General features: G+C 69.3%; 53 protein-coding genes (2 of these 53 running past the window's edge). 32 read left to right on the top strand and 21 right to left on the bottom strand.

Going from position 1 to position 56,104, the window contains the following annotated elements; genetic code table 11:
* Positions 1-733 carry the 3' portion of an MFS transporter gene (locus ITJ57_RS11840; protein ID WP_194670158.1) on the top strand. Its footprint begins 491 nt before the window's first position, so 733 of the gene's 1,224 nt are visible here — the last part of the coding sequence; its start codon lies beyond the left edge, outside the window; the stop codon is at positions 731-733.
* Here ITJ57_RS11840 and ITJ57_RS11835 read toward each other — a convergent pair.
* Both ITJ57_RS11835 and ITJ57_RS11830 read right to left on the bottom strand, forming a co-directional pair.
* Positions 730-1,497, bottom strand: coding sequence for a PIG-L family deacetylase (locus tag ITJ57_RS11835; RefSeq protein ID WP_194670157.1), 768 nt, complete (start codon positions 1,495-1,497; stop codon positions 730-732). The two genes, ITJ57_RS11840 and ITJ57_RS11835, sit on opposite strands and share 4 nt — an antisense overlap.
* Complete coding sequence (locus ITJ57_RS11830; RefSeq protein WP_370582348.1) at positions 1,494-2,729, bottom strand: glycosyltransferase; 1,236 nt, start codon at positions 2,727-2,729, stop codon at positions 1,494-1,496. The genes ITJ57_RS11835 and ITJ57_RS11830 overlap by 4 nt, the downstream gene beginning before the upstream one ends.
* Positions 2,730-2,868: 139 nt before the next feature.
* Between ITJ57_RS11830 and ITJ57_RS11825 the strand changes: the two genes are divergently transcribed.
* From ITJ57_RS11825 to ITJ57_RS11810, 4 genes are all read left to right on the top strand, one after another.
* Positions 2,869-3,291, top strand: coding sequence for a VOC family protein (locus ITJ57_RS11825; protein ID WP_228506601.1), 423 nt, complete (start codon positions 2,869-2,871; stop codon positions 3,289-3,291).
* 299 nt (positions 3,292-3,590) lie between these two features.
* Positions 3,591-4,013 carry an HNH endonuclease signature motif containing protein gene (locus ITJ57_RS11820; RefSeq protein WP_194670156.1) on the top strand — a complete coding sequence of 141 codons (423 nt, stop codon included), beginning with the start codon at positions 3,591-3,593 and terminating at the stop codon, positions 4,011-4,013.
* 279 nt (positions 4,014-4,292) lie between these two features.
* Positions 4,293-5,024, top strand: a complete 732-nt coding sequence (locus tag ITJ57_RS11815) for a TetR/AcrR family transcriptional regulator (protein ID WP_194670155.1) — start codon at positions 4,293-4,295, stop codon at positions 5,022-5,024.
* 66 nt (positions 5,025-5,090) lie between these two features.
* On the top strand, positions 5,091-5,606 hold the full coding sequence (locus tag ITJ57_RS11810) for a CarD family transcriptional regulator (protein WP_056005325.1): 516 nt from the start codon (positions 5,091-5,093) through the stop codon (positions 5,604-5,606).
* 115 nt (positions 5,607-5,721) lie between these two features.
* On the opposite strand, the gene ITJ57_RS11805 is transcribed toward ITJ57_RS11810, so the two are convergent.
* Positions 5,722-6,117: a hypothetical protein gene (locus tag ITJ57_RS11805; RefSeq protein WP_194670154.1), complete on the bottom strand. Its 396-nt coding sequence runs from the start codon at positions 6,115-6,117 to the stop codon at positions 5,722-5,724.
* Positions 6,118-6,184: 67 nt separating this feature from the next.
* Here ITJ57_RS11805 and ITJ57_RS11800 point away from each other — a divergent pair, with 67 nt between their 5' ends.
* Entirely contained in the window at positions 6,185-7,024 is an 840-nt protein-coding gene (locus ITJ57_RS11800; protein WP_194670153.1) for a siderophore-interacting protein, read from the top strand.
* 19 nt (positions 7,025-7,043) lie between these two features.
* Here the strand turns inward: ITJ57_RS11800 and ITJ57_RS11795 are convergent, their stop codons facing one another.
* Complete coding sequence (locus ITJ57_RS11795; protein WP_370582345.1) at positions 7,044-8,042, bottom strand: NAD(+)/NADH kinase; 999 nt, start codon at positions 8,040-8,042, stop codon at positions 7,044-7,046.
* Positions 8,043-8,201: 159 nt separating this feature from the next.
* Here ITJ57_RS11795 and ITJ57_RS11790 point away from each other — a divergent pair, with 159 nt between their 5' ends.
* Positions 8,202-8,975 (top strand): alpha/beta hydrolase, encoded by a 774-nt coding sequence (locus tag ITJ57_RS11790; RefSeq protein WP_194670152.1) that lies wholly within the window; start codon positions 8,202-8,204, stop codon positions 8,973-8,975.
* A 45-nt stretch (positions 8,976-9,020) separates the two neighbouring features.
* On the opposite strand, the gene ITJ57_RS11785 is transcribed toward ITJ57_RS11790, so the two are convergent.
* Complete coding sequence (locus ITJ57_RS11785) at positions 9,021-9,482, bottom strand: DUF3817 domain-containing protein (RefSeq protein ID WP_370582344.1); 462 nt, start codon at positions 9,480-9,482, stop codon at positions 9,021-9,023.
* Between the two features lie 197 nt (positions 9,483-9,679).
* Between ITJ57_RS11785 and ITJ57_RS11780 the strand changes: the two genes are divergently transcribed.
* Entirely contained in the window at positions 9,680-10,729 is a 1,050-nt protein-coding gene (locus ITJ57_RS11780) for an LLM class flavin-dependent oxidoreductase (protein ID WP_194670150.1), read from the top strand.
* A gap of 28 nt (positions 10,730-10,757) precedes the next feature.
* Here the strand turns inward: ITJ57_RS11780 and ITJ57_RS11775 are convergent, their stop codons facing one another.
* A complete protein-coding gene (locus ITJ57_RS11775; protein ID WP_194670149.1) occupies positions 10,758-11,981 on the bottom strand; it encodes a sensor histidine kinase in 1,224 nt (407 codons plus the stop codon).
* Positions 11,982-12,084: 103 nt separating this feature from the next.
* Here ITJ57_RS11775 and ITJ57_RS11770 point away from each other — a divergent pair, with 103 nt between their 5' ends.
* Positions 12,085-12,819: a response regulator transcription factor gene (locus ITJ57_RS11770; RefSeq protein ID WP_194670148.1), complete on the top strand. Its 735-nt coding sequence runs from the start codon at positions 12,085-12,087 to the stop codon at positions 12,817-12,819.
* Between the two features lie 18 nt (positions 12,820-12,837).
* On the opposite strand, the gene ITJ57_RS11765 is transcribed toward ITJ57_RS11770, so the two are convergent.
* Positions 12,838-15,282 carry an ATP-dependent DNA ligase gene (locus ITJ57_RS11765; protein ID WP_194670147.1) on the bottom strand — a complete coding sequence of 815 codons (2,445 nt, stop codon included), beginning with the start codon at positions 15,280-15,282 and terminating at the stop codon, positions 12,838-12,840.
* A gap of 112 nt (positions 15,283-15,394) precedes the next feature.
* Here ITJ57_RS11765 and ITJ57_RS11760 point away from each other — a divergent pair, with 112 nt between their 5' ends.
* On the top strand, positions 15,395-16,366 hold the full coding sequence (locus ITJ57_RS11760) for a Ku protein (RefSeq protein WP_194670146.1): 972 nt from the start codon (positions 15,395-15,397) through the stop codon (positions 16,364-16,366).
* 130 nt (positions 16,367-16,496) lie between these two features.
* The gene (locus tag ITJ57_RS11755) at positions 16,497-18,680 is read left to right on the top strand and encodes an ATP-dependent DNA helicase RecQ (protein ID WP_194670145.1); all 2,184 of its coding nucleotides are present in this window, start codon (positions 16,497-16,499) and stop codon (positions 18,678-18,680) included.
* 6 nt (positions 18,681-18,686) lie between these two features.
* On the opposite strand, the gene ITJ57_RS11750 is transcribed toward ITJ57_RS11755, so the two are convergent.
* From ITJ57_RS11750 to ITJ57_RS11720, 7 genes are all read right to left on the bottom strand, one after another.
* Complete coding sequence (locus ITJ57_RS11750) at positions 18,687-20,189, bottom strand: MFS transporter (RefSeq protein WP_370582343.1); 1,503 nt, start codon at positions 20,187-20,189, stop codon at positions 18,687-18,689.
* Between the two features lie 115 nt (positions 20,190-20,304).
* Positions 20,305-21,093, bottom strand: a complete 789-nt coding sequence (locus ITJ57_RS11745) for an ABC transporter ATP-binding protein (protein ID WP_194670143.1) — start codon at positions 21,091-21,093, stop codon at positions 20,305-20,307.
* The gene (locus ITJ57_RS11740) at positions 21,090-21,911 is read right to left on the bottom strand and encodes an ABC transporter ATP-binding protein (protein ID WP_194670142.1); all 822 of its coding nucleotides are present in this window, start codon (positions 21,909-21,911) and stop codon (positions 21,090-21,092) included. The genes ITJ57_RS11745 and ITJ57_RS11740 overlap by 4 nt, the downstream gene beginning before the upstream one ends.
* The gene (locus tag ITJ57_RS11735; protein WP_194670141.1) at positions 21,908-22,777 is read right to left on the bottom strand and encodes an ABC transporter permease; all 870 of its coding nucleotides are present in this window, start codon (positions 22,775-22,777) and stop codon (positions 21,908-21,910) included. The genes ITJ57_RS11740 and ITJ57_RS11735 overlap by 4 nt, the downstream gene beginning before the upstream one ends.
* Positions 22,774-23,742, bottom strand: a complete 969-nt coding sequence (locus tag ITJ57_RS11730) for an ABC transporter permease (RefSeq protein WP_194670140.1) — start codon at positions 23,740-23,742, stop codon at positions 22,774-22,776. Before ITJ57_RS11730 ends, ITJ57_RS11735 begins: the two co-directional genes overlap by 4 nt.
* A 61-nt stretch (positions 23,743-23,803) precedes the next feature.
* Entirely contained in the window at positions 23,804-25,297 is a 1,494-nt protein-coding gene (locus ITJ57_RS11725; RefSeq protein WP_194670139.1) for an ABC transporter substrate-binding protein, read from the bottom strand.
* Between the two features lie 90 nt (positions 25,298-25,387).
* Positions 25,388-26,152, bottom strand: coding sequence for a DUF1684 domain-containing protein (locus ITJ57_RS11720; RefSeq protein WP_194670138.1), 765 nt, complete (start codon positions 26,150-26,152; stop codon positions 25,388-25,390).
* 126 nt (positions 26,153-26,278) lie between these two features.
* On the opposite strand from ITJ57_RS11720, the gene ITJ57_RS11715 reads away from it, so the two are divergent.
* On the top strand, positions 26,279-26,743 hold the full coding sequence (locus tag ITJ57_RS11715; RefSeq protein ID WP_194670137.1) for an N-acetyltransferase: 465 nt from the start codon (positions 26,279-26,281) through the stop codon (positions 26,741-26,743).
* Here the strand turns inward: ITJ57_RS11715 and ITJ57_RS11710 are convergent.
* From ITJ57_RS11710 to ITJ57_RS11700, 3 genes are all read right to left on the bottom strand, one after another.
* Complete coding sequence (locus ITJ57_RS11710; RefSeq protein ID WP_194670136.1) at positions 26,740-27,486, bottom strand: GTP pyrophosphokinase family protein; 747 nt, start codon at positions 27,484-27,486, stop codon at positions 26,740-26,742. The genes ITJ57_RS11715 and ITJ57_RS11710 overlap by 4 nt on opposite strands.
* A gap of 111 nt (positions 27,487-27,597) precedes the next feature.
* On the bottom strand, positions 27,598-28,053 hold the full coding sequence (locus tag ITJ57_RS11705) for a VanZ family protein (protein ID WP_194670135.1): 456 nt from the start codon (positions 28,051-28,053) through the stop codon (positions 27,598-27,600).
* A gap of 97 nt (positions 28,054-28,150) precedes the next feature.
* Positions 28,151-28,522 carry an RNA-binding S4 domain-containing protein gene (locus ITJ57_RS11700; protein WP_194670134.1) on the bottom strand — a complete coding sequence of 124 codons (372 nt, stop codon included), beginning with the start codon at positions 28,520-28,522 and terminating at the stop codon, positions 28,151-28,153.
* Between the two features lie 38 nt (positions 28,523-28,560).
* Between ITJ57_RS11700 and ITJ57_RS11695 the strand changes: the two genes are divergently transcribed.
* The 4 genes from ITJ57_RS11695 to ITJ57_RS11680 all read left to right on the top strand — a co-directional run bounded on the left by ITJ57_RS11695 (position 28,561) and on the right by ITJ57_RS11680 (position 31,228).
* Positions 28,561-29,259 carry a CDP-alcohol phosphatidyltransferase family protein gene (locus ITJ57_RS11695; RefSeq protein WP_370582342.1) on the top strand — a complete coding sequence of 233 codons (699 nt, stop codon included), beginning with the start codon at positions 28,561-28,563 and terminating at the stop codon, positions 29,257-29,259.
* Positions 29,252-29,773 (top strand): FHA domain-containing protein, encoded by a 522-nt coding sequence (locus ITJ57_RS11690; protein ID WP_285043147.1) that lies wholly within the window; start codon positions 29,252-29,254, stop codon positions 29,771-29,773. Before ITJ57_RS11695 ends, ITJ57_RS11690 begins: the two co-directional genes overlap by 8 nt.
* Positions 29,773-30,477, top strand: a complete 705-nt coding sequence (locus ITJ57_RS11685) for a MerR family transcriptional regulator (RefSeq protein ID WP_194670133.1) — start codon at positions 29,773-29,775, stop codon at positions 30,475-30,477. The genes ITJ57_RS11690 and ITJ57_RS11685 overlap by 1 nt, the downstream gene beginning before the upstream one ends.
* 202 nt (positions 30,478-30,679) lie before the next feature.
* On the top strand, positions 30,680-31,228 hold the full coding sequence (locus ITJ57_RS11680; protein ID WP_056005382.1) for a MerR family transcriptional regulator: 549 nt from the start codon (positions 30,680-30,682) through the stop codon (positions 31,226-31,228).
* Between the two features lie 230 nt (positions 31,229-31,458).
* On the opposite strand, the gene ITJ57_RS11675 is transcribed toward ITJ57_RS11680, so the two are convergent.
* Positions 31,459-32,325 carry a ParA family protein gene (locus ITJ57_RS11675; RefSeq protein WP_082455728.1) on the bottom strand — a complete coding sequence of 289 codons (867 nt, stop codon included), beginning with the start codon at positions 32,323-32,325 and terminating at the stop codon, positions 31,459-31,461.
* A gap of 73 nt (positions 32,326-32,398) precedes the next feature.
* On the opposite strand from ITJ57_RS11675, the gene ITJ57_RS11670 reads away from it, so the two are divergent.
* Positions 32,399-35,806: a pyruvate carboxylase gene (locus tag ITJ57_RS11670; protein WP_194670132.1), complete on the top strand. Its 3,408-nt coding sequence runs from the start codon at positions 32,399-32,401 to the stop codon at positions 35,804-35,806.
* Positions 35,807-35,899: 93 nt separating this feature from the next.
* The gene (locus tag ITJ57_RS11665; RefSeq protein WP_194670131.1) at positions 35,900-36,391 is read left to right on the top strand and encodes a peptide deformylase; all 492 of its coding nucleotides are present in this window, start codon (positions 35,900-35,902) and stop codon (positions 36,389-36,391) included.
* 76 nt (positions 36,392-36,467) lie between these two features.
* Here ITJ57_RS11665 and ITJ57_RS11660 read toward each other — a convergent pair whose 3' ends face one another.
* Positions 36,468-38,297, bottom strand: coding sequence for an AMP-dependent synthetase/ligase (locus tag ITJ57_RS11660; RefSeq protein ID WP_194670130.1), 1,830 nt, complete (start codon positions 38,295-38,297; stop codon positions 36,468-36,470).
* Between the two features lie 186 nt (positions 38,298-38,483).
* Between ITJ57_RS11660 and ITJ57_RS11655 the strand changes: the two genes are divergently transcribed.
* From ITJ57_RS11655 to ITJ57_RS11645, 3 genes are all read left to right on the top strand, one after another.
* Positions 38,484-39,437: an ROK family protein gene (locus ITJ57_RS11655; protein ID WP_194670129.1), complete on the top strand. Its 954-nt coding sequence runs from the start codon at positions 38,484-38,486 to the stop codon at positions 39,435-39,437.
* Between the two features lie 26 nt (positions 39,438-39,463).
* Positions 39,464-40,147, top strand: coding sequence for a 1-acyl-sn-glycerol-3-phosphate acyltransferase (locus ITJ57_RS11650; protein ID WP_056005397.1), 684 nt, complete (start codon positions 39,464-39,466; stop codon positions 40,145-40,147).
* 119 nt (positions 40,148-40,266) lie between these two features.
* Complete coding sequence (locus tag ITJ57_RS11645; RefSeq protein WP_056005400.1) at positions 40,267-41,613, top strand: class II 3-deoxy-7-phosphoheptulonate synthase; 1,347 nt, start codon at positions 40,267-40,269, stop codon at positions 41,611-41,613.
* A gap of 97 nt (positions 41,614-41,710) precedes the next feature.
* Here the strand turns inward: ITJ57_RS11645 and pknB are convergent, their stop codons facing one another.
* Positions 41,711-43,657, bottom strand: coding sequence for a Stk1 family PASTA domain-containing Ser/Thr kinase (gene pknB / locus ITJ57_RS11640; RefSeq protein ID WP_370582340.1), 1,947 nt, complete (start codon positions 43,655-43,657; stop codon positions 41,711-41,713).
* Between the two features lie 167 nt (positions 43,658-43,824).
* Here pknB and ITJ57_RS19395 point away from each other — a divergent pair, with 167 nt between their 5' ends.
* On the top strand, positions 43,825-44,166 hold the full coding sequence (locus tag ITJ57_RS19395) for an Rv2175c family DNA-binding protein (protein WP_370582339.1): 342 nt from the start codon (positions 43,825-43,827) through the stop codon (positions 44,164-44,166).
* 50 nt (positions 44,167-44,216) lie between these two features.
* Here the strand turns inward: ITJ57_RS19395 and ITJ57_RS11630 are convergent, their stop codons facing one another.
* Positions 44,217-45,317, bottom strand: a complete 1,101-nt coding sequence (locus tag ITJ57_RS11630) for a polyprenyl synthetase family protein (protein ID WP_194670127.1) — start codon at positions 45,315-45,317, stop codon at positions 44,217-44,219.
* Positions 45,318-45,392: 75 nt separating this feature from the next.
* On the opposite strand from ITJ57_RS11630, the gene ITJ57_RS11625 reads away from it, so the two are divergent.
* From ITJ57_RS11625 to ftsW, 10 genes are all read left to right on the top strand, one after another.
* A complete protein-coding gene (locus ITJ57_RS11625) occupies positions 45,393-45,770 on the top strand; it encodes a DUF3040 domain-containing protein (RefSeq protein WP_056005410.1) in 378 nt (125 codons plus the stop codon).
* Positions 45,771-46,094: 324 nt separating this feature from the next.
* Entirely contained in the window at positions 46,095-46,526 is a 432-nt protein-coding gene (gene mraZ / locus ITJ57_RS11620) for a division/cell wall cluster transcriptional repressor MraZ (protein ID WP_056005413.1), read from the top strand.
* Between the two features lie 139 nt (positions 46,527-46,665).
* Positions 46,666-47,619, top strand: a complete 954-nt coding sequence (gene rsmH / locus ITJ57_RS11615; RefSeq protein ID WP_194670126.1) for a 16S rRNA (cytosine(1402)-N(4))-methyltransferase RsmH — start codon at positions 46,666-46,668, stop codon at positions 47,617-47,619.
* Positions 47,616-48,209: a hypothetical protein gene (locus tag ITJ57_RS11610; protein ID WP_194670125.1), complete on the top strand. Its 594-nt coding sequence runs from the start codon at positions 47,616-47,618 to the stop codon at positions 48,207-48,209. The genes rsmH and ITJ57_RS11610 overlap by 4 nt, the downstream gene beginning before the upstream one ends.
* A gap of 73 nt (positions 48,210-48,282) precedes the next feature.
* Positions 48,283-50,055, top strand: a complete 1,773-nt coding sequence (locus ITJ57_RS11605; RefSeq protein ID WP_194670124.1) for a penicillin-binding protein 2 — start codon at positions 48,283-48,285, stop codon at positions 50,053-50,055.
* 26 nt (positions 50,056-50,081) lie between these two features.
* Positions 50,082-51,626 carry a Mur ligase family protein gene (locus ITJ57_RS11600; protein WP_370582338.1) on the top strand — a complete coding sequence of 515 codons (1,545 nt, stop codon included), beginning with the start codon at positions 50,082-50,084 and terminating at the stop codon, positions 51,624-51,626.
* On the top strand, positions 51,626-53,032 hold the full coding sequence (murF, locus tag ITJ57_RS11595; RefSeq protein ID WP_194670122.1) for a UDP-N-acetylmuramoyl-tripeptide--D-alanyl-D-alanine ligase: 1,407 nt from the start codon (positions 51,626-51,628) through the stop codon (positions 53,030-53,032). Before ITJ57_RS11600 ends, murF begins: the two co-directional genes overlap by 1 nt.
* Positions 53,029-54,126, top strand: a complete 1,098-nt coding sequence (gene mraY / locus ITJ57_RS11590) for a phospho-N-acetylmuramoyl-pentapeptide-transferase (protein ID WP_194670121.1) — start codon at positions 53,029-53,031, stop codon at positions 54,124-54,126. Before murF ends, mraY begins: the two co-directional genes overlap by 4 nt.
* The gene (murD, locus tag ITJ57_RS11585; RefSeq protein ID WP_194670120.1) at positions 54,123-55,634 is read left to right on the top strand and encodes a UDP-N-acetylmuramoyl-L-alanine--D-glutamate ligase; all 1,512 of its coding nucleotides are present in this window, start codon (positions 54,123-54,125) and stop codon (positions 55,632-55,634) included. Before mraY ends, murD begins: the two co-directional genes overlap by 4 nt.
* 91 nt (positions 55,635-55,725) lie before the next feature.
* Positions 55,726-56,104, top strand: the start of a protein-coding gene (ftsW, locus tag ITJ57_RS11580; RefSeq protein WP_228506597.1) for a putative lipid II flippase FtsW. 815 nt of this gene lie beyond the right edge of the window; the window shows 379 of its 1,194 coding nt (coding positions 1-379); the start codon lies at positions 55,726-55,728; its stop codon lies beyond the right edge, outside the window.

Below are 56,104 nucleotides of genomic sequence, written 5' to 3'. Positions count from 1 at the left end.
CGTCGGTGGGCTGCTCGCGACCATCTCCCTCACCGCGCCGTTCTTCTTCTACGCCGGGACGCTCGCGATCGCCGGTGTCCTCGGTCTCGTCATGCTGCGCGGCAGCCGGATCGCGGCACCGACCGAGCACTCGGCACCCGCCGAACCGTTCCGGACCGTCCTCCGCGACCGTCGGTACCAGACGGCCCTCCTGGCGAACTTCGCCAACGGCTGGGCGTCCATGGGGGTCCGCGGCGCGCTCGTCCCCGTGCTCGTCGTCGAAGCGCTGCATGAGGAAGCGGCCTGGACCGGCGTCGCGTTCGCGATCGCGGCCGTGGCGCAGACCCTCGCGCTCGGGCCGGCCGGCCGGTTCGTCGACACCGTCGGTCGACGCCCGGCGATGCTGGTCGCCTTCCCCGTCGCCGCGCTGGCCCTCCTCGCGATGCCCTTCGTCGGCGAGCTCTGGCTGCTCGTCGTCGCGCTCTGCGTCTACGGCGTCGCGGCGGCCTTCCTCGGGACGGCGCCGGCGGCGGCCGTCGGCGATGCCGCGGGCGGGCGGGGTGGACGCGCCGTGGCGGTCTTCCAGGCGACGTCGGACCTCGGCGCGATCGTCGGCCCGCTGGTGGCCGGGGCGCTGCTCGACGCCTTCTCGTTCCCCGCCGCGTTCGGGTCGGCGGTCGTGCTGATGTTGCTCGTCCCGGTGCTCGCAGCCCGCATGCCTCGGGAGCACCGGAGCCAGCCGGCGACCGCTTAGCGGGACCGGAGTCGCAGACCCACCGAGGTGGTGATCTCCTCCCGCTGACCACCTGAGTGCACGAGTTGCGCGCCGTCGACCGTCAGCTGGCTGGCGTGTTCGCGCAGGGCGCGAGCGACCTCGGGCAGCCGGTGCTCGAGGTCGAACCAGACGGCGTCACCGTGGTCCGGGTCGAGGGCTTCCCGGTGGTGGACGATCTCCGCGAGGGGCGTCCCGGTCCGCGCTGCTGCCGCGAGTGCCGCCTCGTGCATCCTCAAGTGGTCCGGGTGTCCGTAGCCACCGCCGTGGTCGTAGCTGATGAGGAGGTCGGGGGAGACCTGTTCGATGAGGGCGGCGAGGTCTCCGGCGACCGCGTCGAGTGGTGCGAGCGAGAACGCGTCCGGCCGGACGTCGTCGGCCGGCCCTGCCAGCCCCTCCCGCACCCAGCGCATGCCGGAGTCGACGTACCGCGTCTTCGTCCCCGGTCGAGCGGCCGGCGGCGTCCCGAGCCAGTACTGCGCGGTGATCCCGAGGGCGGCGCAGGCTGCGGTGAGTTCCGCCTCGCGGTGGGCGGCGAGTGCGGCGGTTCCGGCGAGCGTGCGCAGCGGGCCGTCGACGACCTCGCCACGCTCGCCGCGCGTCGCGCTCACGAGGACGACCTCGATCCGGCGGGCGACGAGGTCGGCGATGAGCGCCCCCGTCGCGAGCGTCTCGTCGTCGGGGTGCGCGTGCGCGAACAGGACCGTCCGTGTGCGCTTGAGCACCGATCCGAGATCGTCGCTCACGACGCGGACGTCGCCGCGGACGCGCAGGTTCGGGAGCGGGCGGTGGCGACGAGTGGCCGGTAGACGTCGATCAGGGCGTCGCCGGAGCGTTGCCAGTCGAAGTGCTCGGCGCGCTCGCGAGCCGTGCTGCCGAGGCGAGCGAGGCGAGTCCCGTCGGTCAGGAGGCTGGTGACGGCCGCTCCCCACGCCGCGGGATCGCGGGACTCGAGGACGATGCCGGTCTCTCCGTCGACGACGGCCTCCCGCAGGCCACCCGACGCGGCGACGACGGTCGGCACGCCGCTCGCCGCGGCTTCGAGTGCGACGAGACCGTACGTCTCCGAGTGCGAGGGGACGAGCACGAGCGAGCTCTCGCGGAACAGCGTGGCGAGCCCGACCCGCGACTGCGGCCCGACGAAGCGGACGTCGTCGGCGATACCGAGGTCACGGGCGAGGGCGGCGAGTTCCTCCGCGTAGCGGTCGTAGTCGACGGAGACGTCGCCGGCGATGACGAGTTCCGGGCGCAGTTCGAGCGGAACCGCGGCGATGGTCTCGATGGCGAGGTCGAAGCCCTTCAGTGGGTGGAGGCGACCAGCAACAACCGCCGTCGGACGACCGGAACGGGCTCCGCCGAGCGGGTGGAAGAGCGTCCCGTCGACACCGGGCGGCACGATCGACACCCGATCGGGGCGGGCTCCGAGCCGGGTGATCGCGGTGTCGGCCTCGGCCGCGCTGATCGCGACGACCGCGTCCGACTGCGCGGCGAGCCATGCCTCGCCGGCCAGACGCCCGGGGGACTCGGCACGTTCGCCGTGGGAGAGCGGCGTGGTGGACTCGGCGGCGATGCTGTGGAAGCTCTGCACATGCGGAACCGCCAGCTCACGCGCGAGGGGGAGTGCGGCCATGCCGGAGAACCAGTGGTGGGCGTGCAGGACGTCGTACCGCGGCAGCCGGGCGAGTTCCGAACGGAAGTCCTCGACGAACTCCTCGTGTCGACCCTTCGCGACCGGCTCGGCGGGTCCGGCATGGAGGAACCGCAGCTGCACGCCGGGGGCGAGGGAAGCTGTGGACGGCTGGTCGGTGGAGGACCGCCGGGTGATGACGTCGACCTCGTGCCCCGCGGCGCCCATCGCGACGGCCTGGTGACGGACCACGACGTTCATCCCGCCGGCGTCACCTGAACCCGGCTCGTCACCGGGACTGGTGTGGAGCGAGATCATCGCGATGCGGAGGGGATGTGGTTGCGAGGGCACCAGATGAGCCTAGTAGCCGTCGGCGTACCGGCCCCTCGTGGCGACGGCACCAGAAGGTGCTCGCGCATCAGACGGCCTCGCGTGAGAATGATCGCGAGACGAGTGCGACGATGCACCTGTCCAGGCGAGAGGGACGATCATGACGACGCTCAATCCATATCTGAGCTTCCGCGGTGCGGCGCGCGAGGCGATGGAGTTCTACCACTCGGTCTTCGCCGGTGAACTGCTGCTGTCGACCTTCCGCGACTTCGGGGTCGAGGTCGAACCGGACGAGCTGGACCTCGTCATGCACGCGCAGCTCACCGGTGACGCGGGGGTCGTCTTCATGGCGGCGGACACGCCCAGGCATATGGAGCATCAGGAGGGCGGCGGGTTCTCGATGTCCCTGAGTGGCCCGAACGAGGATGAGGAACGACTGACCGGGTATTTCAACCGGCTGGCCGAGGGTGGGACGGTCCAGCAGCCGCTCGCCGTGGCACCGTGGGGCGACAGCTTCGGCATGCTGCAGGACCGGTTCGGTGTCGCATGGATGGTGAACATCGCCGCCCCGGCGGCGGCGTGACTGGAGTGTGATCAGCGGGTGTGCCCGGCAGACGCCGGTGCCTGAGCCTCGCGCATCGCTTCCGACGTCCGGTCCCTGGGCCTCGCGCGCCGCCATCTGCCGGTCCCTGAGCGTGTCGAAGGTTGGTGACTGCTGGTACCTGAGATTGTCGGCGGGCGCACCATCTCCGGTCCCTGAGCTTGTCGAAGGGCTCACGAAGAACTTCCACACCCGCCCCGAACGCAGCATCTCGAATTTCAGTGGTTCGTGGTGGACTCGATTCATGACCGAGAGCACCACTTCCGCAGTTCGAGCTGGCGATGAGTACCCCGCGCAGCTCGCGGAGTTCCCGGACGCACCCCGAGACCGCAGCGCGCATCGCGGTCAACGCACCCTCCTTCACCCGAATCCTCGTGCAGCCGGAAACCGGAACCGTCCTCTCCGTGAGTCGCGACCAGTACCGACTGCCCGCCGACCTGCAACGCGCGGTCCGACTCCGGGACGGCACCTGTCGGGCATCCGGCTGCGGCAGACGAGCTCGGGCCTGCGACCTCGATCACTCGGTCGCGTGGGAAGACGGAGGGACCACAGATGTCGGCAACCTCGCCTGCCTCTGCCGACACCACAACCGCATGAAGCACCTCCCGGGCTGGACCCTCGACCATAAACCGGGCGGAGTCCTCGACTGGGCGACACCCGACGGCAAACACCACCGAACCGAGCCGGACCCCGCACCATTCTGAGCGCGTCCGTTCCCCGAGCTGCGCCGCACTGAGCCTGTCGAAGTGTCGAAGGGTGCCTCGTGGGCACTTCGACAAGCTCAGTGACCGGGAAAAATGTGTCCGGAACGCTTCGGTCCCTGAGCTTGTCGAAGGGTCCTTGGTGGGTACTTCGACAAGCTCAGTGACCGGGCTGGGTATGTGCGCAATGCCTCGGTCCCTGAGCCTGTCGAAGGGGGATGCGCCGGGCCGTCATCTGCCGTCTCGGACAGCTGTCCGAGAAGTCGTGGTATACTGATCAGAATGCCTCGCACATCAGGAGTTCCCGCCCTCGGTGTCGAGCAGTCCACCACGCAACGTGCTGCTCCGCCCTCGCGCGTCGAGCGCTTCGCTCCAGTCCTCCGAGTGACGGGCGATCCCCGTGCCGAGCGCACCAGGCAGACGATCTTCGACGCCGTGGCCACCATTCTGGCCAGTCGGCCGGAACGCGTGTCCGTCGGTGACATCGTCCGGGTCGCCGGCATCAGCCGCAGCTCGTTCTACGCCCACTTCTCCAGCCTCGACGACCTCACCGCCGCCTACCTTCGTATGCAGTTCGCCGGCCTTGCCGCGTCCGGTGCCTCGGTACGTCCTGTGGGGGAGCCGCTCGGCAGCACGGAACGCGCCCGCGAAGCCTATCGACGCCTGGTCGCCCAGCTGCTCGAAGATGCGCCGCTGTACTCGAGCGTGCTCGAACTCCCTGTCGCCCGCAGCGCCTTCGATGACCTCGTCGGCGAGCACGCCGACCACCTCATCGGCGCGTTGCTCGAGCGCACCGAGGTTCCGGTCGGCATCCCGGCAGGCCTGGTGTCCGCCTACGTCGCCGGTGGCACGCTCTCCCTCGTCGACGGCTGGCGCCGCGGCCGCATCGACGTCTCGGACGACGAGCTGGTCGAGGCCCTGGTGGCGCTGCTGCCGGCCTGGCTGCTCGAGCAACGACCCACCGGTGCGTCGCCTCCTGCGCCCGCACCCACCCCCGAACCGTCCGGCAGCTGAACGCGCCGGAGCACGACGACGCCGGTGCGAGAGCGCCGGTGACGACCTGAGAAGAGAAGAGGAACCATGCAGTTCATCGTTGGAGAGACCCTGGTCTACCCGCACCACGGAGCGGTCACCATCACCGAGTTGTCGAAGGTGACGATCAAGGGTGTCGAGCAGGACGTCATGACGCTTCGCGTGCACACGTCCGAGCTCACCATCAAGCTGCCGATCGCGAACGCCGACCTCGTCGGTGTCCGCGACGTCATCGACCACGACGGCGTCCAGGCCGTCTACGGCGTCCTGCGCGAGCCGTTCGTCGAGGAGCCCGGCAACTGGTCGCGTCGGTACAAGGCCAACCAGGAGAAGATGGCGAGCGGCAACGTCCACCGCGTCGGCGAGGTCGTCCGCGACCTGTGGCGCCGCGACCAGGACAGCGGTGTGTCCGCCGGTGAGAAGCGCATGCTGCAGAAGGCACGCCAGGTGCTCGTCTCCGAGCTGGCCCTCGCACAGGCGATGACCGACGAAGAGGCCTCCGCCGGCCTCGACGAGGTGCTCGCCTCCTCGATTGCGACGCCAGAGGCCGTCGCAGCCAAGTAACGCGGTTCCAGCAGAGCGCCCCACCGGTTCGATGGGGCGCTCTGCTGCGTCACGGCCGGATGACGGCGCGGGTGCTCCTTCCGTGGGGAGAACGCCGCGCTCGGTGGCCTCGGGGTCAGTTACCGCCGCCGGAGACGATCGCCAGGACACCGACGATCGCGATGGCGACGATCGGGCCGAACGACAACACCGTCTTGGTGATGGTCCAGGCGCGGTTCTCGCGCTCGGGCGCCGGCAGCTCCGCCGTCGAGACGTACACCGGAGCCTGCTCGCCGTCAGCGGAGGCGGCACCGGTCAGCTGGAGGACCCGCGAGTCGTCCCAGCCCCGGCCGTCGAAGTGGACCTGACGCTCGTCGTCGGTCGGGTGGGGATACCATCCGGTGGCTTCCGTCTGTGCCGGCTTGTCCCGCTGGAACCGCAACACCCGTGAATCGCCCCAGGCCTCACCGTCGAAGTGGAGTTCCTTCGTCGGGTCGTCGGGGTTCGGGTACCAGCCTGCGGTCGTAGCCATTGATCCAGTATGACAGCGGGATCCTCCCTGCCGAGACCGAGCAATCGACGGCAGAATGGAGACAATCATGACGACGACACCTGCACCTCGAGCCCCACGTCCGCAGACGATCCTCGAGGTGCTCCGAACCGCCTGGGTCACCCCGCACCTGGTGCGCCTCACCCTCGGCGGACCCGGATTCGCTGATTTCCAGCCCAAGGACGCCACCGACAGCTACGTGAAGCTGTACTTCGCGAAACCCGAGCTCGGCCTGGAACCGCCGTACGACCTCGCCGCGCTGCGAACGACCCTGGCGCCCGAGGACCTCCCGGTCACCCGCACCTACACCGTGCGGCGGGTGGACAGTGAAGCGCGCACCATCGACATCGACTTCGTCGTGCACGGCGACGAGGGACTGGCCGGCCCGTGGGCGGCTGCCGCCCGGCCGGGGGACCGCGTCGTTTTCGCCGGTCCGGGCGGTGCCTATCGTCCCGATCCCTCCGCCGACTGGCACCTGTTCGCCGGAGACGAGTCCGCGGTCCCGGCGATCGCCGCGGCACTCGAGGTCCTGCCCGCTGAGGCGACGGGGCTCGCGTTCATCGAGATCGGTGGCCGCGACGACCTCATGGAGCTCGACCGCCCGGCGGGTGTGCAGCTCATCTGGGTCGGGCGCGCAGCTCGCGACGAGACGACGGCGTCCCTGTTGGCGACCGCCATCGCCGGTCACCCCTGGCCCGCCGGCCGCGTCCAGGTGTTCGCGCACGGCGAGCGGGAGTCGATGAAGGCCCTCCGCGAGTTGTTCCTCACCCAGCGCGGGCTCGACCGATCGCAGCTCTCGCTCTCCGGGTACTGGGCCTACGGCCGGACCGAGGACCGCTTCCAGGCGGAGAAGCGCGAACCGATCGGGGTCGTCCTGCCCGCCTCGTGACGCTGGTGTCGGCTGATCGTCAGTGCGACGGGTCGGCCGGTTTGCTCCTCGACCTCCGGACGCGAGACGGCCGTTCGACCCTCGCACGGATGTCGGGTGGGACGAGGTCGAGCAGTTGATCGCGTCGGAGCGGCAGGTCGAGGAGGCTGAGCTTCATCCTGCCCTTGCGTGAGTGTCGGCTCGGATCGAGTCGGACGACGTTCGCCGCGTCGCGGACCAGCCGGACGGAGACGATCGCGCCGCCCGCGACGTCCGCCAGCACCTGGCCGTCGATCTCCACCGCGGCCTGCTTCGTCGCCGCGCCGATCGAGAACTGCAGGCGTTCGGCCGGGCCGAGGATGAACGAGCGGTCGATGCCGGACATCGGTGCCACCGGCGTGACGACGGTGGCCGCCACCGCAGGGGACAGGACCGGGCCACCGGCGGCGTAGTTGTAGGCGGTGGAACCGGTCGGGGTGGCGACGACGATCGCGTCGGCCTTGAAGTACCCGTACGCGGTCCCGTCCACCGCGAGGTCCGCCATGACGACGCCGGTACCGGGGCGCCGCGCGATGGAGATGTCGTTGAACGCCAGGAGGTGGGTGACGTCGTCGCCGGTGGTGATCGTGACCTCGAGGCCGTGGTGGGGCTCGAGTGAGAACTCGTGGTCGCTGACCCGCTGCAATGCCGCCGCCAGCGCGGTCGGCTCGACCTCCACGAGGAAGCCGACGTTGCCGTAGTTGACGCCGAGCACCGGTGCCGACCGGCCGGCCAGCAGACGCATCGCTCCGAGCATCGTGCCGTCGCCACCCATCGCGACGGCGACGTCCACCGATGAGGCGAAGGCGTCCTCGTCGAGCAGCTCGACGTCGTCGCCGAGGCGGTTCGCCTCCGAGCGGAGGCCGACGAGGCGCGCGCCGTGCTCGAGCTGCCAGGCGCGGAGGACGTGGACGGAGTCGTCGATGTTCTTCGTGGGGTGGGTGATGAGGCCGATCGTCATCGACGGCCCGGCCGGGTGCTTCGTGCGAGTGGTGGTCACCCGACGAGCATAGGCCGACCGCCTGACAGCCGGACCGGGAGGTGCGGCAGCTGTGGAGCGGGCCTGTGAGGAGTCGCCGCGCCGCTCGTTGGTCCTTTGGGATACTGGAGGGCACCGTCCACCGTGACCCTCGCGGGACGAGGTGCATGGAGGAACCACATGAGCGACACGAGCAGCCCCAACGGGCGACCACGGCGGGCCGGGCGGGTGAAGTCGACGCTGCTCGGCGTGCTGGCGGCGCTCGTCGTCTTGGTGATCGGATTCGTGGTGTGGACGCAGATCGTGATGCCGGGGACCCGGTCCGCGGCACTCGAGGTGTGGGAGGACCCGGCCGTCTCCGTCACCGACGTCGGCGACGCCATCGTGCTCGCACCGACGGCCGACGCCGAGGTGGAGTCCTCGGGGGCGGGGCTCGTCTTCATCCCCGGGGCGAAGGTCGACCCGTACGCCTACCTCCGCAAGCTGTCCGGTGTGGTCGAGGAGGCTGGGGCGACGGTGGTGATCACGAAGCCGACGCTGAACCTGGCCTTCTTCGATCAGCGGTCCCTGGAGACCTTCACCGCGGCGGCTCCCGATGTCGACACCTGGTTCGTGGGCGGTCATTCCCTCGGTGGGGTGCGGGCCTGCCAGCTCGCGGAGGACCCGGCGGTGGCCGGACTCGTGCTGTTCGGCAGCTACTGCGCGAACGACCTCTCGGAGGCTTCGCTCGCGGTCCTGAGTCTCTCGGGCAGCGACGACGGTCTGAGTACGCCGGAGAAGGTCGCCGACGCACGCGTCCGCCTGCCTGCCGACGCGACGATGGTCAAGATCGACGGTGCGAATCACGCCAGCTTCGGCGACTACGGCGTGCAGCCCGGCGACGGCGAGGCGACGATCTCGAGTGACACGGCGCGCGCGGCGATCACCCGCGAGTTGGTCCGGTTGCTCGGCTGATCCTGTCGCCGGGCTCCAGCTCCTTCGTCACCGGTCCGCCGGTGTTCAGGCCTTCGGGACCGGAGGCCCGACGACGAGGAGCGCGGTGAACACGGCGACGACCGCCAGGCCGCCGACCACGAGGAGCAGGACGGGGTGGCGGACGAGCCAGCGGGTCGCGCGGTCGAGGACCCGCTGGTCCCGGGGGTCGGAGCCGGCCTCGCGTCGCCAGGCGCCATCGAGCCGACCCGTGCGATCCGCCCAGACGTCGAACGGGATGGTGGCGTACGGCACGACGGCGCTCACGAGACCGATGAGGATCGTTCCGACGCCCCAGCGTTGGTTGATCCCGATGAGGAGCACGGTCGCGCCGTAGACGAGGAACACGAAGCCGTGGAGGGCCCCGCCGATGCTGACGCCGAGCTCGGTCGTCCTGGTGCCGTACTTGAGGATCATCCCGACGATGAGGAGGGTCCAGGTGATCGCCTCGGCGATCGCGATCAGGCGGAAGAGACGGCGCGGCGACACAGGGGCTCCAAGGCTCGGGGTGCAGGTCTTCCAGCTTGGCAGGGACGGCTGGGAGGGTCCTCCCAGGGAACGTCGCGTTCTGGCACCCTGGAGTCGTCGGGAATAGTCACCGCACGGACGAGGTTCACCGATGTGTATGCAAACGTATACACCCCCCGCGATCGCCCGCGGCGAGCCACACGACGTTGGAGAGCCCCATGACCACATCCCTCGAGTTCGGCATCGACACCTTCGGTGATGTCACGGTCGACGCCGACGGCACGCCGTTGTCGCAGGCCCAAGTCCTCCGGAACGTCGTCGAGCAGGGGGTGCATGCCGAGGTGGTCGGCCTCGACTTCATCGGCGTGGGGGAGCACCACCGGGAGGACTTCGCCGTCTCTTCACCCGAGGTCGTGCTGGCGGCGATCGCCGCGAGGACCGAGCGCATCCGCCTCGGATCGGCCGTCACGGTGCTGAGCTCCGACGACCCGGTCCGCGTCTACCAGCGGTTCGCCACGCTCGACGGCATCTCCGGCGGACGCGCTGAGGCCATCCTCGGCCGCGGTTCCTTCACCGAGTCCTTCCCGCTGTTCGGGTACGAGCTCTCGCAGTACGAGGAGCTCTTCGAGGAGAAGCTCGAGCTCTTCGTCGCGATCCGCGAACAGGAGCCGGTCACCTGGTCCGGCAAGACGCGTGCGCCGTTGCGCGAACAGTCCGTCTACCCGCGGGTGGAGCACGGCAAGCTGAAGACCTGGGTCGGTGTCGGCGGGAGCCCGGAGTCGGTCGTCAGGACGGCTCGCTACGGACTCCCGATGATGCTGGCCGTCATCGGCGGCGGGCCGCTCCGGTTCGCGCCGTTCGTCGACCTGTACCACCGCGCGCTCGCCCAGTTCCAGCTGCCGACGCAGCCGGTGGGGATGCACTCGCCGGCCCACATCGCCGAGACCGACGAACTCGCGCAGGAGCAGCTGTGGCCCCACTACCGGGCGATGATGGACCGGATCGGGCGCGAGCGCGGGTGGAGCCCGATGACGCGTGGTCACTTCGAGCAGGAGGCCGGTCCGGAGGGCGCGCTGTTCGTCGGCTCGCCGGAGACCGTCGCGCGCAAGGTGGCGACCGCGGTCGACGGCCTCGGACTGTCGCGAGTTGACCTGAAGATCAGCAACGGTTCCCTGTCACACGAGCACCTCATGGACAGCATCGGGCTGTACGGCTCCGAGGTCGTCCCGCGCGTGCGTGAGCTCCTGGCGGACAACTCGGCCGCCTGATCCGTTCGCTTACCGCGCCCCGGCCGCCTCAGCGGACGGCCGGGACGCGGTAGGGCATGTTCAGCCGGAGGACTGCGCCGCCGTCGGGAGCGTCGCCCGGTGCCGAACCGATCCGGAGGGCCCCGCCGAACGCTGCTGCGCGGCGATCCAGCTGGAGGAGACCGCCGGCCGGTTCCGCTTCGTCGAGGAGCCCGGTGCCGTTGTCGATCACCCGCAGCTCGACGGTCCCGCTCGCCACCGGAGCGCCGTCGTCCTGCGACGCCGGCCTCGCGATCCGCAGCTCGACGACGAGCCGGTCCGCCGCACCGTGGGTCAGCGCGTTCGTCACCCCTTCTTCGAGCGTCCGCACGACCACGGCCCGTTCCGCCGTCGTGAACACGTTGTCGATCGGGTCGTCGAGGAGTCGGAACTCCGGCGAGACGTCGAGGGTGGTGGTGATCGACGGCGGCAGGCGCTGCAGGATGGCTCGGATGCTCGGCGCGATGCCGACCTCGAGCAGCGGTGGGGACAACAACCGGCTGAGCTCTCGGACGTCCCGTTCGCGCACGGTGTGGAGCTCCTCGCTGAGTGACAGCAGTCGTCGGGTCGCGTCGGTGACGGCTGCGGCGCCATCGCGTTCGAGTGCGGCGGTGACGGACGCGAGCTGCGCGCTGATCAGCACGAGGTGCTGCTGAAGGGTGCCGTGCAGACCTTCGGCGACCTCGCGCTTCACGCGCAGCTCCTCGCTCTGCAGCGACTGGAGGGCGACGTCGGCGCGATGGCGTTGGTCGGCGTGGGCGCGTTCCTCTTCGCGTGCGCGACGCCGGGCCGCGCTCAGACTGAACCCGAAGGTGGCGCACACGGCGAGGGCGACCGCCGTGGTCCCCGTCTCGACGAGGACGGTCTGCAGGCTCGGGTCGCGGTAGACGCCGAGGAGGAGCTGGAGGCCACTGCGCAGCAGACCGGTCGCCAGGGCGACGAGCAGGACGCCCGCGAGCACCTTCGGGCGCCACCACTCGTGGAGGGAGGGACCCCATCTCGACCAGAGCAGCAGCGCGAGGACGATGATCGCAGCGCTCAGGGAGACGAGGTTCGCGGTGACGCGCTCCACGAGCATGCCGCGGGTGCCGCCGGGCGCGACCCAGGTGTAGATGTACACGCTCTGGAACGAGACGGCGAGTCCGAAGACCGCGGCCATGGCCCCGCTGGCGGTGATGAAGGCCCGACTGTCGCGCCAGCGTCCGGCGCGAGCGGTGAGGGCCTCCTGGGTCATGGCTCCATTCTGACCTGCCGTGCGGCGCGGCGGGGGCATCTTCCGGCGGAAGTCGGGAGCTTCCCCCTCGGGCCACGGGCCGTCCATCCGGGATACTCGGACCATGCACCACCAGCCGCAGTCCGACCGCTCGTCCGTCGTCGTCCCCGTGGTGGGCGGGGCGGTGCTCGGTGCGGCATCGGCCGCACCGCTCCGGGTCGGTGTCGTCGAAGATCAACCGTTGCTCGGCGGGATGCTCGCGGATCTGCTCACGGGGACGCCGGGGGTGACGTTCGTCGGTCATGCGGCTTCGGTCGCCGAGGCTCGCCGGACGTTCCTCCCCGGGACGGTCGACGTCCTGACGATGGACATCGAGCTGCCGGACGGCAACGGGGTGAGTCTCGGCGTCTCCCTGCGTCGCGCCCAGCCGGGTCTCGGGATCGTCCTGCTGTCGGCCTACGACCTGATGGACATGCTCCTCGAGATGCCGGCAGACGTCCGAGACGGCTGGAGCTACCTCTCGAAGACCTCGTCGCTCACCCGCGACGTCCTCCTCGAGGCGATCCGCGTCTCGGCGCGCGGCGAGACCATGTTGGACCCCGAACTCATCGACCGGGCGCGGCCTCGCGCGGGTTCGAGCCTCGAGTCGCTCACCGACCGGCAGTACGCGGTCCTCCAGCTGCTCGCGACCGGTCGGTCGAACACGGGGATCGCCTTCCGGCTGGGGATCGCCGAGAAGTCGGTGCAGAACCATCTCACAGCGATCTACGCCGCGCTCGGGATCGAACACGACGCCGCGAGCAACCCGCGGGTGTCCGCCGTGCTCGCCCTCCTCGCCGAGTCCGGACGACTCGCCTGAGAAGGCCCGTCGTCCCGGTCACCGGTCCCGGTCCGGCACCTCGATATCGTCCACGGTGCGGTCAGGGCGCCAACCGCGCCAGACCGGGTGCCTGAGCCGGCCGTCGGGGGTCCATTCGCTGAACCGCACCTCACCGATGAGGACGGGATCCAGCCAGTTGGCGTCAGCTGCATCGGCCGGCGGCACGCCGATCAGCGACGTCGACGAGCGCGCCAACCGTTCGAACCGCACGGCGGTCGCGGCGAGCTCCCGGTCGGTGAACCCGCTGCCGACCCGCCCGGCGTAGTGCAAGCGGCCGTCGGGCCCGGGCACGCCGAGCAGGAGCGATCCGATCCCACCTGCGCGCCCACCACGTCCCGGTCGCCACCCCGCGACGACGACCTCCTCCGCCCGCTCGTGCTTGAACTTCATCCACGTGCTGCTGCGTCGACCCGGCCGGTAACGACCGTCGAGTTCCTTCGCGACCACCCCCTCGAGACGCAGCGCCCGACTCACCTCGAGAGCATCGTCGAGGGAACCGTCGATGCGGGGCGGAACCTGCACGACCACCCCTGGTGTGACGGTCTCCTCGAGGAGTTCGCGCCGCTCACGGTAGGGGAGTCCCGTCCGGTCCTCATCGTCGAGGGCGAGGAGGTCGAAGAGCAACAGCCGGACCGGCGTCAGCCGACGCTCCCGATCGACGTCGCGGTCCGAGGTCAACTGCATGCGGCGCTGCAACAGCGAGAAGTCGGGACGGCCGTCGGGCCCGGACGCGACGATCTCACCGTCGAGGACGACGTTGCGCTCCCCGAACGACACCCCGAGCTCCTCCACCACCTCTGGGTAGGCCGCAGTCAGATCTTTGCCGTTGCGGCTCGACAACCGCACCCGCCCGGTCGCGCCGTCGATGCTCGCGATCGCACGGATCCCGTCCCACTTCATCTCGAACGCCCACGACCCGTCGTCGACGACCTCTCCGGCAGCGGCCGGGCTCGCGAGCATCGGGGCGGGTACCTCGCGGGAACGCGCCACCGGCGGGGCCGGCGGGTCTCCTGGAGCGCGCATCCGGTGGATGAGCCAGGAGGGCGCGTCCCGCCCAGAGCCACCGGCGGTCCGGATGAGCGCGAACCGTGCCGGGCGCTCCAACGGGCCACCCGGCCGGCCGTGCAGGGTCGCGATGACCTCGTCGTCCCGCCACTTCTCCAGCTCGTAGGTGCCCGCGTCCCAGATGGTCACCTCGCCCGCCCCGTACTCACCAGCCGGGATCGTGCCCTCGAAGCTCCCGTACTCCAGGGGATGGTCCTCGGTGCGGACGGCCAGACGGTTGCTGCTCGGATCCGTCGGGACACCCTTCGGCAACGCCCAGGACACGAGCACGCCGTCATGTTCGAGCCGGAAGTCGTGATGCAGCTTCCGCGCCTCATGCCGCTGGATGACGAACGACGGTGGCGTCCCCGCAGCCGACGGCGGCGGGGACGCCTCCGGAACCGGCTCAGGGGTCCGAGAGGCATCGCGTTTCCGCCGGTACTCCGAGAGTCGATCCTCGTGCTCCGACGGCCTGATCGTGATCGACGGACGGGGATCGCCGAGCACCGCAAGCGGATCGACGTCGTCGGCCAACCGTTCGAGCACTGCCGGGAACTCCAACTGGGAGAGTTCGGGATCGTCGAGCTCGTCCCACGACCGCGGCGCCGCGACCGTCGGACGTAACCGACCCCGCAAGGAGAACGGGGCGATCGTCGTCTTCGACCCGTTGTTCTGACTCCAGTCGACGAACACCTTGCCTCTCCGCCGATCCTTCGCCATCTCGCTCACCACGAGCGTCGGCTCGTCCGCCGCGAGCGCCCGAGCGAGTTCATGCGCCACGAGCGACACCTCGTCCGAACGCTGCCGACCGTCCAACGCCGCATAGAGGTGGATACCCTTACTGCCACTCGTCACCGGGACCGGTTCAAGCCCCATGTCGACCAACACCGCGCGTGCCATCCGAGCGACCCCGGCGCACTCGGCGAGCGACACCCCCTCGCCGGGGTCGAGGTCGAGCACGAGCCGGTCTGGCGGACGGCGCTCGCCGGACCGGTCGAACCGCCATTGCGGCACGTGCAGTTCGAGCGCGCCGAGCTGTGCCAGCCAGGTGAGCGTCGCGAGGTCGTCGACGACCGGGTACTCGTTCGTGTGATCACTGTGCTCGATGGGGAGACGCTGCACCCAGTCCGGAGCCGACGCGCCCAGGTCCTTCTGGAAGAAGCCGGACTCCGGCGCTTCGGCCGTCCCGACACCGTGCACCCAGCGTTTCCGGGTCACCGGCCGGTCGGCGACGTGCGGCAACAGGTGCGGTGCGACGGCCGCGTAGTACGCGAGGACCTCCGCTTTCGTCGTGCCGGTCGAGGGGTAGAGGACCTTGTCGAGATGGGTGAGCTGGATGCGCCGACCGTCGACGGTCACCCACTGCGCCCGCGCGCCGCCGGAGCTCGTCCTCACCATGGCCTTCAGCCTGCCGCCCGAGCCCGTCAAGGGCTAGCCCTTGACGTCGGTCCGGGTGTCTACTGGTGCGATCGACGGCGTGGGCCGGCCCACCGAACGGACAGGAGAGATCATGCGCGCGATCTGGAAGGGCGCCGTCACGTTCGGTCTCGTCAACGTCCCGGTGAAGGTGTACAGCGCGACGGAGGACCACGACCTCTCGCTGCACCAGGTGCACGACGCCGACGGCGGGCGTATCCGGTACCAACGCAAATGCGAGGTCTGCGGCAAGGTCGTCAGCTACGACCACATCGACAAGGCCTTCCAGGACGGGGAGCAGACGGTGGTCCTCACCGCCGACGACCTCGCGTCGCTCCCCGAGGAACGCAGCCGCGAGATCGAGGTCGTCGAGTTCGTGCCGAGCGACGACCTCGACCCGATCATGTTCGACCGCAGTTACTTCCTGGAACCGGACTCCTCCTCCTCAAAGGCCTACGTCCTGCTCCGCCGGACGCTCGAGGAGACCGACCGCACGGCGATCGTGCGGTTCGCCCTCCGCCAGAAGACTCGGCTCGGTGCCCTCAGGGTGCGCGAGGACGTCATCCTCCTGCAGACCCTGCTCTGGGAGGACGAGGTCCGAGAGGTGCGGTTCCCGGCCCTCGAGGAACGCGTCCGGATCTCCGCCAAGGAACTCGAGATGTCCGAGGCGCTCGTCGAGTCCTTCTCGTCCCGATTCCGCCCCGACGCGTTCGTCGACGAATACCAGGCACAGCTCCGGAAGCTCATCGAGGCGAAACTCGAGCAGGGCGATGCCCTCGACACCGCCGCCACCTTCGGCGAGCAGCCCGAGTCCGACGACGACAAGGGTGCCGAGCCGATCGACCTCATGGAGGTGCTGCAGCGCAGCATCGACCGGCAGCGCGGCGGGAAGGACCCGAAAGCCGCCACCGGGGCGAGTAGCTCCTCGAAAGCCGCCTCGTCGAAGACCACGCCGTCGAAGAGTGCGACCCCGAAGCGCAGCGCCTCGAAGCGCAGCACGACGAAGGCCGGATCGTCGAAGGACGAACCGTCGTCGGCCCCGGCCAAACGCAAGAAGAGCGCCTGATCCACTTCCCGCCGGTCGGACCCACGCGACCTCCGGGGAACCCTCCTCCACAGCGACCCCGCACCGGCCGGCCCACCCACCATCTCCACCACAGCGACCCGCCGTCGGCGGCTCCTGACAGACTTGCCCCATGTCCGACGTCAGCGCGCCAGCCCCCACCCACCACGAAGCCGCCACCACCGGGTCCGTCGCCGAAGCGACGGCGGCGCTCGCCGCACTGACGGGCGTTCCGGGGGCCCGGTTCCACGATGGCCAGCTCGAGGCGATCCTGGCCCTCGTCGACGAGCACCGTCGCACCCTCGTGGTGCAGCGCACCGGTTGGGGCAAGTCGGCCGTGTACTTCATCGCGACGGCACTGCTCCGTCGGCGCGGCGCCGGGCCCACCCTGCTCGTCTCCCCGTTGCTCGCCCTCATGCGCGACCAGGTGGCTGCAGCGGCGCGCGCCGGTGTGCGGGCGGTCGCCATCAACTCGGCGAATGCGCACGAATGGGACGACGTCCGCGCGCAGCTCGACGCCGACGAGGTCGATGTGCTGCTCGTGTCGCCCGAGCGCCTCAACAATCCGCGCTTCCGCGATGAGCAGCTTCCGACGCTCGTCGCCCGGACCGGCATGCTGGTGGTCGACGAGGCCCACTGCATCTCCGACTGGGGCCACGACTTCCGCCCCGACTACCGGCGGCTGGCCGAGTTGATCGGTCGTCTGCCGGTGGAGGTCCCGGTCCTGGCGACGACCGCGACGGCCAACGCCCGCGTCGTCCGCGACATCGCCGAGCAGCTCACCGCGCCAGCCGCTTCCGGCTCCACGGCGGCCGAGGTCCTCACCATCCGCGGTTCCCTCGCGCGGGCATCCCTCCGGCTCGGGGTGCTCCGGCTCCCGGAGTCCAGAGACCGCCTCACCTGGCTGCTCAGCCACCTGGACGGACTCACGGGGTCCGGCATCATCTACACCCTCACCGTCTCAGCCGCGGAGGACACCGCGCGGCTGCTGCGCGAGGCCGGTCACGAGGTGCGGGCCTACACCGGCCGGACCGACCCCGACGAACGCGAGGAGTCCGAGCGGCTGCTCAAGGAGAACCGGCTGAAGGCCCTCGTGGCGACGAGCGCGCTCGGGATGGGCTTCGACAAGCCCGACCTCGGGTTCGTCGTGCACCTGGGCGCGCCGTCGTCGCCGGTCGCGTACTACCAGCAGGTCGGGCGTGCCGGGCGCGCGACCGAGCACGCCGACGTCCTGCTCCTGCCCGGCGCGGAGGACGAGGAGATCTGGCAGTACTTCGCGACGGCGTCGATGCCGGACGAGGCTCGGGCCACGGCCGTCCTCGACGCGCTCGACGACCGACCGCGGTCGACACCGGCACTCGAAGCACTCGTCAACCTGCGCCGGACCCCGCTGGAACTCCTGCTCAAGGTGCTCGACGTCGACGGCGCCGTGCAGCGGGTCGCCGGGGGATGGGTGTCCACGGGGGAGCCGTGGGTCTACGACCGCGAACGCTATCGCCGGATCGCCGAGGCTCGTGTCGCCGAGCAGCAGGCGATGCTCGCCTACGAGCGGGGCGAGGAGTGCCGGATGCTCGTGTTGCAACGCGAGCTCGACGACGCGACCGCCGAACCCTGCGGACGGTGCGATCGCTGCGCGGGTGCCTGGTTCCCCACCGAGCTCGACAGCGCGGCGGCCGCCTCGGCATCCGAGGCGCTCGGGCGGGTCGGTGTCGAGCTCGAACCTCGGGCGCAGTGGCCCACGGGCGCAGGCAAGCTCGGCGTCACCACCGACGGAGCACCGGTCAGCGGTCGCATCTCGCTCGAGGATCGTCTGGAACCGGGACGAGCGCTCGCGCGCTTGACCGATCTCGGCTGGGGCGGTGTGCTCCGTGAACTCTTCGCCGCCGGCGCGACGGACGCGCCGGCGTCCCGCGCGGTCATCGACGCGAGCGTCCGGGTGCTCGCCGACTGGCCGTGGGCGAAGCGACCGGCCGCGGTCGTGAGCGTGCCCTCGCGGTCGAGGCCGCAGCTCGTCGACTCGGTCGCCCGGGGTATCGCCTCGCTCGGACGACTTCCGTACCTCGGTGAACTGGACCTCGTCGGCGACGGGCCTCGCGGTGGGCCCGGCGGGAACAGCGCCTATCGCCTCGCCGGGGTCTGGGACGCGTTCAGCGTCGGTGCCGAACTCCGTGCACAGCTGGCGACGCTCGAGGGTGCGCCGGTGCTGCTCGTCGACGACCGGGCGGACAGCCGGTGGACGCTCACCGTCGCCGGACGAGCGCTCCGGCTCGCGGGCTCCGGCCCGGTCCTCCCGTTCGCCCTCGGCATCGTGGGCTGAGCCCCGTCACCCCTCGTGGAGGCTCGACCGCGTGTCCTTCGCGAGGTGCTTCGGCAGCAGGAGGGTGCAGACGAGGCCGACCACGGCGGCCGCCGCGCAGATCGCGAAGCTCAGCCGGAACGCGTCGGCACTCGGTGTCGTGACGGCCCCGTCCGCGACCACCTGCGACGCCAGGATGGCGCCGATCACCGCGCTGGCGATCGTGGAGCCCAGGGTCCGCATCACCGAGTTGAGCCCGTTGGACGCCGCCGTCTCGCTCGGCGGGACGGCTCCCATGATGAGCGTCGGCATCGCCGCGTACGCGAAGCCCACCCCGAAACCGACCGCGGTCGCCGTGAGGACCGTGTGCCAGACCTCCGTCATGAGCCCGATTGCGACCGCGTACCCGATCGCGATGATCGCGATGCCGATGAGCAGGCTCAGCCGCGCACCCTTCGCGGCCGTCAACCGGGCGGCGACCGGCGACATCGCCCACATGATCAGACCGCTGGGCATGAGGCAGAGGCTCGCGATGAGCATGTCCTGCCCGAGCCCGACCCCCGTGCCCACCGGTGCTTCGAGGATGCCGGGGAGGACCACGGTGCTGCCGAAGAAGGCGAAACCGACGGTGATCGACGCGAGGTTCGTGAAGAGCACCGTCCGGCGTGCGGCGATCCGCAGATCCACGAGCGGGCTCGAGGAACGCACCTCGAACCAACCCCAGAGGAGCAGGACGACGACCCCGCCGATCAGGCACGCGAGCGTCCCCACGCTCGTCCAGCCCCACTCGTTGCCCTTCGAGACGGCGAGGAGGATCGGCACGAGTCCGGCGGCGAGTCCGATCGCCCCGATCCAGTCGAAACCGCCCTCACTCCGCAGCGTGCTCACGGGGACGAAGCGAGCCACGAGCAGGAATCCGACGAGTCCGAGCGCACCGGCCACCCAGAAGAGCACATGCCAATCCAGGAACTGTGAGATGACGGCGGAGATCGGCAGGCCGACGGCTCCACCGATGCCGAGCGTTGCGCTCACGAGGGCGACCGCCGGACCGAGCCGCTTCGCGTGGAGGACGTCGCGCAGGATGCTGATGCCGAGCGGGATCACGCCCATCGCCATGCCCTGCAGGGCGCGAGCGACGATCAGGGGCACGATCGTGGACGAGAACGCGGCCAGCACCGAGCCGGCCATCATGATCCCGAGCAGGATCAGGACCATCCGGCGCTTCCCATAGAGGTCACCGAGACGACCGGAGATCGGCGTCGCCACCGCAGCGGAGAGCAGCGTGGCCGTCACGACCCACATGCTGTCCGAGGCGTGCACACCGAGGATCGTCGGGAGGGAGGGCACGAGCGGGGTGACGAGCGTCATCATGAACGCCGCGACGAGACCGGTGAACGCCAGACTGGCCACGACCGCCCGCTCGGGGAGCGGCTTGCGGAGTGCAGCGCGCTCCTCGTCGCTCAGCCACGGTCGCTCCTGCGTCTCCGGTCCGTCGTCATGGTCGTCGGGCTGCGCTGAATCCTGCGTCACGGGTCCTGTTCCTGTGGAGAGTGGATGCGGCCGGAGCCACTCGGAGTCGAACGCCCGTGCGCGGCCTGGCATTCCCGTCTCCCGGAACCGATCGTCCTCCGGGGTCGACCGCGGCTCAGCGGGGCAGCCGGGGGATCGCCGCCACGAGCTGCCGGGTGTACGCCTCGGCCGGCTGGTGGAGGACCTGAGCGGTGGTGCCGGCCTCGACGACGCGCCCATCGCGGAGGACGAGGGTGCGCTCGCACAGGGCCGCGACCGTGCCGAGGTCGTGCGACACCATGACGAGTGCGAGACCGTTCGAAGCGCGCAACTCGGCGAGCAACTCGATGATCTGGATCCGGGTGCTCATGTCCAGGGCGCTCACCGGCTCGTCGGCCAGGAGGAGTCGGGGGTTCGGGACGATCGCGCGGGCGATGGCGATCCGTTGACGTTGGCCACCGGAGAACTCGTGCGGGTAGCGGGACGCGGCCTCGGGAGGAAGACCGACGGCTTCGAGCGCGTCGGCGGCCCGGGTCGCGGCCTGTTCCACCGAAGCCAGCCGCAGGGAGCGGAGTGGCTCCGCCACGATGCGCCCGACGCGCTGGCGTGGGTCGAGGGAGGAGTACGGATCCTGGAAGACCGCCTGCACCGACGCCCGGAAGGTCCGGACGCGGGCCTTGTCCCGCGGATCGAGGGTGCTGCCGTCGAATCGGACGGACCCGGTGGTCGGGCGGTCGAGGCCGAGCAGGAGCCGGAGGAGGGTGCTCTTCCCGGCGCCGGACTGGCCGACGACGCCGACCGCCTCACCGGTGCCGACGGACAGCGAGACGTCGTCGAGCGCGTCTTGACCGCCGCGGTACCGGAAGCCGACCGCGTCGAGTTCCAGGATCGGCGTAGCGGCATCCGAGGTGGGTCCGTCGATCATCGCGGGTCCTCCAGCGCGTCGTCGATCGCGCGGGCGCTGGCGACGAGACGTCGCGTGTCCTCGTGCTGCGGGTCCGTCAGCACCTGCGCGACCGGGCCGCGCTCGACGGCTCGGCCCGAGCTCAGCACGATCACCTCGTCGACCATGGTCGACACCACGGCGAGATCGTGACTGATGAACAACAGTGCCATACCGCGTTCGCGGACAAGCCGGTCGAGGAGCGAGAGCACCTCGGCCTGCACGGTCACGTCGAGCGCGGTGGTCGGCTCGTCGGCGATCAGGAGCTGCGGTCGTCCTGCGAGGGCGATGGCGATGGCGACCCGCTGTCGCTGGCCACCGGACAACTCGTGCGGGTACGACGCGGCGATGCGGGCCGTGTCGGTGAGCGACACCTCGGTGAGCGCCGCATCCACGGCGTCCCGGAGCTGGTCACGCCGGAGCCCGAGGTGACGGCGGAGTGGTTCGGCCAGCTGAGCGCCGACGCGCATGAGCGGGTCCAGGGCGGTCAGCGGCTCCTGGAAGACGAGTCCGGCCACCCGGCCGCGGAGGGGACGCAGGGTACGGTCCGTGGCACCGACGACCTGCGTGCCCGCCAGTTCGATGCTGCCGCTCGCGGTGAGCTGGTCGTCGAGCAACCCGATCGCGGCGAGGGAGGTGAGCGACTTGCCGGACCCGGAGCCGCCGATGAGACCGAGTCGGTCGCCGGCGGCGATCATGAGGTCGAGGCCGTCGACCAGTGGTCGCTCGGTGGCGTCCGATGCTCCGCGTCGCGTACCACGGGTGATGCTCAGACCGGTGATGTCGAGCAGGGCCGTCATGCGCTGCGCCTCCTCGTCGGATCGCCGAGATCGCGCAGACCGTCCGCGATGAAGTTCACACCGACGACGAGCATGACCACCGCGACACCGGGCGCGACCGCGCCGATCGGTGCCGTCGTGACCGTGGCCTGTGCCTCTTGGAGCAGTCGTCCCCAGGACGCGTTCGGCGGTGGGGCTCCGAGGCCGAGGTAGGACAGGCTCGCCTCCGCGAGGACGGCGATGCCGAACTGCAGGGCGAGGTTGACGCTCAGCGTCGGCCAGATGTTCGGCAGCACGTGCTGGCCGATGATGCCGGGCCAGCTCGTCCCGGCGGTGCGCGCGGCGACGACGTACTGCTCGCCGAGGACGCGTTTCGTGAGGATCCTGGTCAGCCTGGCGACGATGGCCGACATGGCGAGCCCGATCGCGACGATGGCGGTGCCGAGTGAAGCGCCCTGGGCGGCGACGATCAGCATGGCCAACAGCAGGACGGGGAAGGCGATCACGACGTCGAGGGCGGCGGAGATCGTGTCGTCCACCCAGGCGGCCGCGAACGCCGCGGCGAGACCGACGGCGATCCCGATGACCGCGCCGACCGCGACGGCCCCCGCCCCCGTGACGAGCGCGATGCGGGCACCGATCATGAGTTGGGTGAAGAGGTCTCGACCCAGCTTGTCCGTGCCGAGCCAGTGCGTACCGCTGGGTCCTTCGAGACGGCCGCCTGCCGTATCCGTCGGCGCGAAGGGCGTCCAGAAGAGGGAGACGAGCGCCAGCGCGACGATGACGCCGACGAGGACCAGCCCGACCGTGAGGGTCACGGAGCGTCCGCGGCGTCTCCCGCCCCGCTCGGGGGTGGGGATGGCCGTTCGGGCGTCGATGGCGCTCATCGCAGCCCGCTCCCGGCGATGGAGGTGCGCAGGCGCGGGTCGATGAGGCGCTGGGCGATGTCGGCCAGGAACCCGGTCACGAGGACGACGAGGGTGGAGACGAGGAGGATGCCCTGGATGTTCGGGTAGTCGTGCTGCTGGATCGCCGTGAGGAGCATCGACCCGAGCCCCGGCAGGCTGAAGACGCTCTCGACCACGACGGCGCCGAGGAACGTGGTCGCGAGTTCGATCCCGAGGATCGCGACGACGGGGACGGCCGCATTGCGGACGCCGTGCCGGAGGAGCGCCTCGCCGAGTCCGGCACCCTGCGCCCGGGCGGAACGCAGGAAGTCGCTCCCGAGCACGTCGAGCGTGGCGGAGCGGACGTACCTGGTGATGGACGCACTCATGACGATGGCGATGGTGATGACCGGGAGCGCCAGACTCGTGAGCGCCGCCGCCGGGTCTGCCCAGTCGTCGCGCGGGAACCCGCCGGACGGGAACAGGCGGAGCGTGACCGCGAACACGCTGACGAGCAGGATGCCGACCCAGAACACCGGCACGGCGATGCCGAACTGGGACAACCCCGACAGGGCGATGCCGTACCACCGATCGGCTCGGAGTGCGGCGATGACGCCCGCCAGGCCGGCGAGCACGACGGCGAGGAGGAAGGCGAGGAGTGTCAGCGGGACGGTGACCTGCAGGCGCGAGGCGATCTCGGGGCCGACGGGGAGACTGCTCACGAAGGACGAACCGAGGTCGAAGGTGAGGACACCACCGAACCAGGCCAGGAACTGCTCGCCGACCGGTCGATCGGCTCCCACCTGTGCGCGTGCCGCCTCGATCTGCTCCTGCGTGGCGTTCACCGAGAGCAGGGCGTTCGAAGGGTCCCCCGGCAGCAACCGGAGCAGCACGAACAACACGGTCATGGCGACGAGGAACGACACCACCAGGAACGCGGATCGACGCAACAGGTAGGGGAGCATGGTGGACCTCAGCGTAGCGAGGCCGGGCCGACCGGGCGGTCCCGGTCGGCCTCGGCGACGACTACTTCCGGACGATGTCCGCCACGAAGAACTGCGAGTTCAGGCCGTTCACGCCATATCCCGACACGTCACTCGCGGCGACGACGATCTGGGGGTAGAGGTACAGCCAGACGCTTGCTGCGTCCTCGGCGATCTGCTCGTTGACGAGCTTCAGCTTCGCCGTCTGCTCGTCCGTCGTGGTCGCCTGCTCCGCCTCGGAGACCCACTGCGTCACCTGCGGGTTGTCGTAGCCCCAGTAGAAGTCGGGGTTGCCGTACCAGACGACGTCGCGGTCGTTGACGTGCTCCTGGAGCGTCGCCTGGAAGTCGCGCTCCTTGAACACCGTCGAGTACCACTCGTCCGCGCTGATCGTGTTGATCTCCACGGTGACGCCGACCTTCGCGAGTTCGCTCTGCAGGAACTCCGCGACGGCCGGGTGCGGGTCGTAGCTCGGCGTGTCGAGCGTGAACGTGAAGCCGTCGGCCAGACCGGCCTCGGCGAGCTGCTGCTTGGCGAGCTCGGGGTCGTAGGGGTTCACCTGCGTGAGGTCCTCGTACCACGGGTCCGTCGGCGGGACCATGGACCCGATGAGCGTGCCGTAGTCACCCCAGATCGACGACAGGAGTTTCTTCGTGTCGATCGCGGAGTACACGGCCTTCCGGACGAGGGCCTGATCGAACGGCGCGACGCGGTCGTTGAACGCCAGGAGCTCCTTGGTGGTGGAGTCGCCGTCGGACACCGTGTAGTCGGCGTTGTCGGTGAACTGCGTCAGCTGGTCGGGGCTCTGCACGCTCGTGATGATGTCGATCTGCTTCGTCACGAGGGCGTTGCTCAGTGCGGTCGCGTCGGTGAAGTAGGTGAAGACGACTTCGGCGTTCTTGGCGGGATCCCCCCAGTAGTCGTCCCAACGCTCGAGGCTCAGGGTGCTGCCGCGCTTCCACTCGCCGAGCGTGTACGGGCCGGTGCCGTCCTCGGAGGTCTTCAGATCCTTCGCGGCGTCGTTCACGATCCAGACGTAGCTCAGGTTGTACAGGAAGGAGATGGAGCGCTCGGAGAGGGTCACGACCACGGTGCGGTCGTCGGGGGTGGCGATGTCGGAGACCACGGCGAAGCTGCTCTTCCGGGCCGACTGCGAGTCCTCGGCGGTCACGGCTTCGATGCTCGACTTGACGTCGGCCGAGGTGAGCGGGTCGCCGGAGTGGAAGGTGACGCCGTCCTGGAGGGTGAAGGTGTAGGTGAGGCCGTCGTCGCTCACAGTGCTGTCCGCGGCGAGCACGGGTTCGACGTCGCCGTCGTCCGTCAGGCGGTAGAGCCCCTCGTACACGTTGCCGGTGAGCGCTTCGGTGACGCCCTGACCGCCGCCGCCGGTGTTGCTGAGGTTCTGCGGCTCGTAGAGGGAGCCGACGGCGATGGTCGCGTCGGCACCCGTCGCGGAGCTGCTGCTGCCGCCGGCGCAGCCCGCCAGTGCGACGGCGGTGGCGACGGACAGGGCGACGAGCCCGATGGTTCTCTTCACGGATACTCCTGTGGTGTGGGGTGGTGATGCGGGAGGTGCAGCTGGTGGGGTGGGAGGTGCAGCTGGTGGGGTGGGGCGTCGTGCCGTCGGTCAGACGGCGTAGAGGTCGAAGCCGTCGCGGAACCGGACGAGGCGTTCCCCGGCGCGGACCTCCTCGGCGAACCGGTTCTGCGCCGGCGGCATCGGACAGTTGTACTGCACCGAGAAGCCGCACGGGGGCACGAAGGCTCGGTTGAAGTCGAGGACGACCTCGCCCTCGGTGCCGAACCCGCCGTCGTCGGTCCGCTCGACGAACAGGAACCGGCCTGCGCCGTAGGTGCCGGTCTCTCCGTCGAGGCCGTTCGTCGCGTCGCCGAACACGAGGAGGAGGGTTCCGCCGTCGTCGAAGGCGCTCATCGTGTACGTCGTCCCGTCCCTCGTGAACGTGATGTCACCCGGGACGACCAGCTCGCGCGAGCCGCCGTTGTCGCGGATGTGCTCGAAGGGGACGGTCCGTGAACCGTCGACGGGCGTGAAGTGGGCCGTCTGCACCCAGGAGGGGTCGTACGGGAAGACCGGGACGTCGATGAATGCCTCGATGGCCGGGGCTGCGGCGTCCCACCTGCGGATGCCGACCTCGTCCGCGCCCGTTTCGAGGTGGGTGCGGCGGAGGGTCGTCACGGTGACCCCGTCCGGCTGTTCGGCCGCGATGGCCGCCGCAGCTTCGTCGAGGGTGGCCGGGGTCTCCTCGGGGAGCCAGCGGGTCTCCACGAGGGCGAGGTTGCCGAGCGGTGCCGTCACGGCGGCGCGACGGTCCTTCCGCCAGGCGTCGTGCTCGGCGGTCGCGTCGTGATGTGGTGCGGTGTCGATCGGCATGTCTCGATTCTCCGGATGACGACGGGCGGGTCCCAATCGTGTGTCCTTCGGAGTCCAGCACGGTTCGGGTGTGAAGTATTCCCGTCACGGACCGAGGACGCCGCGGCCGTCTGGGAGGATATCCTCATGAACGCCACGCTCGTCCGCATGCCAGCCGATCGACTGCGGGGGTGGATGCTCGCGGCGAACGCGCAGTACCGCCTCGAGCGCATCGAGGCGGGGGAGACAGAGGCTGAGGCGACGGCGAAGGCCGCGCAGTCCCTTGCGGAGACGTTCCCCGCCGGTCGCCTCCAGGTCGGCCATCTCGTCTTCGAGGTCGTCCTCGAGGAGACGGCGGTCGGCGTCCTCTGGATCGGACCGCGCAGTACGAGCCACCCGGACGAGTGGTGGATCTGGGACGTGGAGATCGACGAGCCCTTCCGCGGACGAGGGCTCGGCCGGGAGGCCATGCAGCTTGCTGAGACGGCGGCCAAGGAACAGGGGGCGAAGACGCTCGGGCTGAACGTGTTCGGGTTCAACCGCATCGCACGGGGACTCTACGAGTCCCTCGGGTACGAGACGATGGCCGTGCAGATGCGGAAGGCGCTCTAGCGGGTCTCCAGCCCGTCGATGAGTTCGGTCATGACGCGGTCGGCGAGTGACGGGGGCCTCGGGTGTCCGTCGCGAGTGGTCTGCGGGGCGGTCGCGCTGTCGAGGGCGAGGACCTCGCCGTGGAGGTGCTCCATCTTCGCGTCCAGCCGGGAGGCCGCCTCCGCGGCGTGCTTGAGCTCCGCCAGCAGGGTGTCGGGAACGGCTTTGTCGTACTTGTAGTAGATCTTGTGCTCGAGGCTGGCCCAGAAGTCCATCGCGATCGTCCGGAACTGGATCTCGACCGGGACCTGGACGACACCGTCCGACATGAACACGGGCACCTCGACGATGGCGTGCAGACTCTGGTAGCCGTTCGGCTTGGGGTTCGCGATGTAGTCCTTGACCTTCACGACCGTGATGTCCTGCTGGTTGGTGAGCAGCTCGAACACCTTGTAGGTGTCGGAGATGAAGCTGCAGGTCACGCGGATCCCGGCGATGTCCGTGATGTGTTCGCGGATGTCGTCGATGTCCTGTCCGTACTGCTTCCGCTCGATCTTCCCGATGATGCTCTCGGGCGACTTCAACCGCGAGCTGATGTGCTCGATGGGGTTGTAGTCGTGGATCTGCGTGAACTCCTCCTTGAGGATGTTCAACTTCGTCGTGATCTCGTCGATGCCGAACTTGTACAGCATCATGAACCGCGTGAACTCGTCCTTGAGCCGTTTCAGCTCTTCGAGGTTCTCCGACGACGATGGTCCACTCATGGCTTGCACTCCAGCTCGGTATCCGACGGGCCGACGGCCCGCTCGCACTCTACTGAAGCGGCCTTGGAACCACTCTCAGCCTGGACCCGGTCGACGGGCACGTCCGCCCGATCAGTGCTGCAGGGCCGGACGCCGCCGGGCCGAAGCGCGCGCTCGGCGCCCGCTCCCGGCCGTCAGGACGAGGCCGACCACCACGCCGGCGACAGCACCGGAGGTGTTGGCGAGGAGGTCGCGGGGATCGCTCACCCGTCCGGGGATGGTGAGCTGCGCCGTCTCGATGGCGACGGTGAGGGTCGCGGCGATCAGCACGGCGAGCCACCACCGGCGTCGGCCGAGCAGGAGGAGGAAGAAGACGCCGATCGGAACGAACATGGCGACGTTCGCTCCGAACTCCAGCCGCTCGTACGTGATCCAGGCGGTCGTCTCCCACCGCGCGAGGACGTCGACGATCCGGTACACGAGCGACTCGGTCCGTCCGTCGAACGGCCGGGGGCCGAGCGTGATCATCGCGACGAGTCCCAGATACACCACGGTCAGGGTGCTGAGGACGGGATGGCGACGGAACATCCGTCAAGCATGCACCAGCCACCTTGGCGGTACGTGGGTACCGTCTGAACGGTTCAGCCGCGACGGCTGAGCGCCGCCCGATGGTGCGCTCCGTGCCTCAACGGCCTCGGAGTCGCTCGATGTCACGGCGTTCGCGCTTGGTCGGGCGGCCGGCTCCTCGGTCACGGACGGCGACGACCTGGCGCTCGGCGGGGGTCGGAAGCGGGGGAGAGCGGTCGATCAGGCACTCGGCCGCCACGTCGGCGCCGACCCGTTTCGCGATGAGGCGGCGCACCTCCACGACACGATCGAAACCGGCCACCCGGAGACGCACCTCGTCGCCGATGCGGACAGGCTGAGCCGGTTTCGCGCGGTCGCCGTTGACCCGCACATGGCCGGCGCGACAAGCGGAGGCGCCGGCGGAGCGGGTCTTCGTCAGGCGGACGGCCCACACCCACGCGTCGACGCGGACGCTCGAGGGGCTCTCCATCCTCCGATGCTAGAGCAGCCGCTCGGTAGACTCCACCCGTGACGGACGGGGTGGGACGAGGGCATCGACGGACCGGCGAGGACCGCCTGGTCACGATCCCGAACGCGCTCAGCGTCCTCCGCATCCTGCTCGTCCCGGTCTTCCTGATCCTGCTCGTGCAGGGCGAGGCCCTCTGGGCGCTCGTGACGCTCGCGTTCTCGGGCGTCACCGACCTGCTCGACGGATGGATCGCCAGGCGGTTCGACCAGATGACGCGGCTCGGACGTCAGCTCGATCCCGCGGCCGACCGGCTCTACATCATCGCGGCGCTCATCGGCCTGGCCGCCCGCGACCTCATCCCGTGGTGGCTCCTCATCGTCGTCGTGGCGAGGGACGTGCTGCTCGTCGGATTGGCGATCGTCCTCCACCGATCCGGCTCGGGGATGCTGCCCGTGACACGGGTCGGGAAGTGGGGCACGGCGCTGCTCTTCATCGGGCTCCCGGTCCTCATGCTCGGAGCGGCGTTCCCTGCCGTGGCGATGGTCGCGACGCCACTCGGTTGGGTCTCTTCGATCGCCGGAGCGGCGCTCTACTGGTGGGCGGGTGTCCTGTACCTGCTGCAGACCGTCCGCATCGCCGGTGCCGGTCGTTCTGGGCGGCCGGACGGTGCCGGATATGTCACGTCACCCTCGTCCGGGCGGCTCGACAGGCACGCCACATCGGATACGCTTGACGGAGAGGAGGTCGACGGTGGCTGAGCACGATGAGAAGTATCCCGCGACCGGGGCGTACACGCCGGGATCCGTCACTGACGGAGCACCGACGAGCGGCTCGGGCGAACGGGAAGTCGACACGACACTCACCTTCGGTGAAGACCTCGGAGCAGCCCTCGCGGCGATCGACTCCGACGTCACCGCTGAGGAGCATGAGGCGATCGCGGCACTCCCGTCGGGGTCTGCGCTGCTGATCGTCCGTCGCGGGCCGAACGCCGGAGCTCGTTTCCTCCTCGACGCGGACGTCACGACCGTCGGCCGGCACCCCGAAGCCGACATCTTCCTCGACGACGTCACCGTCTCGCGTCGCCACACGGAGTTCCACCGTCACGGCACGGCCTTCGAGATCCGCGACCTCAACTCGCTGAACGGCACCTACTTCGACGGCGTCCGCATCGACAAGGCCATCCTGCGCGACGCCGCGGAGGTCCAGATCGGCAAGTTCCGCCTCACCTTCTACGCGTCGCGGATCGACCTCGCCTCCCAGCTGGGAAGCTAGTGGCGGCAGCCAGCGCGAACGCGCGAAGCGATGCTGCTCCGCTGCTCAGCATCGGGCAGGTCCTCGCGCGGCTCACTCCGGAGTTCCCTGAGCTGAGCAATTCGAAGCTCCGTTTCCTTGAGGAGCAGGGCCTCGTCTCGCCGGCGCGCACGAAGTCCGGATACCGGAAGTTCTCGGGCGACGATCTGGACCGGCTGCGACTCATCCTGTCGATGCAGCGCGACCACTACTTCCCGTTGAAGGTCATCCGCACCTACCTCGTCGAGGTCGACGCCGGTCGGTCTCCGATGTTCCCCGGCTCGGGGCAGGCGGTCGGCGCACCGTCGATCCACCCGAGCGCGCGCAGGTTCTCCCGGAACGAACTCATCCGTGAGGCCGGAGCCACGCCGATGCTGTTCAACGACGCGGTGAGCGCCTCCCTGATCCTCCCGGCGGAGAACTACGGTGAGGACGTGGCGTCGTTGCTGCGCATCCTGGTCGAGCTGCAGCGATCCGGCATCGAGCCTCGCCATCTGCGCGGGTTCCGTGCCTCGGTCGAGCGCGAGGTCGGCCTGATCGAGAGCGCGCTGAGCGCCGTGTCCAAGCGGAACGACGCCGCGGGGCGCGCCCGCACCGCGGACCGCGCGGTGGAGATCGCGGCCCAGCTCGAGGGGGTGCGGTCGAACCTCGTCCGCACCGCGCTCGAACGACACCAATCCTCCTGACGGGCCGTCCAGGGCGTAGACTGCCCTCATCCATCACGGCCAGGTCACAGTTCGGTCACTCGTCACGACACGCCGCCCGTTTCGAACGGATGTCGCAACGTTGGCAGCGGCTGATCGATACCGTGGTGGAAGCGGCCGAGCCGTTCCGACGCCCCCGTCAGGACCACGCAGACCGTGAAGCGAACATCGAGGAGAAGCAGACATGAGTGAACTCAGTCGCGACGGTGCGTCACGATACGGTGACCTCGGGCTGCTGTTCACCGATGGACTGCCGGAACTCGAAGAGGGACAGGGCTATCGCGGAGCCATCGCCGCCCGCGCTGCCGGCATCAGCTACCGCCAGCTCGACTACTGGGCTCGCACCGGTCTCGTCGAGCCCACCGTGCGTGGAGCATCAGGTTCCGGGACGCAGCGTCTCTACGGGTTCCGCGACATCCTCGTCCTGAAGCTCGTCAAGCGTCTCCTGGACACGGGGATCTCCCTCCAGCAGATCCGCACCGCGGTCGACCAGCTCCGCGAGGCCGGGATCGTCGACCTCGCCCAGACCACGCTCATGAGCGATGGGGCCAGCGTCTATCTGTGCACGTCCAACGACGAGGTCATCGACCTCGTCAGCCGCGGCCAGGGTGTCTTCGGCATCGCCGTCGGCAAGGTCCTCCGCGAGGTGGAGTCGACCCTCATCGAGTTCGACGCCCAGTCGGCCGACCCGATGGACGAACTCGCCGCTCGTCGTTCCGCCCGCACCGCGTAACCCGGGCCCCGCTGAAGCGGTCCCCGGACCCGAGCCGTGTCGCCGGTCTCTGAGCCTGTCGCCGGGCCTGTGCCAGTCGCCGCTCCCGCCCGCGCACCGGTCCGTGAGCTTGACGAAGGGCGCCGTCCTGCCGCCGGTCCCTGAGCTTGTCGAAGGGCTCGATCCTCGAACCACCGGACGGCCAGCCTCGAACACCGGTCGTCCTCCGCCCGTTCTGGGCGACGCCCGGCTCAGCCTTCGGTGACGGGCGTCTCGACGGTGGAGGTGCTGGTCACGGCCGCGGGCTCCGGGGGAGCGCCGTCGGCGTACTCGCCGACCCGGCCGGTGCGTAGCACTCGGTCGAGGAGCGAGTCGAAGTTCTTCGCCATCTCCTGCGCCGTGTCGCCCGGCCAGACGTGGACGGGCTTCGCCGCGCCCTGGGCCTGCTGCAGGGAGGTGCGCTCGAGGAGCTGCGGGTTGAGGATGAGGGGGCCGAACATGTCGCGGAGTTCCTTGATGCGGAACTGGTGCTCCATGGACTGAGGCCGCACCCGGTTGACGATGATGCCGAGCGGCTGGAGCCGGGGGCTCAGCCCGCGACGGATCTCCTCGACGGCGCGGAGCGCGCGGTCGGCCGCGGAGACGGAGAAGAGGCCGGGCTCGGTGACGACGGCCACGCGGTCGCTGGCGGCCCATGCCGTGCGGGTGAGGGCGTTGAGCGAGGGGGCGCTGTCGATGAGGACGAGGTCGTACTCCTCCTCGACGTGTGCGAGCGCCTCTTCGAGTCGCCAGATGTCGCGGATGCTCGGGTGCGGGCCGTCGAAGTTGATCGCGGACGGACTGCCGATCATGACGTCCATCTTGCCCGGGTGGATCTTCGTCCAGCCGCTCGCCACGATCGCCTGCTCGACGATCTTCTTCTTCGGCGAGGTCAGCACATCCGTCACCGTGAGGTGACCGGCGACGTCGACGGCCATGCCGGTCGAGACGTCGGATTGCGGGTCGAGATCCACGACCAACGTGCGGATGTCCTTCGAGAACGCGGCGGAAGCCAGGCCAAGGGTGACGGTGGTCTTGCCGACGCCCCCCTTCAGGGAGCTAACGCTGAGTACATGCACAAGGCTCAACGTTACCGTGACTAGGCTAGGGAATCTCAACGTTTGCTGAGTTGGCTGTTGTGGAAAGGGTTCCATGTTCAGGAAGATTCTTGTCGCCAATCGCGGAGAGATCGCCATCCGGGCGTTCCGTGCCGCGTATGAGCTGGGGGCGAAGACGGTTGCGGTGTTCCCGTATGAGGACCGCAACTCGATGCATCGGTTGAAGGCCGATGAGGCCTACCAGATCGGTTCCGAGGGTCATCCCGTGCGGGCCTACCTCGACGTCTCGGAGATCATCCGGGTCGCGAAGGAGTCGGGCGCCGACGCCATCTACCCCGGGTACGGCTTCCTCTCGGAGAACCCCGAGCTCGCCGAGGCGGCCCGCGCCGCGGGCATCACCTTCATCGGCCCGCCGTCGTCGGTGCTGGAGATGGCCGGGAACAAGGTCACCGCGAAGGAGCACGCGATCGCCGCCGGCGTCCCGGTGCTGAAGTCGACCCCGGCCAGCCGCGACATCGGAGAGCTGCTGGCGGGAGCCGCCGAGATCGGGTTCCCGATCTTCGCGAAGGCGGTCGCTGGCGGTGGCGGCCGCGGTATGCGCCGCGTCGACACCGAGGCCGACCTCCGTGGCGCCCTCGAGGCGGCCATGCGCGAGGCGGACAGCGCCTTCGGCGACCCCACGATGTTCCTCGAGCAGGCCGTCGTCCGGCCGCGCCACATCGAGGTCCAGATCCTGGCCAGCGCCGACGGCGAGACCATCCACCTGTTCGAGCGCGACTGCTCGGTGCAGCGTCGGCACCAGAAGGTCGTCGAGATCGCTCCGGCCCCGAACCTCGACGAGGACACCCGCCAGGCGATGTACCGCGACGCCATCGCGTTCGCGAAGTCGATCGGCTACGTCAACGCCGGAACGGTCGAGTTCCTGCTCGACACCGCCGGCGAGCGCAAGGGCCAGCACGTCTTCATCGAGATGAACCCGCGCATCCAGGTCGAGCACACGGTCACCGAGGAGGTCACCGACGTCGACCTCGTGCAGTCACAGATGCGGATCGCCGCCGGCGAGTCGCTCACGGACCTCGGGCTCACCCAGGACTCGCTCCACCTGCGGGGCTTCGCGCTGCAGTGCCGCATCACCACCGAGGACCCCACGGCGGGCTTCCGACCCGACACCGGCAAGATCACGACGTACCGGTCCCCGGGTGGCGGTGGCATCCGCCTCGATGGCGGCACGGTCGCGTCCGGCGCCCAGATCAGCCCGCACTTCGACTCGATGCTCGCCAAGCTCACCTGCCGAGGCCGCACCTTCGAAGCCGCGGTCACGCGGGCGAAGCGCGCCCTCGCGGAGTTCCGCATCCGCGGCGTCTCCACGAACATCCCCTTCCTCCAGGCGGTGCTCGAGGACGACTCCTTCGTCGCCGGCGACCTCAGCACCTCCTTCATCGACGAGCGACCGCAGCTGCTGCGCGGCCACGTCTCGAAGGACCGCGGGACGAAGGTCGTCAACTGGCTCGCGGACGTCACGGTGAACCAGCCGAACGGCTCCCGCCCGCCCGGACCGGACCCGGTGGACAAGCTCCCGTCCATCGACATCTCCGCCGACGCCCCGGCCGGTTCGCGCCAGCGGCTGCTCGAGCTCGGCCCGAAGGGCTTCGCCGAGGCGCTCCGTGCGCAGACGGCGCTGGCGGTCACCGAGACCACGTTCCGAGACGCGCACCAGTCGCTCCTGGCCACCCGCGTCCGGACGAAGGACCTCCTCGCCGTGGCGCCGTTCGTCTCCCGGCTCACCCCCGAGCTGCTGTCCGTCGAGGCCTGGGGCGGTGCCACCTACGACGTCGCCCTGCGCTTCCTCGGCGAAGAGCCCTGGGAGCGACTCGCGTCCCTGCGGCAGGCCATGCCGAACATCGCGATCCAGATGCTGCTCCGCGGACGCAACACCGTCGGGTACACGCCGTACCCCACCGAGGTGACCAACGCCTTCGTGCGCGAGGCCGCCGACACCGGGATCGACATCTTCCGGATCTTCGACGCGCTCAACGACGTGTCGCAGATGCGACCGGCCATCGACGCCGTCCTCGAGACCGGGACGACGATCGCCGAGGTCGCGGTCTGCTACACGGGAGATCTGCTGAACCCCGCCGAGGACCTCTACACCCTCGACTACTACCTGCGACTCGCGGAGAAGATCGTCGAGTCCGGCGCGCACGTGCTCGCCATCAAGGACATGGCCGGCCTGCTCCGCCCGTCGGCGGCGGCGAAGCTCGTCGCGGCGTTCCGAGAGCGGTTCGACCTGCCGGTCCACGTGCACACGCATGACACGCCGGGCGGACAGCTCGCGACGCTTCTCGCCGCGAGCAACGCCGGTGCGGACGCCGTCGACGTCGCGAGCGCCCCCATGGCCGGCACCACCAGCCAGCCCTCGGCGTCGTCGCTCGTCGCCGCGCTGGCGCACACGGAGCGCGACACCGGCATCTCGCTGCAGGCGATCGCGGATCTCGAGCCGTACTGGGAGGCCGTCCGGGCGATGTACCGTCCGTTCGAATCCGGGCTCGCCGGCCCGACCGGTCGCGTGTACACGCACGAGATCCCCGGTGGACAGCTGTCGAACCTCCGCCAGCAGGCGATCGCCCTCGGACTCGCCGACCACTTCGAGCTCATCGAGGACATGTACGCGGCGTCGAACAAGATCCTGGGCCGCGTGCCGAAGGTCACCCCCTCCAGCAAGGTCGTCGGCGATCTCGCCCTCCACCTCGCCGCCGTGAAGGCGGACCCGGCCGACTTCGAGGCCAACCCCGACAAGTACGACGTCCCGGATTCGGTCGTCGGCTTCATGGCGGGCGAGCTCGGCGAGCTGCCCGGCGGGTGGCCGGAGCCGTTCCGTTCGAAGGTGCTGGCCGGACGCTCGGTCGACATCGGGGTCACCCCGATCTCGGCGGAGGACCAGGCCGCCCTGGACGGCGAGTCGGCCGAGCGTCGCTCGACCCTCAACCGGCTGCTGTTCCCGGCGCCGACCAAGCAGTTCGAGCAGCAGCGGGACCTGTACGGCGACCTCTCCGTCGTGGACACGGCCGACTACCTCTACGGTCTCGAGCCGGGCACGGAGCACGTCGTGGAGATCGACAAGGGCGTCCGGCTGTTCGTCGGCCTCGAAGCGATCGGTGCGGCGGACGAGAAGGGCATGCGGACCGTCATGGCGACGCTCAACGGCCAGCTCCGTCCGGTGTTCGTCCGCGACCGCAGCGTCGAGGTCGACGTCCGGACGGCCGAGAAAGCGGACACCTCCGTGTCGGGCCAGGTCGCCGCGCCGTTCTCCGGCGTCGTCACCGTGAAGGTCGCCATCGGCGACCGCGTCGAGGCCGGCCAGCCGGTCGCCTCGATCGAGGCGATGAAGATGGAGGCGGCCATCACGACCGCCGTCGCGGGTGTCGTCGAGCGGCTCGCGATCCCGGCCACCCAGCAGGTGGAGGCGGGCGATCTGCTCGTCGTCGTGAAGCCGAACGCCTGATCATCCCTGAGACCGGCCGTGTCCCTCCCCGGAGGCGATGCGGCCGGTCTCCGCTGCCACCACCATCGCCATCCGCCCGGAAGGACCCCACCCGTGACGACACGCCCCATCAGACTCTTCGGTGACCCGGTCCTGAAGGCCCAGACGACCGAGATCGGCGCGATCGACGACGACATCCGGAGCCTCGTGCGCGACCTCGTCGACAGCGTCGAGCTCCCGGGTCGGGCCGGCGTCGCGGCGACCCAAATCGGCGTCGGTCTGCGGGTGTTCAGCTACAACGTCGACGGCGTGATCGGGTATCTCATCAACCCGAGGCTCGTCGAGGTCCGCGGTGAACCCGAGGAGATCGGCGAGGGATGCCTCTCGGTTCCAGGACTCTGGTTCCCGACGCCGCGCCATCCGTACGCGCGCGCGGTCGGTATCGACCTGGACGGCGAGGAGCTGGTCGTGGAGGGCGAGGGTCTGCTCGCGCAGGCGTTGCAGCACGAGACCGACCACCTCGACGGGATGCTCTACCTCGACCGCCTGTCGAAGGAACACCGGCGCGAGGCGATGCGACAGGTCCGCGAGAGCGACTGGTTCTAGGAGCCCCCCGAGACGCACGAGGCGCAGCACTGCGGGCCCGGCGAGCGGAGGTTCCGACACCGAGCCCGCAGGCGTGTCACTTCAGGGACATCCCCTGGGTCTCGGGGGAGCCCGCTCCGAGGTACATGCCCTCGATCGTCTCCGCGAAGTCCTTCAGGATCACGTTGCGCTTGATGCTGAGCTTCGGGGTGAGGTGCCCGCTCGCCTCCGTGAGTTCCTCGTCCAGGATCACGAACTTCCGGATCGACTCCGCGCGGGACACCTTCGTGTTCGCCTCGTCGATGGCGCGCTGGACGGCGGCCAGGACGGCGGGGTTCCGTGCCGCGTCCTGAGCGCTCATCGACGCGTCCTGCCCGTTGTTGGCGAGCCAGGAGGGCAGCATCTCGGTGTCGAGGGTGATGAGCGCGCTGATGAACGGCTTCTGGTCGCCGACGACGACCACCTGGCCGACGACCGGTGTCGCGCGGATCGGGTCCTCGAGCGCGGCCGGGGCCACGTTCTTCCCGCCCGCAGTGACGATGATCTCCTTCTTGCGGCCGGTGATGGTCAGGAAGCCGTCGGTGTCGAACGACCCGATGTCGCCGGTGCGGAACCAGCCGTCGTCGAAGGCCTCGGCCGTCGCTTCAGGGTTCTTCCAGTACTCCTTGAAGACGTTGATGCCGCGGACCTCGACCTCGCCGTCGTCGGCGATGCGCAGGGAGACTCCGGGCAGTGCGGGGCCGACGGTGCCGATCTTCGACTTCTGCGCGAGGTTGACGGTGGCCGGTGCCGTGGTCTCGGTCAGGCCGTAGCCCTCGAGGATCACGATGCCGAGCGCGTGGAAGAAGTGGCCGAGTCGTGGGCCGAGGGGAGCGCTCCCCGAGACCGCGTACCGGACGCGGCCACCCATCGCCGTGCGGATCTTCGACAGCACCAGGCGGTCGAGGACGCGGAACTTGAGTTTCAACCCGAGCGGGACCGTCCCGGACTCGAGCGCCTTCGAGTAGGCGATGCCCGTCTCGGCTGCCGCGCGGAAGATCTTGCCCTTCCCGCCGGCTTCGGCCTTCTGCTCCGAGGAGTTGTAGACCTTCTCGAACACGCGTGGCACGGCGAGCAGGAAGGTGGGCTTGAAGGTGCCGAGCGAGGGAAGGAGCTGCTTGGTGTCGGGCTGGTGCCCTGTCTTCACGCCGGAGTGCACGCACAGCACGGCGATGAACCGAGCGAAGATGTGGGCGGTGGTGATGAAGAGGAGGGTCGAGGCGCCGGGAGCGGACACGACGTCCTTGAGCGCGACCGCGGAGTTCCGCGACAGCTCGACGAAGTTCGAGTGGGTGAGCACGCACCCCTTCGGCCGACCGGTCGATCCCGAGGTGTAGATGAGGGTCGCCATGTCCGAGCCCACCGCGAGGTTGCGACGGCGTTCGATCTCGGCGTCGGGAACCTCGACGCCGGAGGCGGAGAGCTTGTCGAGGTCGCCGAGGTCGATCTGCCACACCCGCGTCACCTCGGGGAGGTCGCCGTGGACCTCGTCGAACCGGGCGAACTGGTCGGGGGTCTCGACCATGATGCTCGTCGCGCCGGAGTCGCCCAGGATCCACTGGACCTGGCTCGGCGAGCTCGTCTCGTAGATGGGGACGAGCAATGCGCCGGCGAACCAGGCGGCGAAGTCGATGAGCGTCCACTCATATCGGGTCTTGCACATGAGCCCGATCTTGCTGCCGGGCTCGATGCCGGCCGCGACGAAGCCCTTCGCGAGTGCGACGACCTGTGCGTGGAACTCGGCGGTGGTCACGTCCACCCACTCCGAACCACGTGGCACGGCGAACAGCGGGGCGTTCGGTGCAGCGGCCAACCGCTTCACGAGCAGATCGGTCGCATTGGCGGATGGGTCTGCTGCAACGACTGCAGGGACGTCGAACTGTTCCACGGCAACTCCTTCGGTACCAGGTCGGCAAGATGTGGCTCCATCCTAGGGCACCGGTATTCACGCGGTTTCTGTGGCGCGCAGCGGCTCAGTAGACTCGACTGCGGCGTGCGGAGGACCGACGCTCGAGCCGACGGATCTGCGCATGGCAGCGACGTCGGCGACACAGGACAGGGAGACGGCATCGTTATGGCCAACGCGATCGGCATCGACATCGGCGGGACGAAGATCGCGGGCGGTGTCGTCGACGACGAAGGCCGGATCCTCGCGGCCGGGCGCACGCCGACGCAGGCCGCCGATCCCGACGCCATCATCGAGGACGTCGTCGCCATGGTCCGCTCGCTGGACGACGGCAGCGTCAAGAGTGTCGGCGTCGCCGCGCCGGGGTTCTTCGACGCCACCCGCTCCACGGTCTTCTACTCACCGAACATCGCCTGGCGGAACGAACCGTTGCAGGCTCGACTCGCGGCCCGCCTGCCCGACAAGATCGTCACGATCGAGAACGACGCGAACGCCGCAGGCTGGGCCGAGTTCCGCTTCGGCGCCGGTCGCGACGAGCGCAGCATGGTCATGGTCACGATCGGCACGGGCGTGGGCGGGGCGATCGTCCTGGACGACCGGCTGCTCACGGGTGGCTTCGGCAGCGGGGCGGAGCTCGGACACATGCGGCTCATCCCCGACGGACTGCCCTGTGGCTGCGGTGCCCGCGGCTGCGTCGAGCAGTACTGCTCGGGCAACGCGCTGTTGCGACTCGCCAACGGCGCCGCGGACGCAGGCGGCGACGGGGCCGCCCTCGCGCGAGCACGCGCCGCCGCAGGAGGCGTCTTGAACGGCCACCACGTCTCCGCCCTGCTGGAGGCCGGCGACCCTGGGGCGCTCCGCTGCCTCCGCGAGCTCGCCGGGTTGCTGGGCCAAGCCCTCGCGAGCATGTCGGCCATCCTCGACCCGAACGTGTTCGTCATCGGTGGCGGCGTCGCCCAGGCCGGAGACCTCCTGCTCGACCCGGTGCGTGAGGCGTTCCTGGCCCACCTCCCGGCGCGCGGCTTCCACCCCGAGCCGAGCTTCAGCATCGCCGAACTCGTGAACGACGCCGGTGTCATCGGCGCCGGGGATCTCGCCAGGAGCGCCCTCGTCGTCGGCTGACGGCTACGGGCAGACGAAGGAGCACGATGTTCTACTGGTTCATGAAGTACCTGGTCGCCGGCCCGATCCTCAAGACGATCTTCCGTCCCTGGGTGATCGGTGCCGAGAACATCCCGGAGCACGGTGGCGCGATCATCGCCAGCAACCATCTGTCCTTCATCGACTCGGTCATCCTGCCGCTGTGCGTCGACCGACGCATCTCCTTCCTGGCCAAGAGTGAGTACTTCCGCGGGAAGGGGTTCGGCGGCTGGGCGACGAAGACCTTCATGCTGGGCACGGGGCAGCTCCCGATCGACCGCTCCGGCGGCAAGGCCTCCGAGGCGTCCCTCAACACCGGTTTGGCCGTCCTCGGTGGCGGCAACCTCCTCGGGATCTACCCGGAGGGCACCCGCAGTCCCGACGGCACCATGTACCGCGGACGCACCGGGGTCGCCCGCATGGTGCTCGAGGCGGGCGTCCCCATCGTCCCCATCGCGATGATCGACACCGAGAAGGTCATGCCGATCGGGACGAAACTGCCGCGCATCCGCCGGATCGGCATCGTCATCGGGAAACCGCTCGACTTCTCGCGGTTCGCCGGTATGGAGGGCGACCGCTTCATCCTCCGGAGCGTGACCGACGAGCTGATGGTCGAGCTCCGCAAGCTCTCCGGTCAGGACTACCGCGACGTCTACGCGACGAGCGTCAAGGAGCGCGCCGCGTCGGCGTGACGCTAAGCTGAAAAACCGGGCCGCGATCGCGGCCCGTTCCCCCGTCCGGGCGAGCTCCGGAGCGCGTCCGGTCGAAGAGAGACAGGAAATCCGTGTCCCACGCTACAGAACCAGTCGTCATGGCCGAACCCTCGGTGATCGCCGGACTGGACTATTGGCGTGAGCTGCCGATCAAGCAGCAGCCGTCGTGGCCGGACCAGGCGGCAGTGGCCCGTGCATCGGCCGAACTCGCCACGCTCCCGCCGCTCGTCTTCGCCGGCGAGGTCGACATCCTGCGCGACCGGCTGGCCCGTGCGGCGAGCGGGAATGCGTTCCTGCTGCAGGGCGGCGATTGCGCTGAGACCTTCGCAGGCGCCACGGCCGAGCAGATCCGCAACCGGGTGAAGACGGTCCTGCAGATGGCCGTCGTCCTGACGTACGGCGCGTCCATGCCCGTCGTCAAGATGGGCCGGATGGCCGGTCAGTTCGCCAAGCCGCGCTCGAACGACTCCGAGACGCGTGGTGACGTCACCCTGCCCGCCTACCGCGGCGACATCGTCAACGGTTACGATTTCACACCCGAGTCCCGCACCGCCGACCCCGCACGCCTGGTGAAGGGGTACCACACCTCGGCCTCCACGCTGAACCTCATCCGTGCGTTCACGCAGGGCGGGTTCGCCGACCTCCGTGAGGTGCACAGCTGGAACAAGGGCTTCGCGGCCAACCCGGTGAACCACCGCTACGAGGGACTGGCTCGCGACATCGACCGCGCGATCAAGTTCATGGAAGCGGCGGGTGCCGACTTCGATCAGCTGCGCGGGGTCGAGTTCTACTCCAGCCACGAGGCGCTGCTCATGGACTACGAGCGTCCGATGACGCGCATCGACTCCCGGACCGGCACGCCGTACAACACCTCGGCGCACTTCGTGTGGATCGGGGAGCGCACGCGCGAGCTCGACGGCGCGCACGTCGACTTCCTCTCCCGGGTGCGCAACCCGATCGGCGTGAAGCTCGGCCCGACGACGTCGGCCGACGACATGCTCCGGCTCATCGACAAGCTCGACCCCGAGCGCGAGCCGGGACGCCTCACGTTCATCACGCGCATGGGTGCCGGCAAGATCCGGGACGCCCTTCCGCCGTTGCTCGAGGCGATCAAGGGTGCCGACGCGACGCCGTTGTGGGTGACCGACCCGATGCACGGCAACGGACTCACGACGCCGACCGGCTACAAGACCCGTCGTTTCGACGACGTGGTCGACGAGGTCAAGGGCTTCTTCGAGGCGCACCGCGCCGCGGGGACCCACCCCGGAGGCATCCACGTCGAGCTCACCGGCGACGACGTGACGGAGTGCCTGGGCGGCTCGGAGCAGATCGACGAGGCGACCCTCGCTACCCGCTACGAGTCCCTCTGCGACCCGCGCCTGAACCACATGCAGTCGCTCGAGCTCGCCTTCCTCGTGGCCGAGGAGCTCGCCGCCGCGAAGTAGCCTGATCGACGAAGCGCCCATGCCGGGGAGACCGGGCATGGGCGCTTCGTCGTGCAACGTGCAGCGGAGGCCGTCGCCGTACTGCCCGTGGTGGTGACTAGAGCCCGAAGTCCGTGATGTTCACGGTCGAGCCCTTCTTCACCGATTTGCCTGCGGGTGGGTCCGTCTTCTTCACCTTGAAGAGGTCCCTGAACGACTCGTTCACCGCGATGTCGCCGACGGTGAACCCAGCGTCCTGCAGGGTCTTGATGGCCTGGTTGATCGTCTGACCGGTCGTGTCCGGGATCGCGACGAGCTCGACACCCTTCGAGACGATGAGGGTGACATCGTCGCCCGGGATGAACGCCGTCTCGTTGCCGTCGGCATCGGTCTTCGCCTGGATGCCGATGACCTGTCCCGACGGGATGGTGTCGTCGAACGCCTCCTCGGAGGTGCCGACTCCGAGCCCGACGGCTTCGAGGGCGTCACGTGCCTGGTCGGGCGTCATGCCGGAGACCGACGGCACTTGGCCGGCGGAGACGAGCAGCGTCACGGAGGAGCCCTGGAACGACGGCCCGCCCTGGCCGTAGTCGGCGCCGGAGGTCGTGTCGGAGGCCGCCAGGACGATGTCCTTGGCGATGCTCGGGTCGAACTGTTGGTTCACGGTCGAGACCGTTACGCCCAGCGCTTGGAGCTGCTGCTCGGCGTCCGTCTGGGTCAACCCGGCGAGCACGGGGATGTCCACGGGCTGTGGTCCTTGCGAGACCAGGACGGTCACGGTCGCACCCTTGTCGATCTTCGAGCCTGCCGGCGGGTCGCTGCCGGCGACGGTACCGGCTGGGATGGTGAGACTGTAGGTCGCGCCCTGGGCCGGCACGAACCCGAGCTCGCTGAGTACTGCGGCAGCTTCGTCGTAGCTTCGCTCCGCGACACCGGGGACTTCCACGAGCGAGCCGGGGCCCTGCCCGAAGTACCAACCCGTGCCGCCGGCGAGGGCCGCGAGCATGAGCACGATCGTGAACAGGGCGACACCCACCCGGCTACGCTTGCGAGCCTTCACGGCGAGTTTGCCGGGCCCGTCCGTCGCGTCCGCACGCACCGGGACCTGTTGCGGCTTGGTCCCGCGCCCGATCACCTGCGTGACGTCGTCGGCGTGCTCGCTGGAGTAGGAGGCGGGCATGACGATGGTCGGCTGTGCCCCCGTGGCGACGGAGGTGAACCCGAGGTTCGACTCGATGGACCGCAGCCGCTCGAGCATCTCACCGGCGTTCGACGGGCGGTCGTCCGGTTCGCGTTCGGTCGCCCAGAAGACGAGGTCGTCGAGCTCCTTCGGCACCGCCGGGTTCTTCGCACTCGGAGCCGGCACCGACTCGTTCGCGTGCTGGTAAGCGATCTGCATCGGCTGCTCGCCCTTGTACGGCTGCTCACCGGTGAGCATCTCGTAGAGCATGATGCCGAGGGCGTAGATGTCGCTCCGGGCGTCGGCCTGTCCGCGGGTGACGAGTTCGGGGGAGAGGTAGGCGATCGTCCCGAGGAGCGCCTGGCCCGTCGCCGTGTTCGCACTGGCGGCCCTCGCGAGCCCGAAGTCGCCGATCTTGATGCGTCCGTCGTCGGCCAGGAGGACGTTCTCGGGCTTGACGTCGCGGTGCACGATGCCGGCCCGGTGCGCTGCCGCGAGTCCCGAGAGCACCGCGTCGAGGATGTCGGCCGCCTGACGCGGGGTGAGGGTGCCGTTGTCGCGGATGAGGTCGCGGAGGGTGATGCCCGGCAGGTGCTCCATGACGAGGTACGCCATGTCGGAGTCCTGGCCCTGGTCGAACACGCTCACGACGTGGGGGTTCGCCAGTCGGGCCGCCGAGCGCGCCTCCTGGATGAAGCGGTTCTTGAACGTGGTGTCGTCGGACAGGTGGCCGTGCATGACCTTGATCGCGACACGCCGTTCCAGGCGTAGGTCGGTGGCCAGATAGACCGTGGCCATGCCGCCCCGGGCGATTCGTGAGCGCACCTGATATCTCCCGTCGAGGAGACGCCCGATCATCGGATCGGCCTGCTGATTGCTACTCACCAGTCGAGTGTATGGAACGACGACCGCGAAGAGCTGTCAACACCCCGGGATGGAGCGGAGGCGGAGTGATCGTTACCCGAACGCGATCCACGGCGCGGGCGGACCACCCGGCCGGACGTCGATGTGGACGGTGCCGAGCGGGCCATGGTCGTGGCAGACTGCTCTGCGTGACTGAGCAGAATACCGAACTCGTGTGGTTCACCCTTCCCGACCTGGCGACCGAACTCGGGCTGCCGATCCGACGCATCCGTCAGTACCTCGAGGAACGCGACCTCCTGGCTGTGCGTCGCGACGGCGTCCTGCAGGTGCCGTCGTCGTTCGTCTCGGACGGCGGACCGGTCCACAACCTCCGCGGCACCCTGACCCTGTTGTCCGACAACGGGTTCGACGACGAGGCCGCGATGGTCTGGATGCTCGAGGAGGACGACGCCATCGGGACGTCGCCGATCGAGGCGCTGCGTGCTGGCCGCCGTTCCGAGGTCCGTCGCGTCGCCCAGGCGCTCGCCTGACGAACACCGTCTGGGGATCGCAGGCATGACCGCCGACGCTCCGGCGCGGCTCAGGTCTCGCGGCGGGCGACCGAGACGGCGAGGCCGCGCAGGTGGGCTCGAGCGTCGTCGTTGATCGGGGCCTCGCCCAGCGCTGAGAGCGCACGCGCGACGTGGTCCTGGATGAGTTTCTCCACCTGGTCGACGGCACCGCTGTCGCGGATCGTCGCCTGGAGCAGGCCGATCTGGTCGTCGTCCAGCTCCGGGTCGCCGAGCATTTCGTCGAGGATGGTCCGAGCTCCCGGCTGCAGCGCCTCCCTCGTGAGGGCGATGAGGATGGTCCGCTTCCCCTCGCGCAGATCGTCGCCGCTCGGTTTACCGGTCACGGCCGGGTCGCCGTAGACGCCCAGCAGGTCGTCGCGGAGCTGGAAGGCGATGCCGAGCGGGAGGCCGTAGGCGCGCAAGGACGCGAGTTGCTGTTCGCTCCCGCCGCCGAGGAGGGCGCCGAGGGCGAGCGGCGACTCGATGCTGTACTTGGCGGACTTGTAGATCAGGACCCGCTCGGCCCGACGGCGCTGCTCGTCGTCCGCGGCGTCGCGCCACGCGCGCTCCTCGAGGATGTCGAGGTACTGCCCCGCCGTGACCTCGGTCCGCATGCGGTTGAACTCGGTACGCGCGGCGCGTGCGGCGCGTCGGTCGTCGAGGAGGTCGAGGCCGTCGTCGAGCAGTTCGTCGCTCCACCCCAGCAGCAGATCGCCGAGGAGCGTGGCCGCGCCGGTGCCGAACGTGGCGGGGTCGCCGTCCCACCGGCTGCGACGGTGCAGTTCGGCGAAGGAGACGTGCGCGGCCGGCCGGCCGCGGCGGGTGTCCGAATTGTCGATGATGTCGTCGTGGACGAGTGCCGCCGCGTGGAAGAGTTCGAGGGCTCCGCAGGCCGCGATGACGGTGTCGATACCGCCCTGACCGCCTGCGTGCCGACCGGTCGAGACGGCCTGCCAGCCCCGGAAGCAGAACTGCGCCCGGAACCGCTTCCCACCGCTGAGAAATTCCCGGGAGAAGTCGAGGAACGGGGAGAGCTCCGGGCCGATCTGCGCGACAATGGAGCTTCGCGAGGAGAGAAAGTCGGAGAGCCCGCGGCCCACCAGGGTGGCGAGTTCATTGCTTTCGATCACGCACCTAGCCTAGTCATGCTTCGGTGACTAGACTCGATCAACAACGTCGCGTCGTGTGACCTTGAGGGGAATCAGATGCCACTTTCTGAGCAGGAGCAACGGCTCCTCGACGAGATGGAACGCCACCTCTACCGCAGCGATGCCGAATTCGTCTCCAAGGTCAGCGCTGGCGCAGGCAAGCCGAGTTATCGCGGAATCGCGCTCGGCTCCCTCATCGCGGTGGTCGGGGCGATCGGCCTCGTGCTCGGAGTCGTGATCCAGCAGCCGCTCGTCGGCCTGCTCGGGTTCGCGATCATGCTGACCGGCGTGCTGGTGGCGACGAAGCCGACCCGCGCACCGCTCGAACAGCCGAGTCCTCGCCAGACGGCACCCGCCGGCGGCCAGAAGTCGTCACGACTCATGGACCGCTTCAACGACCGCTGGGACAAGCGGCAGTCCGGCGACGAGCGGTAGGAAGACCCTGGCGGTCCCGCCGGACAGCGGCCCTCCGCTCGCGTCCACGCGACTCCACTTCCCTCCCTCGCGGCTCCGCCGCATCACGACCCAGAACGGGGTCGATCTTCGGATCGGCCCCGTTTCGTCGTTAACCCGGCGCCGAAATGCTCCCCGGTCGCCCTGAACCCTCCATTTCCCTCCACCCCGCGAAGCCCTGTCTTCGCGGGGTTTTTTGTCGGTCCCGAGGGGCAAAACACGCCGATGTGCTGCAGAAGTGGTGCAAAGTGGAGTAAAGTGGAGCCCAACCAAGATGTTGGCCGAAACGATTGGGGGCGGGGGCGTATGTTCCTCGGTAGTCACGCCCCCAAACTCGACGAAAAAGGCCGCATCATCCTGCCGGCGAAGTTCCGCGAGGAACTCTCCGGCGGGGTCGTCATGACCAGGGGCCAGGAGCACTGCATCTACGTCTTCAGCACTCGGGAGTTCGAAGCCCTCCACGAGAAGATCCGGCAGGCCCCGGTCACCAGCAAGCAGGCGCGTGACTACCTCCGCGTGTTCCTCTCCGGAGCCAGCGCCGAGACGCCCGACAAGCAGCACCGCGTGACCATCCCCTCGAACCTCCGTCAGTACGCCGGGCTCAGTCGCGACCTCGTCGTCATCGGAGCCGGGAGCCGTGCGGAGATCTGGGATGCCGAGGCATGGGAGTCCTACCTCGCCGAACAGGAGAGCGTCTTCTCCGAGACCGCCGAGGAGGTGATCCCCGGACTCTTCTAGTGCCCTGCCCCCTGACTCCCAGCCGTCACGCCCTGACACACTTCCCCGGTGCCAGGTCGGATCCCGCCCTGACACACTTCCCCGGTGCCAGGTCGGAACGGATGGGGATCAGGGGCCAGGGACCGTCCGGACGACGCATATGGCCATCAACGACATCCACACCCCAGTCCTCCTCGAGCGCTGCATCGAGTTACTCGCTCCCGCCGTGTCCCACGAGGGCGCGGTCCTCATCGACGCCACGCTCGGCATGGCCGGTCACGCCGAGGCCATGCTCGAGCGGTTCCCGCAGCTCACGCTCATCGGCCTCGACCGCGACCTCGACGCGCTCGACATCGCCCAGGAACGACTCGCCAGGTTCGGCACCCGCGCCAGGTTCGTCAAGGCCGTCTACGACGACATCGACGAGGCCAGCGAGGAACTCGGTTTCCCCGAGGTCGACGGCATCCTCTTCGACCTCGGTGTCTCGTCCCTGCAGCTCGACCGGACCGAACGCGGGTTCTCCTACTCGCAGGACGCTCCACTCGACATGCGGATGGACGCATCGAGCGAGCTGACCGCCGAGACGATCCTCGCGACCTACGACGAGGTCGCGCTCCGGAAGATCTTCTGGGAGTACGGCGACGAGAAGCTGGCGCAGCGGTACGCACGACGCATCGTCGAGGAACGTCAGCGCAGTCCGCTGACGAGTTCCGGCCAGCTCGTCGAACTCATCGACCGAGCCACGCCTGCCGCTGCGCGCCGCACCGGACACCCCGCCAAGCGCGTCTTCCAGGCACTCCGCATCGAGGTCAACGCCGAGCTGTCCGTCCTCGAGTCCGCGGTGCCGCGGGCGCTCGACCTGTTGCGGGTCGGCGGTCGGATCGTGTTCCTGTCCTACCAGTCGTTGGAGGACCGGATCGTCAAGCGCGAGCTCCAGGCACGGGCGAAGTCGACCACGCCGGCCGGCCTGCCGGTCGAACTCCCCGAACACAGCGCGGAGCTGAAGCTCCTCGTCAAGGGCGCGGAACTCGCCACCGAGGCCGAGATCGATGAGAACCCCAGAGCGAAACCCGTGCGACTCCGCGCGGCCGAACGGCTGAGGAGGCCAGCATGAGCGGAGCGACCGCAGCACTCGATCTCGCACCGGAACGACTCGGACGTGCACGGCCGCAGCCGAGCCGTGTCGAGCCGGAGCGTCGGCACATCCGTGCCGTCGTGCCGAGCGCGCGCCCGACGTTGCGCCCTCGCCCGATGTACGCGGTCGTCGTCGTCGGTGCCGTCGTGGCGATCGTCGCCGGTCAGCTCCTCCTGAGTGTCGGACTGAGCCAGGGTGCGTACCAGATCCAGCAGCTCGAGGGGCAGCAGGTCGAACTCGGCCGCACCTCGGCCGCGCTGGCCGAGGACCTCGACCGCCTCGCGTCGCCCCAGTACCTCGCGGTCAACGCGCAGGCCCTCGGCATGGTCGGCAACTCCCTCCCGACCTACCTCCGGCTCTCCGACGGTGCCGTCCTCGGCACCCCGACGCCCGCGTCGGCTGCCAAGAGCCCCATCTTCAACGCCGCCCTCGTGCCGAACGCCCAGACGGCGACGATCCCTCCGGTGAGCGGCCAGAACGCGCCCGCCGCCGACGGCGCGTCGGGCCAGGAAGCGACCACCCCGCCCGTACCGTTGCAGGACGGGTTGCCGTCGCCCACCACGCGATGACCGGACTGTTCACGGTGCAGGACGGCTCGCCCACATGCGGGGCGAGGCCAGGAGAGGACGCGGCGACGACATCATGGTGAGGCACACGAAGACCACACGGCGCCGTCTGGCGTTCACCATCGTCGCGGTGTCGATCGTCATGACCCTCTTCGTGCTCCGGCTGGTCGACATCCAGGTCGTCCGGGCGAGCGCTCTGAGTGCCGAGTCCCTCGAGAAGACCGAGACCGGCGACACGATCCTCGCGACGCGCGGCAGCATCCTCGCCTCCGACGGTTCCGTCCTCGCCGAGGCAGTCATGCGGTACAGCATGGCCGCGTCGCCGAAGGACGCCGGCCCGTTCGAGCGCGACGTCGACGGTGCCGAACAGACGATCACGCTGGAGCAGGCCACGAACGAGATCGGCGCCATCATCGGCAAGCCCGGTCCGGAGGTCCTGGCACTGATCACGGACGCCCTCGCGGCCGACAAGGACTCGCTCTACGCCCTCATCGCCAAGAAGCTCGACCTCGATCAGCTCCGAGCGCTCAAAGCGTTGGAGATCCCGTGGACCACGTTCACCGAGGACCCCTACCGCGTGTACCCCAACGGTGCCGTCGCCGGCAACGTCGTCGGCTTCGTCGGCGAGGAGGGGGAGCCGCAGGCCGGCGTCGAACTCATGGAGGACTCCTGTCTCGCCGGTGCGAACGGCCGCACGACCTACGAGAAGGGCAGCGGGGGTCTGCCGCTGCCCGGCACCACGGTGACGAAGCCCGCGAAGGACGGCGGCGACGTCGTCCTGACGATCGACAAGGACATCCAATGGTTCTCGCAGCAGTCGCTGGCCGCGCAGGCTGAGGCGGTCGGCGCGAGCTGGGGCATCGTCACCGTCATGGAGGTGAAGACGGGCAAGCTGCTCGCCGTCGCCGAGTACCCGTCCGTCGATCCCGGCAACGTCAGTGCGACGCCCGCCGAGGACCGCGGATCCCGGGCGTTCGCCGCGCCCTTCGAGCCCGGATCGACGTACAAGTCGCTGACGGCTGCAGCCCTGATCGACCAGGGTGTCGCGAGTCCCAACTCGCAGGTCGTCGCGCCCTTCCGCTACAAGCCCTCGAACGGTGCGGACATCAACGACAGCGAGTTCCACGCGGACATGCGGCTGACCCTCTCCGGAGTCATGGTGCAGTCGTCCAACACGGGCATCTCCCAGTTCGGCGAGAAGATGAGCGCCGACACCCGGTACGCCTACTTCCAGAAGTTCGGTCAGCTGCAGAAGACCGAGGTCGGGTTCCCCAGCGAATCCGGTGGCCTCATGGCCGACCCCGAGGACTGGGACAACCAGACGGACTACGCGACCATGTTCGGCCAGGGGTTCTCGACGACCGCTGTCCAAGGCGCCAGCCTGTACCAAACGATCGCCAACGGCGGCGTGCGCATGCCCGTGCAGCTCGTCGAGGGCTGCCGGAACGCCGACGGCACCATGACGGACGTCCCGGATGCCAAGGGGACGCAGGTGGTCTCCCCGGATGCGGCCAAGCAAGTCAGCGAGATGCTCGAGATGGTCGACCAGCAGAGCTGGGTCGCGGAGAACGTCGACGTTCCCGGCTACCGGGTCGCCATGAAGACCGGAACGGCGCAGCAGCCCGACGGCGACGGCGGATACAGCTCGAGCTACCTCGTGTCGATGGCCGGATTCGCGCCCGCAGAGGCGCCGCAGTTCGTCGTTTCGGTGAACCTGGCGGACCCGGTTAAGATGAATTCATCGGCTGCGGTCGCTCCCATCTTCCGGGACGTGACCACCCAAGTGCTGAAGAGCAGGGGAGTGCAGCCCTCGACGGAGCCGGCACCGAATCTGCCGCTCGACTTTTGAACGACCTCATGAAGGATGGGCTCAGCGTGAACAATCAGGGCCCGATCAGCCTCAGACCGGAGCATCCCCAGCGACGGGCGCTCTCGCAGCTGGTGACCGATTTCGACCTCGACCTCCACGGCTCCTCCGACGGCGTGGAGATCAGCGGCGTCAGCCTGAGCTCCGGCTCGGTGGAACCGGGTGACCTCTACATCGGTATGCCGGGTGTCCGCACCCATGGAGCCGCGTACGCCGTTCAGGCCGCCGAACGCGGTGCGGTCGCCGTCCTCACCGACGCCGACGGCCTCCACCTGGCCACGGCGGCAGGTCTGCCGATCATCGTCGTGCCGGAGCCTCGTGCAGCGCTCGGGCACCTCGCCGCGTGGGTGTACCGCACGGCTGAGGAACCGCCGACGCTGTTCGGCGTCACGGGCACCAACGGCAAGACGAGCGTGGTGTACCTCCTGAGTGGCATGCTCGCGCAGCTCGGGATCGTCTCCGGGCTGAGCTCCACGGCGGAACGGCGCATCGGCGACCTCGCGGTCACCAGCTCCTTGACCACGCCTGAGGCCAGTGAACTGCACGCCCTGCTCGCTCGCATGCGCGAGTCGGAGGTGCGTGCCGTCGCCATCGAGGTCTCGGCGCAAGCGTTGACGAGGCACCGTGTCGACGGGATCGTCTTCGACGTCGTCGGCTTCACCAACCTCAGTCACGACCACTTCGACGACTACGGGGATTTCGACGAGTACTTCGCCGCCAAGCGCGAACTCTTCGAACCCGACCGCGCACGCCGCGGCGTCGTCACCATCGACTCGGAGTGGGGAGGACGCCTCGTCGAACAGAGCCGCATCCCCGTGACCACGCTGACGGCACGTCCCGAGGTCGACGCCGACTGGCGGATGACGATCCTCGAGGAGGCCGCCGGTTCGACCACGTTCCGACTGGACGGTCCGGAGGACCGCACCCTCGTGACGAGTGTGCCGCTCCTCGGATGGTTCATGGCCGCGAACGCGGCCCTCGCGATCGTCATGCTCGTCGAGTCCGGTGTGGACTTCGACATGATCGCGGGAGCGCTCGAGCGCGACGGTGGCATCGACGCCTACATCCCCGGGCGGGCCGAGCGCATCAGCGGCGATCGAGGGCCCGTCGTGTACATCGACTACGGACACAGCCCGGACGCCTTCCTCAACACCCTCGCGGCGATCCGAGCCGTCACGCCAGGACGCGTGTTCATGGTGTTCGGCGCCGACGGCGACCGCGACACGACGAAGCGCCGCGACATGGGCGCCATCGCGGCCCGCGGTGCCGATGTCGTGGTCATCACCGACTTCCATCCGCGGAGCGAAGACCCGGCGGCCATCCGGCGGGTGCTCCTGGAGGCCGCCCATGAGGCTTCCCCTGACGGCGAGCTGCACGAGGTGGCCGACCCGGCGACCGCGTTCCGCACCGCGCTGGCGCTGGCCGGGCCGGGCGACACGATCCTCTACGCCGGACCAGGGCACGAGGACTACCACGAGGTCGCCGGCGTGAAGATCCCGTACTCCGCCCGCGACGATTCGCGCGAGGCACTGCGTGAGGCCGGGTGGCTCTGATGATCGATCTGACCCTCACCGAGATCGCGGCGGCGACGAACGGTCGGCTGCTCGCCGGTTCCGCGCACGCGGACCTCGTCGTCTCCGGCGTTGCCGACACCGACTCCCGACTCATCACCCCGGGCGACATCTTCGTCGCGAAGCCGGGCGAGGAGACCGACGGACACCTGTTCGCGGACGCCGCCGTCGCGAACGGCGCCGCCTTGCTCATCGTGGAGCGGGAGCTGCCGGTCGCCGTTCCGCAGATCCTCGTCGACGACTCCGTCACCGCCCTCGGGGCCCTCGCCACCGAGGTGATCCGTCGGGTCCGCTCGCACGGCGTGCTCCGGATCGTGGGCATCACGGGCTCCAACGGCAAGACCACCACCAAGAACCTCCTCGCCGCCGTCCTGGAGCGGGTCGGGGAGACCGTCAGCCCGAAGGCCTCGTTCAACAACGAGGTGGGCGCGCCGATCACCATGCTCCGGGTCACGGACTCGACGAGGTTCCTCGTCGCCGAGATGGGTGCGAGTGGCATCGGCGAGATCGCCCGGCTCATCCGCATGGCGAAGCCCGACATCGGCGTCGTCCTGAAGGTCGGCCTCGCCCACGCGGGCGAGTTCGGCGGCATCGAGGCGACCGTCACGGCCAAGACCGAGATGGTCTCCGATCTCCTCCCGGATGACGTCGCCATCCTCAACCTCGACGACGCCCGCGTCGCCGGTATGGCCGACACAACCCGGGCGCGTGTGCTCTGGTTCGGTCTCGACGACCGGGCTGCGGTGCGGGCGACGGACGTCGTCGCGACCGCTTCCGGGACCGCCTTCACGCTGCACCTCCCCGACGGTTCGTCGGCACCGGTCAGCTTCAAGGTGCTCGGCGAACACCACGTCATGAACGCCCTCGCCGCTGCGGCGGCGGCGCACGAGCTCGGGGTCCCGATCGACGTCGTCGTCGACGCACTCGAGAGCGTGAGCCGCGCGGAACGGTGGCGCATGGAACCGCTCGGCGGCCGCGACGGCGTCTCCGTCATCAACGACGCGTACAACGCGAGCCCCGATTCGATGTCGGCGGCGATCAGGACCCTCGCGCAGATTGGGGCGGAGCGCGGTCGGACGATCGCCGTCCTCGGCGCCATGAGCGAACTGGGCGACTGGGCGGGGGAGGAGCACGATCGCATCGGCCTGCAGGTCGTTCGTCTCGGCATCGGTCGCCTCGTCGTCGTCGGACCGGAAGCCCGGCGGATGCACATCACCGCGATCAACGAGGGTTCCTGGGACGGTGAGTCGGTGTACTTCCCGACCGCGGACGAGGCGTTCGACTATCTGAGCGCGGAGATCGCCGCAGGCGACACCGTGCTCGTGAAATCCTCCAATGCGGCCGGACTCCGGTTTCTGGGGGATCGACTGGGGGAGCTGTACACATGAGAGTCCTCTTGGCAGCTGGAGCGATCTCGCTCGCGTTCTCCCTCTTCCTGACACCGCTCTTCATCAAGGCGTTCCGCAAGCTCGCGTGGGGCCAGTTCATCCGCGACGACGGACCCCAGAGTCACCACACCAAGCGTGGTACCGCCACCATGGGTGGGGTCATCATCATCGTGGGCACCCTCGTCGGGTTCTTCGCGAGCTACCTGATCTTCCAGGAGCAGGTCGGTGTCTCCGCGCTGCTCGTGCTGTTGATGATGGTGGGCCTCGGCATCGTCGGTTTCATCGACGACTTCCTCAAGGTCCGCAAGAAGCAGAGCCTCGGTCTCGGCGGGTGGGCGAAGGTCGCCGGACAACTGATCGTGGCGACGGTCTTCGCCGTCCTCGCCATCAACTTCCCGAACACCGAGGGGTTCACCCCGGCCTCGACCAACATCTCGGTGATCCGCGACATCCCGATCAACTTCATGGCGATCGGCATCCCGATCATCGGTGTCCTGCTCTACATCCTCTGGACCTCGGTGATCGTGGCGGCGACGTCGAACGGGGTGAACGTCACCGACGGCCTCGACGGCCTCGCGACCGGTGCCTCCATCCTCGCGATCGGCTCGTACATCATCATCGGGTTCTGGCAGTTCAACCAGTCCTGCTTCAGCTCCTCCCTCGCATCCGACGTGGCCTACAAGTGCTACGACGTGCGGGACCCCCTGGATCTGGCCGTGGTGGCGGCGGCCATCGTCGGCGCCCTCATCGGATTCCTCTGGTGGAACACCTCGCCGGCGCAGATCTTCATGGGCGACAGCGGCTCGCTCGCCCTCGGTGGAGCACTCGCGGCTCTCGCCATCCTCAGCAAGACCGAGCTGCTCCTCGTGCTCGTCGGCGGGCTCTTCGTCATCGAGGCCGGTTCGGTCATCGTGCAACGTGCGTACTTCAAGGCGACCCGTGGCAAACGGATCTTCCTGATGAGCCCCATCCACCACCACTTCGAGCTCAAGGGCTGGGCGGAGGTCACGGTCGTCGTGCGCTTCTGGATCATCGGCGGGCTCCTCGTCGCGGCTGGTGTCGGTTCCTTCTACCTCGAGTGGCTGAGCCGATGAGCGCCGACCGCCTCGACGATCTGCACAGCTGGCACGCCGACTGGCGGGGCTTGCGGGTCGCGGTCCTCGGACTCGGCATGACCGGGTTCTCGGTGGCGGACACGCTGACCGAACTCGGCTCGGAGGTCCTCGTCCTCGCCGGCGAGGCCGCCGACGAACGGGCGGAGCTCGTCGGGGTGATCGGTGCCCGGCTGGTCCAGCGCGACCTCACGAGCGTGCCGGCCGAACTCCTCGAGTTCGGTCCGGAGCTGGTCGTCGTCTCCCCGGGATTCCATCCCGATCACCCGGTGGTGCTCTGGGCCCACGAGACGGGTGTCCCCGTGTGGGGCGACATCGAACTCGCCTGGCGCGTCCGCGACAAGGTGGGCACTCCGGCCGAGTGGATCTGTGTCACCGGCACGAACGGCAAGACCACGACGGTCCAGCTCACGGCGTCGATGCTCGTGGAGGCCGGGTTCCGGGCCGCCCCCTGCGGCAACATCGGGGTTCCGGTCCTCGACGCGGTCCGCGACCCGCAGGGGTTCGACTTCTTCGTCGTCGAGTTGTCGAGCTACCAGTTGCACACGCTGGGTCTGCAGGGCGGGCGGAGCGTCGTGACGCCGCTCGCGAGCGTGTGCCTGAACGTCGCCGACGACCATCTCGACTGGCACGGCTCGGCCGAGGCCTACCGTGCGGCGAAGGCCGTCGTCTACGAGAACACCAAGGTCGCCTGCGTGTACAACCGCGCCGACGCCGCGACGATGTCGATGGTCGAGGACGCGGAGGTGACCGAGGGGGCTCGTGCCGTCGGGTTCGGCCTCGACGTCCCAGGACCGAGCGATTTCGGTGTGGTCGACGGCATCCTCGTCGACCGCGCCTTCCTCGACGACCGCCGGACGAGCGCCCTCGAGATCACCACGGTGGAGGCGCTCGCACAGCGGGGTCTCGCTGCTCCGCACATCGTCGCGAACATCCTCGCCGCTGCGGCGCTCGCCCGTGCGGCGGGTATCCCGCTCGAAGCGGTGCGCGACACCCTGCTGTCGTTCGGTCTCGACGCCCACCGGATCCAGCTCGTCGCCCGCAGCCTCGAGGTCGACTGGGTCGACGACTCCAAAGCCACCAACCCGCACGCGGCGGACGCCTCGCTGGCCGCCTACCGTTCCGTCGTCTGGATCGTCGGAGGACTCCTCAAGGGCGTCTCGATCGATCGGCTCGTCGAGCGGCACGCGGATCACCTCCGCGCCGCGGTCGTGATCGGGTCGGACCGTTCGGAGGTCCTCGACGCATTCGCGCGACACGCGCCGACGCTGACCGTCATCGAGGTCGACGAAGCGGAGACTGAATCCGTGATGCCGGAGGCCGTTCGACGGGCCGCCGAGGTCGCGCAGGCGGGGGACACCGTCCTCCTCGCTCCTGCCGCAGCCTCGATGGACCAGTTCTCCGACTACGGCCACCGTGGTCGCCTGTTCCAGGCCGCCGTCGAAGCAGAGCTGGGAGGTGAGGCGGATGATCGATCCGCCTCGCGCTGATCCGCGCCGCTCGCGGTCCGCATCGGCGTCCGGACGGTCGGTCGACGCGGTGAGCGGTGGAGGTCCGGAAGCGTCGGTGCCGCCGAGAGGCATGTCGAGTGCGCGGATCTCCCTCGGCAAGGTGCTCCGACCGGAGTCGAAGAACTACTTCCTCCTGCTCGGAGTGACCCTCTTCCTCGTCGGGCTCGGACTCGTCATGGTGCTGTCCTCCTCATCCGTCGAATCGTACGAGGCGGGAGACGGCTACTTCGGCCTCTTCTGGCGGCAGGCGACCTTCGCGATGATCGGTGTCCCGCTGATGCTCATCGTCAGCCGCTTCCCGGCGAAGTTCTGGAAGAAGTGGGCGTGGGTCTTCCTCGTCATCGCGATGGGGCTCCAGCTGCTCGTGTTCACCCCGCTCGGGTACGAGATCGGCGGGAACCGCAACTGGATCGAGATCGGCGGCTTCACGGCGCAGCCCTCCGAGGCGG

The organism is Plantibacter sp. VKM Ac-2880 (genome assembly GCF_015351235.1).
Taxonomy (GTDB): Bacteria; Actinomycetota; Actinomycetes; order Actinomycetales; family Microbacteriaceae; genus Plantibacter.
Note: the sequence above shows the minus strand (reverse complement) of the source record. Positions and strands in the feature narration are given on the sequence as shown.

What these genes read in the sequence shown, in the direction of transcription:
- ITJ57_RS11825 (WP_228506601.1), top strand. Translation starts at nt 2,869, where the DNA reads ATGACGACGCTCAATCCATATCTGAGCTTCCGCGGTGCGGCGCGCGAG.
- ITJ57_RS11820 (WP_194670156.1), top strand. Translation starts at nt 3,591, where the DNA reads ATGAGTACCCCGCGCAGCTCGCGGAGTTCCCGGACGCACCCCGAGACC.
- ITJ57_RS11815 (WP_194670155.1), top strand. Translation starts at nt 4,293, where the DNA reads ATGCCTCGCACATCAGGAGTTCCCGCCCTCGGTGTCGAGCAGTCCACC.
- ITJ57_RS11810 (WP_056005325.1), top strand. Translation starts at nt 5,091, where the DNA reads ATGCAGTTCATCGTTGGAGAGACCCTGGTCTACCCGCACCACGGAGCG.
- ITJ57_RS11805 (WP_194670154.1), bottom strand. Translation starts at nt 6,117, where the DNA reads ATGGCTACGACCGCAGGCTGGTACCCGAACCCCGACGACCCGACGAAG.
- ITJ57_RS11800 (WP_194670153.1), top strand. Translation starts at nt 6,185, where the DNA reads ATGACGACGACACCTGCACCTCGAGCCCCACGTCCGCAGACGATCCTC.
- ITJ57_RS11790 (WP_194670152.1), top strand. Translation starts at nt 8,202, where the DNA reads ATGAGCGACACGAGCAGCCCCAACGGGCGACCACGGCGGGCCGGGCGG.
- ITJ57_RS11780 (WP_194670150.1), top strand. Translation starts at nt 9,680, where the DNA reads ATGACCACATCCCTCGAGTTCGGCATCGACACCTTCGGTGATGTCACG.
- ITJ57_RS11775 (WP_194670149.1), bottom strand. Translation starts at nt 11,981, where the DNA reads ATGACCCAGGAGGCCCTCACCGCTCGCGCCGGACGCTGGCGCGACAGT.
- ITJ57_RS11770 (WP_194670148.1), top strand. Translation starts at nt 12,085, where the DNA reads ATGCACCACCAGCCGCAGTCCGACCGCTCGTCCGTCGTCGTCCCCGTG.
- ITJ57_RS11765 (WP_194670147.1), bottom strand. Translation starts at nt 15,282, where the DNA reads ATGGTGAGGACGAGCTCCGGCGGCGCGCGGGCGCAGTGGGTGACCGTC.
- ITJ57_RS11760 (WP_194670146.1), top strand. Translation starts at nt 15,395, where the DNA reads ATGCGCGCGATCTGGAAGGGCGCCGTCACGTTCGGTCTCGTCAACGTC.
- ITJ57_RS11755 (WP_194670145.1), top strand. Translation starts at nt 16,497, where the DNA reads ATGTCCGACGTCAGCGCGCCAGCCCCCACCCACCACGAAGCCGCCACC.
- ITJ57_RS11745 (WP_194670143.1), bottom strand. Translation starts at nt 21,093, where the DNA reads ATGATCGACGGACCCACCTCGGATGCCGCTACGCCGATCCTGGAACTC.
- ITJ57_RS11740 (WP_194670142.1), bottom strand. Translation starts at nt 21,911, where the DNA reads ATGACGGCCCTGCTCGACATCACCGGTCTGAGCATCACCCGTGGTACG.
- ITJ57_RS11735 (WP_194670141.1), bottom strand. Translation starts at nt 22,777, where the DNA reads ATGAGCGCCATCGACGCCCGAACGGCCATCCCCACCCCCGAGCGGGGC.
- ITJ57_RS11730 (WP_194670140.1), bottom strand. Translation starts at nt 23,742, where the DNA reads ATGCTCCCCTACCTGTTGCGTCGATCCGCGTTCCTGGTGGTGTCGTTC.
- ITJ57_RS11720 (WP_194670138.1), bottom strand. Translation starts at nt 26,152, where the DNA reads ATGCCGATCGACACCGCACCACATCACGACGCGACCGCCGAGCACGAC.
- ITJ57_RS11715 (WP_194670137.1), top strand. Translation starts at nt 26,279, where the DNA reads ATGAACGCCACGCTCGTCCGCATGCCAGCCGATCGACTGCGGGGGTGG.
- ITJ57_RS11710 (WP_194670136.1), bottom strand. Translation starts at nt 27,486, where the DNA reads ATGAGTGGACCATCGTCGTCGGAGAACCTCGAAGAGCTGAAACGGCTC.
- ITJ57_RS11705 (WP_194670135.1), bottom strand. Translation starts at nt 28,053, where the DNA reads ATGTTCCGTCGCCATCCCGTCCTCAGCACCCTGACCGTGGTGTATCTG.
- ITJ57_RS11700 (WP_194670134.1), bottom strand. Translation starts at nt 28,522, where the DNA reads ATGGAGAGCCCCTCGAGCGTCCGCGTCGACGCGTGGGTGTGGGCCGTC.
- ITJ57_RS11680 (WP_056005382.1), top strand. Translation starts at nt 30,680, where the DNA reads ATGAGTGAACTCAGTCGCGACGGTGCGTCACGATACGGTGACCTCGGG.
- ITJ57_RS11670 (WP_194670132.1), top strand. Translation starts at nt 32,399, where the DNA reads ATGTTCAGGAAGATTCTTGTCGCCAATCGCGGAGAGATCGCCATCCGG.
- ITJ57_RS11655 (WP_194670129.1), top strand. Translation starts at nt 38,484, where the DNA reads ATGGCCAACGCGATCGGCATCGACATCGGCGGGACGAAGATCGCGGGC.
- ITJ57_RS11650 (WP_056005397.1), top strand. Translation starts at nt 39,464, where the DNA reads ATGTTCTACTGGTTCATGAAGTACCTGGTCGCCGGCCCGATCCTCAAG.
- ITJ57_RS11645 (WP_056005400.1), top strand. Translation starts at nt 40,267, where the DNA reads ATGGCCGAACCCTCGGTGATCGCCGGACTGGACTATTGGCGTGAGCTG.
- ITJ57_RS11625 (WP_056005410.1), top strand. Translation starts at nt 45,393, where the DNA reads ATGCCACTTTCTGAGCAGGAGCAACGGCTCCTCGACGAGATGGAACGC.
- mraZ (WP_056005413.1), top strand. Translation starts at nt 46,095, where the DNA reads ATGTTCCTCGGTAGTCACGCCCCCAAACTCGACGAAAAAGGCCGCATC.
- rsmH (WP_194670126.1), top strand. Translation starts at nt 46,666, where the DNA reads ATGGCCATCAACGACATCCACACCCCAGTCCTCCTCGAGCGCTGCATC.
- ITJ57_RS11610 (WP_194670125.1), top strand. Translation starts at nt 47,616, where the DNA reads ATGAGCGGAGCGACCGCAGCACTCGATCTCGCACCGGAACGACTCGGA.
- ITJ57_RS11605 (WP_194670124.1), top strand. Translation starts at nt 48,283, where the DNA reads ATGGTGAGGCACACGAAGACCACACGGCGCCGTCTGGCGTTCACCATC.
- murF (WP_194670122.1), top strand. Translation starts at nt 51,626, where the DNA reads ATGATCGATCTGACCCTCACCGAGATCGCGGCGGCGACGAACGGTCGG.
- mraY (WP_194670121.1), top strand. Translation starts at nt 53,029, where the DNA reads ATGAGAGTCCTCTTGGCAGCTGGAGCGATCTCGCTCGCGTTCTCCCTC.
- murD (WP_194670120.1), top strand. Translation starts at nt 54,123, where the DNA reads ATGAGCGCCGACCGCCTCGACGATCTGCACAGCTGGCACGCCGACTGG.